Below are 57,671 nucleotides of genomic sequence, written 5' to 3'. Positions count from 1 at the left end.
AGTGGAATAGTTGGAAAAGCTTCACGAAGAGAACGAATTACTTCTACGTCATGGCCTGGTTTAATTTTTACTTTTATGCGCTTATATCCTTCTTCTATAAACCTTTGCACTACGTCGATCAATTGTTCTGTGCTTTTTTGAATGCCAATACTAATGCCTACTTCAATTTTTTCAGCTGTTCCACCTAATGCTTCCGCAAGCGTTAATTTATTGCGCTTGGCATATAAATCCCAAATAGCACCTTCTACAGCTGCTTTTGCCATATTATTTTTGCGAAGGGGAGCAAATAGGGTATTCACCTCATTCGGATGCGTGATCTCTTGATCTAATATAAGAGGTATTAGAAAGTCACGGATCATATGTAAATTTGTTTCGAATGTTTCTTCAGTATACCAAGGAGAGTGAAATGCTGTTGATTCTCCCCAACCTGTATTTCCGAGTTCATCTGTTACTTCTAATAGAAGGAAATCTTTATGTTGAAAAGTTCCAAAACTTGTTGAAAAAGGGGTTTTCATCATCATTTTCATTTTGCGAATATTTACTTCTGTGATTAGCATGTTCGTTCTCCTTTGTTTTTCATTTTTGGAAAGTGTTAATAATTGTACGGGCTAATATTTCAATACCAGTTAAAATGCTCTCATGATTAAACGTCATATTTGGATGATGTAATCCTGGTGCTAGATCGCAACCTAAACCAAGCATCGTCGCCTTGATAGAAGGTCTTTTTAACGTATAATAATGAAAATCCTCTCCGCCTGGTGTAACGATTGGTGGTACATAATAATTTTGGCCAATGGTATCGATAATTGCCGATTCCATCAATTTTACAGCTGAATCATCCACCTCCGCAGCCACAATTTCCGTCTCAATCTGAAAATCAATCGTTATATTATTTAGTGTTGCAACGGATTTAATCGCATGTTCCACTTTAGCGATTAAGTCATTCATCGCGCTATTGGATTGTGCACGAACATCGATACTAAACTCAGCGTTCCCCGGAATAATATTGGCAGATTCCCCACCAGCTTGGAACCTAGTCATTTTTGCAGAATAGGACATCATCGGATCTAGATGAATCGCTTGGATTGCTTCCACAATTTGCGCACCGACTTCAATTGCATTTATGCCAAGATGTGGTCTAGCACCGTGGGCTTCCACTCCATGGATCTTTCCGCTAACTAATTTTGCAGCACCGTGCAAAATGGCTGGAGCAGCAAAACCGTTTGAAATTTCTTGAATGGGTCGAAGATGCACACCAAATAAATAATCCAAATCATCGACCAACCCTTTTTCAATAAAAGATAGTGCACCAGTACCTTTTTCTTCCGCCGGTTGAAATAATACTTTTAATGTACCTTGTTTTGGAATACCTAATTTTTTCAATAAAAGAAGTGTACCTACTGCCATCGTCATATGTGCATCATGTCCACAAGAATGATTGGCTTTAAACTCTCCGTCCACTTCCTGCCAAAGAGCATCCATATCTGTCCGAAGTCCAACACAAGGTTTCCCGCTCCCGATTGTCACAACTAATCCAGTTGAATCATCGAAAGTAGTGACTTGGAATCCTTCTTGGTTAAGAAAGTCTTTCAAATACTCAGTCGTTAAAAACTCCTTCCAGCTAATTTCAGGATTGGTATGAAGATATTGAAATACTGCTTCCACAGTAGGTTTTATATCTAATAACGCTTGTTTCATATTGAATTCTTTCCTTCCTTATATAGAAAATGAATCGACATAATACATCACTATACACATAAATAGACGCGAGAGATTGAGTCACTTATTCCTATAATATATGATTTTTGTTTTCGTATAGCCCGGCTATTGGAAACGTTTCTTTCGAATAGCGAATAACTTGGAATCATTACCTCTAATTTTTGCATCATGTTCCACTAAATGCAATGTATTAGGTTGGAACATAAAAAAATCCCCACATAAAGTGGGGCAAGATATTAGTAATAATTATTCTGGACGATTGGTGTCTAAGGAATTTTGTGTATCTACTTTTTCTTCCTCTAAATTGTAGTCTGGACATCCTTCGCCAATCATATTTAGGGAAGCAATGACATCTAAATCTTTCCTCATAGCCATTTCTTCTGGATCAATTGGATTGGTATACATGACACTCTCCTCCTTAACAGCATTACTACTAGTATATTAATAGTAGGGGAATATGTATGATGGAATACTTCCTGTAATTTGAACAAATTTTAGCGTAGCAAAAATCAAGATGTTATCAGAGCAATCCATCGGCCCACTAAAATTTAATTTTCGACATCTAGAAGCGCTTTAAATGCAATTTTCAGCAGATATTTTTATCTAAAATGTTATTCTCTTAATTTATTATAAATTCTGTCAATTGAAATAATTTGGAAGTCAATTACAATAGAAATTAAGTGAAAGGAGATGAAAAAACTGACGACCGATCAATTTGTAAAAGTAATGAGTCACAGCATACAAAAAGTAGAGAAATCAGTCGAACAGATGGAGCGTCATACAACGATATCAAAAACAGAACAGGTGCAATTAATGCAAGCAGTATTGGAATTAGCAGACAGAATAAAATCAATCGAAGCGCATGTTAAAATGATCAATAAATAGAGATGGAAGGGAAGAGACCTTCTCTATAATAGCTTAGTGATGCATATGTATTTCTACTATGCTGAAAAACGATAAAAGGGGTCTATATAGATCTCTTTTTTATTTTTGCCATTAATCAATTGACATTTGCATAAAAATCCTGTAAATTACCAAATGTACGAACAATTTTTATTTATAGTAAAAAAATATTCGTGTTTTGGAGTGGATAACATGGAAAATGTATTTGATTATGAAGATATTCAATTAATTCCGGCAAAATGTATCGTAAATAGCCGTTCAGAATGTGATACAACTGTAACTTTAGGTGGGCATACGTTTAAGTTGCCTGTAGTACCTGCCAATATGCAAACTATTATAGACGAAAAAATCGCAAATTACTTAGCTGAAAATGGTTACTTCTATATTATGCATCGTTTTGAACCAGAAACGCGTTTAGCATTTACAAAAGATATGCAATCACGCGGATTTATCGCATCGATTAGTGTTGGTGTCAAAGAGGAAGAATATGCATTTATTGAACAATTAGCAGCGGAGCAACTTACACCAGAGTTCATAACCATAGATATTGCACATGGTCATTCTAATGCAGTAATCGAAATGGTTCAGCATATTAAAAAGCATTTGCCAAAAAGCTTTGTAATTGCAGGAAATGTAGGGACTCCTGAAGCGGTAAGAGAATTAGAAAATGCTGGAGCTGACGCTACAAAAGTAGGGATCGGACCAGGTAAAGTATGTATAACGAAGATTAAAACTGGATTTGGTACTGGTGGTTGGCAATTAGCAGCGTTACGTTGGTGTGCAAAGGCGGCAAGTAAGCCGATTATTGCGGACGGAGGAATTCGAACACATGGTGATATTGCCAAATCTGTACGTTTTGGCGCATCGATGGTCATGATCGGTTCTTTGTTTGCAGGCCATGAAGAATCTCCAGGAAACACAATTGAAAAAGAAGGAAAACGTTATAAAGAATACTTCGGTTCCGCTTCCGAATTTCAAAAAGGCGAAAAGAAAAACGTAGAAGGTAAGAAAATGTTCGTGGAACACAAAGGTGCTTTGCAAGACACTCTTACTGAAATGGAACAAGATCTTCAATCTTCTATTTCTTATGCAGGTGGCAATAAACTAGAGGCAATTCGAAATGTAGATTATGTTATCGTGAAAAATTCCATTTTCAACGGAGATAAAGTATTTTAAGAATAGGTATTAGATGGAGAGTGAGATCATTTTTCTCGCTCTTCATTTCATTTTAGGAGTTATAGATACTATTTTTTATAGGCGAATGATACAATAATACTGACATTCATATTTGAATGAATAATTTTTTTACAAAAGAGGAGTGTGTCAAATGGCTGTAGATGTATATCTTAATTTTAATGGAAATTGTCGCGAGGCTGCAGAGTTTTATGCAGAGGTTTTTAAAACGGAAAAACCACAAATTATGACTTTCGGTGAGGCACCTCAACATCCAGATTTCACTTTACCAGAGGAAGCAAAAGATTTAGTTATGCACACTCGATTAAACATTAATGGGAGTAATGTCATGTTTTCTGATACATTCCCTGGTTCTCCATTTACCGTAGGAAATAATATTAGTCTAGCGTTTGTTAGTAAAAATGAAGAGGAAATTAGTTCAGTATTTGATGCACTTAAAGAAGGCGGAAACGTAGCTATGGAGTTGCAAGAAACATTTTGGAGCAAATGCTACGGATCACTGAAGGACAAGTTTGGCATCGAGTGGCAATTTAGTCATGAAGGCGAAGAATTAAAACAATAGTGAAGTAATAAAAAGGCTGTTCAACAAAAAAATGTTGGACAGCCATTAGGTTGCTCGTACGAGTTATAATGTTGCGCAATGGCTCGATAATGTTGCGAGTAACTGGTTAAACGTTGCGAGAATGTCTCCAAACATTGCGAGTAGCAGAAAAGTTGCGAGAATAAATCATGACGTTGCGTAACCGCTCACTAATGTTGCGAGTAACTGGTTAAACGTTGCGAGAATGTCTCCAAACATTGCGAGTAGCAGAAAAGTTGCGAGAATAAATCATGACGTTGCGTAACCGCTCACTAATGTTGCGAGTAACCAGTCAAACGTTGCGGGAATGCCCTCAAACATTGCGAGCATGCCCTAAAAAGTATACTAAGATAGTTTCACCATGTTAATAAAACATTTTCCCAGGATTTAATATTCCCTTTGGATCCATTAATGCTTTCATGGATTTCATTAATTCAACCGCTTCTCCGTGCTCGGTAACTTGATATTTCATTTTTCCTAATCCAACTCCATGCTCACCTGTACAAGTGCCACCCAGTTTAATCGCTTTTAGCGCAATTTGTTCATTTGTATATTCTGCGTTTTCTACTTCCACTGGATCATTCGGATCATACATGACAAGTGTATGGAAATTACCATCACCTACGTGACCGAATACGCCACCTATAAGTCCACTTTCTTCTAATAATTTACGTCCGAAGACGACCATTTCCGCTAATTTCGAAATAGGGACACATGAATCCGAACCCGTCGATACTTTTCCTTTTATATGTTTAAATGCATAAGCCATTTCGTGTCGTGCTTTCCATAAATCTGCTCGTTCTTTCGATGAATTTGCGCGCTCCCAGTTATTGCAACCTAATTCTTTCATAAGTTCTTCTACTACGGTAGCTTCCTCTTCCACAATGTTCGGTGCACCGGCAAACTCAAAAAACAGAGAGTGTTCTTCTGGGAATGAATAATCTCCGTATTCATTTACTTGTTTAATACTTTCCGCATCCACGAGCTCCATGCGCATTACTTGAATACCGCTTGATAAAACAACTTGTGCAGCTTCTGCGCATTCTCCAGGAGTTTGAAACGTGCATCTGGCTGCTATTACTTTCTCAGGGATGCCATGTAATTTCACTGTAATTTTCGTAATGACGCCGAGCGTTCCTTCAGATCCTGTGAAAAGTCCGTTCAAATGGTAGCCAGAAGAAGACTTTTTCGCTTTAGAACCAGTATGTATAACATTTCCATTCGCAAGTACAACTTCCAAATCTAGTACTTGATCACGCATCGAACCATAGCGTGCTGCGGTTGTCCCACTTGCATTTGTTGCAACCATTCCACCAATAGATGCATCAGCACCTGGATCGATAGGGAAGTATAGCCCATGTCTATTTACATATTCATTTAATTGAAGGCGGGTTATTCCTGGTTCCACTGTTATCATTAAATCTTCTGGTGAAAATTCAATTACTTTATTCATACGGTCGAAGTTTAAAGAAATCCCTTTATTAACAGGGATGGATTGACCTTCTAAACCTGACCCTGCACCAAACGGAGTAACGGCGATATTATGTTCATTTGCAAGTTGAACCACTTCTACTACATCATCTACATTTTCAGGAAAAACTACGAAATCAGGTTCCACATAAGGATGCGATGATTCATCACGGCTATGACGGTATAGCTCCGATTCACTTCTGCTTATTTTGTTTTCTCCAAGTTGTTCTAAAAACGTTATCCATAGACTATTTTTCACTACTATTCTCCTAACTTATTTATTATTAAAAATATTACAATTATAAATGCTTTTACTATACAGTATACTAGGATAAAAGCAAAGTAATTATTAGGGGAAAGGAAGATAAACAATGAGTTTACGTTTAAATCCGAACGCAGAAAGCCTGAAAATAGCAGGAACTAGACAATTTTCCAATCAACTCGTCTATTATCCAAATGCGATCAATTTAACTATCGGTCAGCCAGACTTTCCTACTCCTAAATCAGTAAAGGAAGCCGGAATACTAGCGATCGAGCAGAACTTAACTGGCTATTCTCATAATGCAGGATTACTCGAACTCCGAGAAGTAGTCAATAGCTTCTTCTCAAATAAATATGGATTTTCTTATAATCCGCAAAGTGAAATCGTCATTACAAATGGTGCTAGTGAAGCAATAGATTCAGTATTTCGAACTATTTTAGAAGTAGGAGACGAAGTCATTTTGCCAGCACCCAATTATTCCGGTTATGTGCCCGTTATTGAATTATGTGGGGCAAAGGTTGTCTACTTAGATACGACAGAAACGAATTTTCAGCCTTCTGCGGAAAAACTAGCAGCGCTCATTACAGAAAAAACAAAAGCTGTATTTTTTAATAATCCTTCTAATCCAACAGGCATCGTTCTTAATAAAGAAACGATGGATGATTTAGTCAAAGTAATAGCGGGTCAAGATATTTATGTACTAACTGATGAAATCTATAGTGAGAATTCATTTTCTGGAAAACATTTATCATTTGCCTCTTATAAGGAAATAAGAGATAAATTGTTTTATATTCATGGTTTGTCTAAGTCCCATTCTATGACAGGATGGCGTATTGGATTTTTAATGGGGCCAGCTGAAGTGATACAACATGTCGTGAAGGTTCATGCGTTTAATACAATATGTGCTTCTCTCCCAGCGCAGTATGCTGCAATTGAAGCATTAACGAATGCCAAAGATACTCCGGAAGAAATGAATGTGGAATATATAAAGAGAAGAGATTTTGTATATGGTCGACTAATCGAAATAGGATTACCTGTCGAGAAACCTAATGGTGCTTTTTATATTTTCCCTTCTATAAAGGCGTATCGTATGAGCTCATTTGATTTTGCTACAAAACTATTACAAGAAGGTGGTCTGGCAGTCGTTCCAGGAAGCGCATTTACACCTTATGGAGAAGGATATATTCGAATTTCGTATGCCTATTCCATGGAGGTACTTGTAGAAGGATTGAATCGAATACAGAAATTTATACAGTCACTTTAAATGAAAACAGACATTAGACAATTTAGTTTAATGTCTGTTTTTGAGTTGGTTTAGTTTAGTAGCTTTAACCAGGTATTTAGTCGATTTCCAAATGCTCCTTCAATTGCAAAGATACTTGTTCAAGCTCCTCTTCATCCATCACATAATACCAAATACCATCTATCCGTTTTCCTTCCCCGTGTTCAAAAGAGATCGTATCTACTTGATTCAATGTATTTTTATATCCTTTTTGGATATTGAGTATTTGGTCAAAGGTCATATTTGTACGTATATTTTTTTCGAAAATACTTAGTAACTCTTTATAATTTAGTAAGCTATTAATGGAAGCTCCTTCTTTTAAAACGGCTTGGAGTACTTGCTTTTGTCTAGCCTGTCTACCGAAGTCACCTAGTGGATCGCTCATTCGCATTCGAACGTAACTAAGTGCTTGTTCTCCGTTTAAATTTATATTTCCTTCATTAAAAGTAAACCCGTTCTCTGTAAAATGATTTGCATTTTCAACTGTTACTCCTCCTACTACATCTACTATCTGAAGAAAACTTTCCATATTAACTTGAACGACGTAGTCGATAGGGATATTTAGTAGATTTTCAACGGAATGGAGGGACATTTCAATACCACCAAAGGCATATGCGTGATTTATTTTATCGACCTTATCTATCCCTATCAATTCGGTATATGTATCACGTGGAATACTCACCATTTTTATAGAGTTCGTCGTAGGATTGACAGTTAAAACTATAATTGTATCAGAACGACCTACATCTTCCTCTCGCTCATCCACACCTAGTAAAAGCAAGGAGAATGGTTCTTTTTTTATTAGCTCGACTTCCGTTTTTCTTAACTTGGAGATTTTACGTATGTCCGGCTCATGAATTGTGTCAATCGCAACAGAGACGTCGTTATACAAACTACTTGCATACATAACACCTCCGAGTAGGAAACAGGAAATGAGCGTAATCCAAATCATTCTCTTTGACATGCTAGCCCTCGATTCTGTTGTTACAATGTATGATTATAGTATGAGTAAAAATAAAGAAATAGTAATGCTAGTATGTATAAAAATTCGCTTGTTAAACCTCAAAAGTACCTTCCTACTTCTTTAAGAGGAAAAGACCGCTGAAATATGCTAATATAGAGGATAAATGAATACGAAGCTTGCAGGAGGAAATCCAATTGACTGTTACAAAACAAGCCTTCTCACTAAACTTTTCCTTACTATCAAAGTTTATTAATGAAGATGAAAAAAATAAATATACAAATATAATTAGTATGATACATGAAGAAATACACGCACCAACAAGTAAAGATCGTGATGCTTTAGGCTGGGTAGAACTAGCTATTAAACAAGATAAAAAAGAGATAGAGCAAATACTTGCGGTTGCCAATGAAATACGAACGAAATCTGCCGTTTTGATAGTTATAGGTATTGGTGGCTCTTATTTAGGTGCTAAAGCAGTTCAAGATGCCTTATCACCTTATTTCTCGAAAAAATCAGGTGAAACAGAAGTAATTTATGCAGGACAGAACATGAGTGGAGCTTATATCAATCAATTACTTCATTACGTAGAGGACCGTGAAGTATATATAAATGTCATTTCTAAATCGGGAACTACACTTGAACCTGCGATTTCATTCCGCGTTATTAAGTCTTATATGGAAAAACGCTATGGCGATGAAATGAAAAATAGAATTATTTTAACTACTGATCCTGAGAGTGGCTTGTTAAGAAAGCTGGCCCAGGAAGAGGGATACAGAAGCTTTGAAGTTCCAGCAGATGTAGGTGGACGCTTTTCAGTTTTAACTCCAGTTGGGCTATTTCCACTAGCAGTAGGTGGAATCGACATTCAAGCGTTACTAGATGGTGCCAAACGAGCAACAAATGATTTAATGTTTTCGAATTACAAAGAGAATGCGGCTTATGAATATGCGTTATCTAGATATTTACTTGAGAAAAAGGGATATATTATTGAAATAATGGCTTCATTTGAACCTTCTTTGCGAAATGTATTTGAATGGTGGAAGCAATTATTTGGAGAAAGTGAAGGGAAAGATGAAAAAGGGATCTTCCCTGTTTCTGTTACATATACAACGGATTTGCATTCTATTGGTCAATATATTCAAGCTGGAAAACGTCAAATCTTTGAAACGATTTTACATGTTCGTAATCAACAAGAGGATTGCACGATTCAGTTAGTAGACAATAATTTCGATCAGTTAAATTTCTTAGAAGATAAGACATTTCATGATATTAATACAATTGCGAAAAATAGTACGATCTTAGCTCATTATGATGGTGGAGTTCCTGTGATCCAAGTAGAGATTGATAAGCTAGATGAATATCACCTAGGTTATTTACTTTATTTCTTCGAAAAAGCATGTGCAATGAGTGCTTATCTATCGGGAGTGAATCCATTCGACCAACCAGGAGTGGAGTCTTATAAAAATAATATTTTTGCACTATTGAACAAGCCTGGGTATGAGGCATTAAAAGAAGAGTTAGAAGAAAGACTTACCGAGATTTTTGATTGATTGTGAAATTAACTAAAAAAGGTCAGTATAATGGAGATTCTCCTTTGTACTGGCCTTTTTTGTATGGTAAAAATTTAGATTTTGAAGAAAAGCAGCCGATTTTCTTGAAGTTCAGATTTAGTTGGAAAAATCAGAGTGTTAGTTGGAATTTTGGAATGTTTAGTTGTAATTTTTCATTGTTTAGTTGAAAATCCAATATTTGTAAAAAGAGTGTTGAAAGTGATCAATTCACTTCCAACACTCCAAAAATTTCCTCTATTAGCTTTCGATGAAAGGTGGCTAGAATTGCAGCCACTTTGCTTATCGCATCTATTCTTCTTCTTTAACCCCGTTCACTTGCAAATTATAGCGGATCACATCTCTAAAGAATGTGTGAAGCATTCCTTGGAATAAATGAAGCGCATCGAATGAGTATAAGCGATATGGATCTTCTTGACCATATCCACGAATGCTGATACCTTCTCTTAAATGATGCAGATTGTCTAAATGGCCAATCCACAATCGATCAAGCGTCTCCGTATAATACGATTGAATATTTCTCCAATCTTCGTTATCACTACTTGTCATATTGACAATCTCAAAAGCTTTCTCATAAACAGTCTCTAACGCTTCCTTCACTTGCCCTTTATTTTCCGGATCTAATGAAGTAAACGAATCATCTTCGTAAGATGTTAGCATGGAAATAATTTTAATCTCATCCATTATTTCATTCAAAATACTAGATTCATGCACATCATTTACATTTGAATCTGCAAGCTCATCGATTAAATTATTTAGACGTTCATGCATCGCATCAATGATAAGCATTTGCATATTTTCTACTTTTAACGCCTTTTCACGGTAATTATACATAACACGTTGTTGATCGTTATTAATATCATCTAATTTCAATAAATGAGAACGACTCGAGTAATGCATACCTTCAATTACATTTTGGACATTATATATAAACTTTGTTGGATTAGATGAAATAACTAAGCCTGTATCATCGGTTTTCACCTTATTTTTGTATTTAGCGAATTCCTCTTCATCGTAATAGTGGAATAGCTCGTCCTCCAATGAAATGATAAATTGCGAACTCCCTGGATCTCCTTGACGCCCCCCACGACCACGTAGCTGCATATCAATTCGAGCACTACTGTGCAGTTCCGTACCAATTATATGAAGACCGCCAAGTTCCGCAACGCCTTCTCCTAGATTAATATCTGTTCCTCGCCCAGCCATATTCGTTGCGAGCATGATTTTATTCATCTGTCCAGCTTGGGAGATTAGTTCTGCTTCATCTTCTACTGTTTTTGCATTAAGTACGGAATGTTCGATTGAAAGCTCATGTAAATAGGAAGAAAGTTTTTCGGATTGTTCGATAGAAGTTGTTCCGATTAAAACGGGACGGCCAATCTCATGGTACTTTTGCGTTTCTTCCACAATTTTTTTCATTTTGTCTTCATACGTTAAATAGACAAGCGTTTCCATGTCGATGCGTTTGTTTGGTTTGTTCGTTGGTATTTCCGTTACTCGTAAGTTGTATGTTTCCCAAAACTCATCGCGAGAAGGAACGGCACTACCAGTCATACCAGATACATGTTTGTACAGTCTGAAATAATGTTGAATCATAATGGAAGCTTGTGTATTGTTTTCTTCTTTAATAGAAACTTTTTCTTTCGCTTCGATTGCTTGATGAAGTCCATCGCTAAATGTACGGCCTTCCATAATTCTACCAGTATATGGATCCACAATCATAATTTTGTCGTCTTTAACAATATAGTCCACGTCTTTACGCATTACTACTTTTGCTCGAAGTGTTTGCATCGCAATGTGCATAAATTCACGATGTTCTCGGTCATATACATTGTCGATACCAAATGCCTCTTCTAGGCGGTCTGCACCATTATCTAATAAGACAATTTGTTTCGTCTCAGGGTAATAATTGTAATCTTCTTCGTTTTTGAACGAGCTAATAACGAGCTGCATAATTGGAAACAAATTCAAGCTTGCATTTGATTTTCCTGCAATGATTAAAGGAGTTCTCGCTTCGTCGATTAATATGCTATCCACTTCATCGATTAATGCGTAAAAAAGTGGTCTTTGCACAAGCTGTTCGTCACTTTGCACCATATGGTCTCTTAAATAATCAAACCCGAATTCTGTTCCAGTTCCATATGTAATGTCACAATTATAGGCAGCTTGTTTTTCGTCATTTTCTAAGCCAGAAATATTTAATCCGACTGTTAAGCCTAAAAACTCAAATAATGGCTTCATCTCTTCAAAATCTCGGCTTGCCAAATACTCATTGGCCGTAATAATATGCGTTCCTTTACCGTGTAGAGCCATTACGTAGGCAGGTAGCGTTGCAACTAATGTTTTACCTTCTCCAGTTTGCATTTGAGCAATTTGAGATTGAGTTAATACTGCACCACCCATTAACTGTGTATCATAGTGTCGCTTTCCTAATACACGTTTCGAAGCTTCGCGTACAACTGCAAATGCTTCCAACATGATTTCTTCAGGAGTTGCTCCATTATTTAGTTGTTCACGAAAATTATTTGTATATGCTTGAAGCTCTAAATCTGTTCTATTTGTAAATGAATCTTCCAAGGTATTAATTTTGGATACTATTTTATTGAGTTGCTTTAGTTCTATTACTTCACCAGAAATCATTTTCTTAATAGAATGTAACATGTTTATTCTCCCTACTTTTAAATTCCATTGCCTATTATATCATGAAACTATCTTGTGAGCATTTTCAAACATTTTTGCTAATGTTTCAATTATATTACAACTATGAGTTTTAAATGTTACCAAAAGATGTTAATGTTAAAATGTATTATGAAAGGGGTTTTAATGTTGAAGAAGATTTATATTCCAGTAATGGCTGTAATGTTAGCTACACCATTAAATAGTGTGGCAAATGCAGAAGAATTACCAAAAACAAACACAGCAGTAGAAGAGGTAGTTGTAGAACCAGTAGGAACCGGGGAAGAAGTAATTGAGGTTGAAGGTAGCGTAGAAGAATGGTTAGAAGATGCGATTGAGGAAAAACAAGAGGAAGAAGTTGTCTTGGAAGGATATGAAAACCTAGGACCAATGATCTTCAAGTCATCTGCTATTTCATCTAAAATTGCTGCAAATGACGAAGGAGAGTATTTCATTTATTACATCATGCATGGAGCTCCAGCGGCATTAGTGGTAGTAGATTATCAAACAAAGGAAATCTTACATACATTTACGTTAGAAGATTCTAAAAGTGCATGGGGTCTTGATGTAGATGAAAATGGAAAACTTTGGATTGGTGGATCTGTATCAAGTGTACTTTATAGCTATGATCCAAATACGGAAGTGTTTGAAAACCACGGACCAATTTTTTCTAATAAGAGCGATACTTCTATTCAAGATTTAATCGTCTCTGGACATAAAGTATATGCTGGATCAGCATACGGGGGCTCCCTTGTAGCTTATGATACAGAAACGAAAGAAATAGAAGAATTCGGACAGATCCGTAAAAGAAAAGAATTTGTCAAAGCAATCGTTGCAGATGAGGAACGAGATGAAATTTACGTATCGATTGGTTCCGCAATGGATTTATTAGTGAAAAAGCCTGGTACGAAAAATTTTACATCCTTTTTACCAGCAAAATATATGTCTGAAAAATATGCACAAGATTTAGTGCTAACAGATGACTATGTCATTGCTAGATTGTATCCATCTAATATGGCAGTAGTGTTCGATAGAAAAACGTTAAAGATTGTTGATGAGTTTGAGTTGAACTCCAAAACTGTCTCCGCGTTATCACCAGATGGACAATCATTATACTATACAAAAGCACAACAATTAATCCGATATGATTTCGAAACAAAAGCGCATACAGAGCTTGGACTTTATTTACCTATAGGGACAGAAGCGATTAATCTGGACTTTATCGTAAAAGGAATGAACAAAAAGGATAAAACAGAAGACGAGCAGACGGACCTTGAATCACTCTTTGAAAAAGCATTCCGTGAAAAGGCATTGAAAGAAAGTCAATCTCAAGAAGCTACAACAGTAGAAGCACCAATTATCGAAGAGCCTATCGTAGAAGAACCAAAAGAATGGCTGCTATCTGGAATGGTTGATAATCTAGGTCAATTATTCGAATACAATCCACAAACGGGCGAAATACAGTATCATCAATTTGAATTACCAGAACAACCGGTAGAACTGTATACACTAGCTTCGAGCGAAGATGGAAAGAAAATATTTGCTAATGGATATATGTCAGGTGGTCTTGGTGTGTATGACGTTGCAACAGGAAACAAAGAATTATACCGAAATATTAGTCAAATAGAGTCTATGTTTCATATAAACAATACACTGTATATAGGTGCGTATCCACTTGCTAGATTACTAGTTTATGATCGCTCCCTTCCATGGGATACTGGAAATCCAAAAGAAGTTATTCGTATGAGAGAATACGGGCAAGAAAGAACAACTGCAGTAACACCTTATAATAAAGGGAAAGAAATTGTATTTGGAACATTACCTGACGCGAGTGTTGGTGGTGGTGCACTTGCTTTTTATACACCAGAAAACGAAAAAATGGAAATATACGAAAACTATATTTACAACCAAAGCATCGTGTCATTAGTGAGTAGAGGGACGCAAATATTTGGTGGAACTTCGATTCATGCGAATCAGCAGGTGAACCCAAGAGGAGCACGATTGTTCTACTTTAATCGAAACAACCCAGAAGACAAAAAATATATTCATCTATCATTTGATTCAAGTATGATTACTAGTTTAATAGTAGATAAAGATAATAATGTTTGGGGAATGGCCGATGGAACGTTGTTTGTCTATAAAGATGAGTGGACAGAAGTTCGTTCAGTTGAATTATTGGAGTTAATCTCCGGAAGATTCCGTAATGCACAAATTGTAGAAGGTCCTGATGGCTATATTTACGGAAGTGTAGAAGGAAAACTATTTAGAGTAACAAAAGATACGCTAGAAGTAGAATGGTTGAAAGATAAAGGGGTTTATGGACTCGTAAAAGATGTCAATGGAAACCTTTATTATTACGATGGAAGCAATTTATGGAAATACACAATAGAACAAAATCGAGAGCAACAACAAAACGAGTAGAAGTAATTGCTCAAGGAAATGAAGGAGAATGTAACTAAATGAAACAAAAATTGCTATACCTTTTTATCGTTTTTGCAATTGTCACTGGCGCTCTAATTCAACCAAATCAGGCAGAAGCAGCTAGCACGAAAGTTTATTGGGATGGCATATTAATGGTTCCTGGTCAAGTTGGGAAAATTAAAGTAATCAAACCAATCAACTTATGGAAGCGTACGGATGCGGGATTAGTATATGAAAGAATATTAAAACCAGGTGAGCAATACCGTGTCTATCGATATGACGATTTATACGGAGGTCAATATGGTCTTGGTGGGGGCATGTACATTACAAAAATGGCAGGTTATGTCGAGTATAAGACACCCTCCAAAGCAAAACTAAAAGAATTAGCAAATGCAGAAGGAACGACTGTACCAAGTGGAAATAATTCTTCTCAGTTATTTCCAACTGAAGCTACACCTACTTTAACAGGTGGTAAAGTATTGAGTCAGGCGGTTACACAACTTGCTCCTGGTATTCGTAAAAAGTACTTCGATATAGACGGTGCAATTGGTGCTCAAAATCTATTTGTTATCGAATATGATGGCAAAACATCTAATATCGGACTAAAAACAGAGCTTGCAAAAGACCAATTAGTAGGACTAGAAACGACATCCTCTCAAGCAAATAGTGTGGCACAAAATGACTCATACCACGTAGTTGCTGGAGTGAACGCGGATTATTTCGATAAACAAGGACAGCCGATCGATTTAATGATGATGGACGGATTTATTGTTTCAACATCCCAAACACCACTTAGTGAGTTAGCGGTGTTAGGCGTAAAGGCAGACGGTAAAGCACTTATTGGTGCACCTCAAGTAGCGATGAACATATCAGTAAATGGGCAGCAATCATATGCGATTAATTCAGTCAATCGCAAACGATTAGCGAACCAACTAGTCATTTATACAAGAGATTTCAATGCAACAACAGGTACAAATGAACTCGGTACAGAAGTACGGGTGAAAATAGAGTCAGGAAAACTAAACGGTTCCGAAACACTAGTCGGTACAGTTTTAGAAAATGTTACAGGTGTTGGAAACGCTAAGTTAAATAAAGATGAAATTATTTTATCCGGACATAACTTTGCAAGCGAGTTTCTCCAAACAATTCAAGTAGGAGATCAAATAGCGATTAAAACGACATTCACTCCTGCCGAATGGAATGATGTAAGAGAATCTGTCAGCGGACGTTATCATTTAGTGAAAAATGGTACCGTACAAACGATAAATGTTGCTGGGGTTGCACCTCGAACAGCAGTAGGTATTAAAAAAGATGGAAGCATTTTTACAGCAGTTATCGACGGAAGATCAACTGAAAGTAAAGGGTTAACATTGCAAAATACTGCTAAACTAATGAAAGACTTAGGGGCACATTATGCGATGACATTCGATGGTGGCGGATCTTCCACAGTAGTTACTAGAGAACTAGGTGATAGTAAAGTAACTGTTCAAAACAAGCCTTCCGATGGGAATGAGCGTGCTGTATCGAATACTTTATTATTTATTAGTGAATATAAAACAGGTGCACTTGCAACGATAGCACCGACTTCAAACGTATTAGAAGTATTCCAAGGAGGAACCTACACGGATTTATCAGTACCGGTTAAAGGAATCGATCAATATATGAATCCAGTAGCTGTATCAGGAAATGGAAAAGTAACTTCTTCTATATTAACGAATACAAATGGCAAACAAGTGGTCAATGCGAAACCAGGTACGTATGCGGGTGTAGTAACTTACGATGGAAAAACAACGAATATCCAACTAAAAGTAACGAATACATTAGATAGTATTTCAACACCTGAAAGTTCTATCCAAGTTGCAAAAGGACAAACAGTTAACCTTTCAGCAAATGGATTGAAAAATGGACAAGCAGTTATTACTGATCCTAATAGTTTCAATTGGACGACATCCATTGGAACAATTCAAGCAAATGGGAAATTTACAGCTCCAAACAAAGATGGCATTGGATCGATTACGGTGAAATACGGTGCAAAATCATTAACTATTCCCGTTATTGTAGGTGAAGTAGCTCCCACTATATTAGAATCGTTTAATAAAGGTATCTTTAACTATGAAGCTACTAGTGATAGAGCGAAATCCGTTTCCGTTCAATCTGTTACAAATGATCGTGATGGTTCAAAAGCTATTAAACTAGTGTATGATTTCACGGGTACAACTGGCACTTCAGGTGCTTATGTAAATGCTAAAACGAAGTTAACAATTAGTACACCTGCGAAAAAGATAGGCATGTGGGTAAAAGGTGATGGCAAAGGAAACTGGCTAAGATCTCAAATGACGGATGCAACTGGTAAAACAGTTCAACTAGATTTTGATAAAAATGTGAACTGGACAGATTGGAGATTCGTTACTGCAGAAGTTCCGGCAGGTCTAGCTTATCCACTTAAAATGGATTTACCAGTACGCTATATGCAAACAGAAAATGCAAACAAATCCAATGGTGAAATAATTATTGATGACATCCAAGCAATTTATAAAGACTAATATCATTCACTAGTGCGTCAAAAAGCCTACTGGATAAGGTTAAAAAGTATTAGGAGTTGCGGACGTTTTTGATGTGTGATAACGTAATCAGTATGGATTTTTGCTAACTGTGGAGGGAAGTACATGTATTCGGAAGAAAAAAATAAAGAGAATGCTTCACCTAGTTCATTGGAAGAAAGTGCTCCAAAAGTAATAGGGTATTATAAGCGCCAAGCTTGGGCTGTAAAAGTATTCGACAAAATTGATCAAGATCATATCGTAGAAGATGGTAAACATGTAGTGCTAGCTTCTTCTGTTATCCAATCGAGTAATGATTTGTTTTTCCCAGCTTTCATTCGAATTAATACGAAAGAAAACGGAAAAGTTGCAGGTGCGTACTTGATTATAGAAGATGACGATAGTTTTCAGTTGTTACCATTAGAGAGAGCATTAGAAGAATTACAAATGAAAGAACTACTTCCTTTTAAATACCGTACTCTCGAAAAAATCGAGGGTGACGAGTATCAAACTAATTGGCCGGATTTCTCATAAGAAAAGCGGAAGCGCCTATGTAGAGTCATGCAGTCGTTGCGACATCGTGTCGCAACGACTGCATGACTCGCATCGTGCGGGTCTCCGACAGGCAAATGGGGAAAAGTGAGGGGCAGTTCCTCAGCCGCCACAAGCGATTTTGTTTGCGACGAGCTTTGCATAGGAGCAGCTTTTTCACATTTGACCCCGAGGGGCAACGTTCTTCTGCGACGAGCTGTGCGTAGGAGCAAGGCGCTTGAGCTAGACAATAGAAAAGCGGAAGCTATGTAGAAAACTAATACTCTATATCTTAAGAATCAAAAGACTGACTTTCGCCTATAATAAGGCGAAAAGTCAGTCTTTTTTTTCTTTATATTATACTTGGTTACAAATCTATTTTTATAGTATAATGAGTAATCGAAGAAACTTTCATGTTGCTAATTCGTCTACTGATAAGAGAGATTTAAGAGTCAATGAAAATATAAAAAACAAGGATGATATTTTTGGATATAAAATTACTTCTTGCTTTTATCATATCTATGGTAACGGCAATAGCTGTTACGCCACTTGTTATAAAACTTGCACATAAGATCGGAGCGGTAGATAAACCGAATAAGCGAAAGGTGCACCAGAATGTGATGCCTCGACTTGGTGGTCTTGCAATTTTTATTGCAGTAGCAGTTGGTTATTTTGTTGCAGGTCTTTATGAAGCAAAAATTACCGGAATAATGGTTGGTGCATTGATCATCATTGTTTTGGGAATCATAGATGATAAATATGAAATATCCGCAAAAATTAAGCTGTTAGGTCAAATATTAGCTGCATGTGCAGTAATGGGAAGCGGCTTAACGGTAGAAGTGTTAAATATTCCTTTCATTGGAGTATTTGACCTAGGGATATTCTCATACGTTGTAACGTTATTTTGGATTTTAGCCATTACAAATGCGATTAACTTAATCGATGGGCTAGACGGATTATCCGCTGGTATTTCATCTATCGTATTTGCAAGTATTGCATTTTTAGCTTTTTCCGCGGACAAAATGTTAATACTGACTCTGTCGCTAATATTACTCGGTAGTACGCTTGGATTTCTATTTCATAATTTTTACCCTGCGAAAATATTCATGGGGGACACAGGATCCATGTTTTTAGGTTATTCGATCGCCATCTTATCATTATTAGGTTTGTACAAAAGTGTTACGTTATTCAGCTTTGTCGTACCAGTTATGATATTAGGTGTTCCGATATTTGATACATCGTTTGCGATTATTCGTAGACTTGTAAATAGAAAACCAATATCTGTTGCCGATAAATCCCATTTGCATCATCGATTGTTAGCACTTGGATTATCGCACCGAGATACTGTGTTGGTAATATATGGTTTTGGCTTAATATTTAGTATTTCAGCAATCACATTTGAAACATTAACATTGAGATGGGCTATTTTAATTTTAGTCTTCATTTTGATCGCATTTGAAGTTGTTGCAGAAAAAATAGGTCTCGTAAATGACGAGTATCGGCCAATTTTATCCGTATTCCGTAAAGTAGTTGGGTATAAGCGCAATTAGCGCTTTACATATTAAAATTCATTGATAGGTTGGTGTAAACGAAATGAAAGTACCAATGTTAGATTTATCTGAGCAATACGCATCTTTAAAAAGCGAAGTATTAGAAGCCTTAGATGGCGTTATGAGTAGTTCACAATTTATCCTAGGTGATAACGTGAAAAAATTGGAAGCAGATCTTGCTAAGTATAGTCATGTTGCCCATGGTATTGGTTGTGGAAATGGAAGTGACGCAATTCATATAGCTCTACAAGCAGCAGGAATTGGTGCTGGAGACGAAGTAATTACGACACCATTTACGTTTTTTGCTACAGGTGGAGCAATTGTAAGAGCTGGAGCAAAACCTGTATATGCAGACATTGATCCGATTTCATTCAATTTAGATCCAGAAGAAATTGAAAAACATATAACGGAAAGAACAAAAGCAATTATTCCTGTACATCTTTATGGACAAATGGCAGATATGGTTCGCATTCGTGAAATAGCGGATAAACATAACTTAGTTGTCGTGGAAGATGCTGCTCAAGCAATTGGAGCCAAACAAGGAGAATATACAGTTGGGGAACTTGGAGATGCTGCAACGTATAGCTTCTTCCCTACAAAAAACCTTGGTGCTTACGGTGACGGTGGGATGGTCGTAACAAACAATGACGATCTTGCAGAAAAAAGCCGCGTTATCCGTGTGCATGGAAGTAAGCCAAAGTACTACCATAGCGTACTGGGATATAACAGTCGTTTAGACGAATTACAAGCTGCCGTATTAAATGTGAAATTCCCTCATTTAGATACTTGGAGTGGACAACGCAGAACACATGCAGATTACTATACTGCTTTATTAAATGAAAAAGTGGCGGACTATGTAAAAACACCTGTTATTGTAGAAGGTTTCCACCATGTGTTCCATCAATATACAATTTTGACAGAACGTCGTGATGAGTTACAAGCGTTCCTAAAAGAAAATGGTGTATCTACAATGATTTACTACCCACTACCATTGCATCTACAACCTGTTTTTGAAAGCTTAGGGTATAAAGAAGGCGATTTCCCTAAAGCGGAAAAAGCTGCAAAAGAAGCACTTTCTTTACCAATGTTCCCAGAGCTAAAAGAAGAACAACAACAATATGTTGTAGAGAAAATTGCTGAATTTTTTTCTGGAAAATAATGTGATGATCAACTAGTAGAGGGAGACGTATTTTTACGTTTCCCTCTTACTGCCTGTTTATAGTTATTTAACTTTATTCGGCACCTGTTTACTACGGAGCTGAACGAAGAAATGCGGACGCAAATACGCCAAGGTGAATTTGATAGGAGAAGTGTAATGACACAAAATAAGACATATCGTTTGTATGATTCATTAGAGTTTTTTTGGAAAAAGAAGGTTTGGTTTATTATTATCCCGGTAATTGTTGCTTTACTTGGATATGTAGGCTCTATGTTTATTCCGAAAGATGGGGAATACGTAGGGAAGAGCACGATATTCACTGGATCTGTAAAATTAGAAGCATTGACAAATCCTGAACATATTATGACGAAATATGGGAAACATTTTACGGGCAAGGCGGAAATATTTGTTCCAACAAGAAGTTATATTAAAGCAGAGGTTTATGGTGATAATGAAGAACAAGTAACAAAAGAATTAACATTATTCAATGATCAGTTATTGGCAGGTTTAATGGAGCAGCACGATAAAGTAATTGATGGTACGCAAACGTATGCATTAGCGCAATCAGCGAGAATCCAAACATTACAACAAGGTATCGAGTCGTATAAAAAAGCTTTAGCTAACACAGATAACTTAACAGAAATAAACAACTATACTTTGTTACTTAGCGATGCAGAGCTGAACCTAACTAATGCTATGGCAACGGAACAGCGTGTAAGAAATGACATTATCTCATACGAAAAACCCGGGCTTGCGAATACATATGTAGTGAAAACAAAATCATATGGACTAGAAGCAGCAGTTGCTGGATTAATTCTTGGAATTTTATTTGCGATTTTTATTTTATCTTTATGGAAATACATTTTAGAAGCAAGAGGGAGTAAACGAGCATGATTCAATTTGCAATTGTTGGTATGGGTTTCATCGCAGATAAGCATATAGCTGCCATTCGCAATACAGAAGGCGCCAATCTATTTGCCATTTGTGACACAAACCCAGAACGACTAGTAATAGATGATGAAAACGTATTAAAATACACAGATTTAGAAAAAATGCTAACAGAAAATCCACAAATTGATGTAGTAAATATTTGTGTTCCGTCTGGGCTGCATGCAAACTTAACGAAAATTGTAGCAACGTATAAAAAACATATTATTACAGAGAAACCGATGGCACTGAACTCTGCTGATGCGAAAGAAATGATGGAAGTAGCAGAAGAACAAGGGATTAAGCTTGCGATTGTTCATCCAAACCGATATCGTCCAGCCATTATGGAAGTGCGCGAATTGATGGATGCAGGGAAGTTCGGTAAGCTAAGCCATGCGAATGCAACTGTTCGTTGGAATAGAGGACAAGAATACTACGACCAAGCACCATGGAGAGGCACGAAAAAGTTTGATGGCGGCGTATTGATGAATCAAGCAATACATAATTTAGACTTGCTTCTTTGGTTTATGGGACCAGTGAAATCAGTACAAGGAATGGTAGCAACAAGATTCCGTAATATTGAAACGGAAGACGTGGCAACTGCATTAATCGAATTTGAAAGTGGTGCACTTGGAGTTGTAGAAGCTGCAACTACTGTTTATCCGCAAAATTTAGAAGAGTCCTTGTCTATTTTCGGAGAAACAGCTAGTGTGAAAGTTAGCGGAAAAAATGCATTATTCATCGAAACATGGGATGTAGAAGGCTATGCAGAAGATGAAGTAAAAGCATTAAAAGCAAAAATACAAAATGAGCCTTGGGGTAAAAAAGGACATGACTGTATTATTGAAGATATGGTTGCAGCGATTAACGAAGACCGCGAACCAGCTGTTAGCGGGCTTGACGGTTACAATCCTGTTCGACTGATCGAAGCAATAATCGAATCATCCGAAACAGGAAAACGTATTATATTTTCATAATTAAAGGCTTGAATAGATGTAATTGTTGATTTTTCGCATTTATTTGATTGTAGTGGAAGGCGTCCGCCTGTAACGGAAATCAACCATTAAAATTTTACAGTTCGTAATTAAAAAGGAGAGACTATGATGTCTACACACTATGAAGAATTATTAGCAAAAATTGAAAACCACACAGCCGTAATTGGCGTAGTTGGGTTAGGTTATGTAGGTTTACCACTAGCAGTTGAAAAAGCAAAAGCAGGATACACAGTAATCGGTTTTGACGTACAAGAATCGAAAGTGCAACAAGTAAACGAAGGGATTAACTATATCGGTGATGTAGTTGATCATGACTTAAAAGAGATGGTTGAATCTGGACACTTAAAAGCTTCTGCCGACTACGGTTCAATCAGTTCAGTGGATGCAGTAGCTATTTGTGTACCAACACCACTTGATATTTATCAACAACCGGACACTTCTTACGTTGAAAGTTCTGTCAATGAAATTGCAAAATACGCGAAACCAGGAACATTAGTCGTACTTGAATCGACAACTTACCCTGGTACAACAGAAGAAATTATTCGTAAAGCATTAGAAGATAAAGGATTTACAGTTGGAGAAGATATTTTCATCGCATATTCTCCAGAACGTATTGATCCAGGTAATAAAAGCTTTAATACAAAAAACACACCAAAAGTAGTTGGTGGTATTACAGAAAAATGTACAAACGTAGCAGCTGCACTTTATAGCAGTGTTCTAGATGGCGATGTGCATAAAGTTTCAAGTCCAGCAATTGCTGAAATGGAAAAAATCTTCGAAAACACATTCCGTCATATTAATATCGCACTTGCAAATGAAATGGCTGTTCTTTGTGAAAAAATGGGCATCGACGTATGGGAAGTAATTGATGCAGCGAAAACAAAACCATACGGCTTTATGGCGTTCTATCCAGGACCAGGTCTTGGCGGTCACTGTATTCCAATCGATCCATTCTACTTAACATGGAAAGCTAGAGAATATAACTACCATACGAAATTAATCGAACTTGCTGGAGAAATTAATAATGCTATGCCTGATTATGTTATTAACCGTGCAATGCAAATTTTAAATGATGACGGAAAAGCACTTCGTAACGCAAAAGTACTTTTACTAGGTGTAGCGTATAAAAAAGATATCGATGATATGCGTGAATCTCCATCATTAAAATTAATCGAACTTTTAATGCAACAAGGTGCAGATTTCAAATCAGTTGATCCACATGTAGAAAAATTCAGAGTGAATGGTGAAACATTAGAAACAACTGAATTAACGGATGAACTATTGGAAGAGGCAGATATCGTTATTTTAGCGACAGACCATACTGCATTTGACTATGCCAATATCGCGAAGCGTGCAAAAGTAATTTTTGATACGCGTAATGCATTCAAAGGCATTGAAACTCCAAATCGTTACATCAAACTGTAAGGAGACAATGAATATGAACTTTATACATGAAACTGCTGAACTAGGTGAAAATACAACAGTTGGTCATTTTTCTGTGATCGAACAAGGTGCGAAGATTGGAAGCAATGTTCGCATCGGTAATCAAGTAACAATCCATGCTGATTCTATTATTGGAGATGGCACGACAATTGATGATGGAGCGGTAGTTGGGAAACAACCGAAGCCTGCGAAAACAAGTACGATGCAAATTACGAAAGAAATTCCAGCGCTACAGCTTGGAAAAGAATGTACAATTGGAGCAAATACAATTGTCTACCGTGGAGCAGTTGTCGGGGAAAGTACGTTAATCGCCGACTTAGCAACTGTACGTGAAGATGTTGAAATTGGATCTTTCGTTATTATCGGACGCAATGTTACAGTAGAAAACTTTGTAACAATCGGTGACCGTACGAAAATTCAATCGAACTCTTATATTACAGCACACTCTACTTTAGAAGATCATGTATTCATCGCACCTTGTGTGACGACAACAAATGATAATTTCATGGGTAGAACAGAAGCTCGCTTCGATAAGATTAAAGGTGCAACCGTAAAACGCGGAGCTCGTGTTGGCGGAGCGTCAATTATCCTTCCAGGGATTACTGTGGCAGAAGAAACATTTGTAGCAGCTGGTGCATTAGTAACTAATGATACAGAAGAAAAAACATTGATTAAAGGCTTTCCAGCAAAATTTATGAAAAATGTACCTGAGGAGGAACTTCTCTAAGTGTTTTCTCAGCTAAAACGTTTAGGAGCGGATTCGCTCCTTTACGCATTTATGAATGTAGGGACAAAGCTGATTGCTTTCATCCTCTTTCCGTTGTACGCCCATTATTTAGTTGATACATCGCTAGTTGGTTTGCTTCAGCTTGTCGATACGAATATGTCCATGCTTACTTTTTTAGTGATTTTTGGAACGGATTCGGCTTTGGCCTATTACTACTTTGAGTATAAAGACAAAGAGACACGTGAAAAGTATGTTCGATCCGTTATGACATTTAGGATATCCATTGTTATCCTATTATTCGTTATATTTTTAATCGGTGGAGAGTGGCTCTCTGTATTACTATTAGATGTTCCTGGTCAATCTCAATTATTTTATATTGCACTTGGAACACTTTGTTTAGATACTATCATCACGCTCGTTTTAACTATATTGAGATATGAGTTTCATACGAAAAGAGTTGTAGCAACAACTGTAGCAAAGATGCTTTTAATAGCCATCGTATCACTACTTTTCCTCATGTTCGTTTGGACTTCACTTGAAGGAATACTTTTGGCTCGATTAATTAGTGTAGCAATTATTGTATTGGTATTAATAAATCCTGCAAGAATTTACTTAAAACCTTTGTTTGATTGGAGTATTTTAAAGAAAGTACTTATTTATGCAGCTCCTTTAGTACCTGCTTCTTTAGCTTTTTGGGTTATTGCAAATGCAAATAACTATTTTTTAAAGGCATTTGCTACCTTATCAGATATAGGGATTTATAGTACGGCCATTAAATTTGCCACATTCATCACTTTATTGACTAGTGGGATTCAACTTGCTTGGAGACCTTTTTCTATGTCATTAAAAGATAAAGAAAGTAGTCCAAAACTATTTTCTACTTTGTATGCAGCGTTATTATTGATAGGTAGTTTGGGAGTTTTAGCATTAGCTACTCTTATGCCGTGGATTATTTTGGTGATGCCGGAGCAATTTAGAATTGCATTTCAATACGTAGCACCAATTTCTATCGCAACATTTTTAAGTTTTTATTATATGATTGTTTCCACAGGGATATTTTACTCTAAACAGACGAAACATATTTCTATAGCATTTGGAATTGCCGCAGTTGTATCGATTATATTGAATTTTATATTCGTCCCAATGTTCTCCATTTGGGGAACTGTCATTTCATATGTTGCAGCATATTGTTTAGCTCTATTCATGGTATTCCGGAAAAGCCAGAAGCTGTACTATGTCCCTTTCTCTGGATTTGTGATGGGATGGACGATCTTTTGGTTAATTGCTGCAACAGCTAGTATCGTATATATTCAAGTAATGGATTTGAATAGTTGGCTAATAGCAGGAGTATGGGGTGTATTCATCATCCTAGTACTACTCGTTCGAATCGATAAATATTTTGTGAAAAGAAAGTAATGGGGGATAAGACATGGCGAACAAATGTATAACTAACCTTAGGCATAAAGATTTTTATCCTATAAATGGTGTGGGATATGAAGGTTTTTTTAGAGGTTATTTCTACTATGAAAATCAATATGTCACCCATGAAAATTTTGAGGATGTATTTAAAGGAATAACACCTACAGAAGTGGCTGCTTGGAATGGAGAATTTGCGTTAATCCTTCAAACGGAAGATGGAGTTACTTTGGTGACGGATAAAAAAAGAACGATTCCTTTATTTTATTCGAAAAGTGAAACAAACGATTGGATCGTGCAAGATTATATAGCGCCAAAAGCTTCTATGTCCATTCGCGAAGAAGCGGAAGAAGAACTTCTGCTAGCTGGTTTTGTTACTGGTGATAAAACTTTATTCAAAGACTGGTATCAACTTGAAGTTGCCACTATAGTACATTTAAAAGAAAATGCTTCTAAGCAAGCCTATTATTCATACGTTACAGAAAAGGATCAAGATTCTATTGATAATTTTGCCGAAGAGCTAGCTCATATTCTACATAATATATTCGACGATTTAGTAGCAAGACTAGCAGGGCGCAAAATTATCCTACCCTTAAGTGGAGGATATGATTCTCGGATAATGGCTTTACTATTAAAGGATAAAGGTGTTTCAGATTCTATTATTACTTTTACATATGGTAGACCTGGTAATGGAGAAGCAACCGTTAGTAAAGAAATTGCCGACCGTTTAGGTTTGAAGTGGAAGTATTTTGCTTACGATAAAGCAATGTGGAGAGATTTATATAAGTCGAAGCTTTGGAAAGACTATGTAATATATGCTTGTAATGGAACTTCTGTTGCACACTTACAAGACTTCCCAAGCACAAAGTTATTAGTAGAGGAAGAAGGATTGGAAAATGCTGTATTCCTACCAGGTCATTCTCTCGACTTTTTAGGGGGCAGTCATTTGCCTTATGAAGCAATTCTTGATAAAGAATTTACTTCAAGTGAAGTAGTGGACTTCATTATTCCAAAGCATTTTCGATTATGGCAACTAACAAATGGACTAAGCCATACAACTAGCGACATCGGTAAATCAGTAACAAAAGACGTTTCAGCATACACAACATTGACGAATGAACGAGTAACTTCCATTATTGACGAATGGAACTGGAAAGAGAGACAAGCTAAGTTCATTATTAATTCAGTTCGAGTGTATGAATATTTCGAGCAAGATTGGTCGATGCCTTTATGGGACGATCGGTTAATTTACTTCTTTAGTAAAATACCGGCTGATTTGAAATATAAAAAATATTTGTATGATTATACATTGCATAAAATGTATCCCGATTTTTATCCGTTACCACAAAAACCAGGTGCTGAAAATTCATTGAAAAATAAATATGGTGTACTATACCCTATTTTACGCAAAGTATATCGTAAGCGAAAATTGTATAGACAATATTTCGAAGAACCAATGGAATGGTATGGAATCTATCCAACCTATAAACAATATAAGCAAACCCTTTCTTTTAAAAGGAATGGTACCAAGTATAAACACCCATATAATATAAATGCATTTATAGCCAAAGATATGATTCAAATGATGAAGGAGCTGACGGAATGAAAGTCTTAACAATATTAGGAGCAAGACCTCAATTTATAAAAGCAGCAGCAGTTTCCCGTGTAATCCGAGAAGAAGTAACAGAGCTTATCGTACATACAGGGCAACACTATGATGCGAATATGTCGGATATCTTTTTCGAAGAGTTAAATATTCCAAAACCAGATTATCACTTAGGCATTGGTTCTGGAAATCACGGAAAACAAACCGGTGAAATGTTGGCTAAAATTGAAGACATTATTTTAACAGAACAACCGGATTTTGTACTTGTCTATGGTGATACTAACTCTACACTTGCTGGTGCACTAGCTGCAGCTAAATTACATGTTCCGATTGTTCATATCGAAGCAGGGCTTAGAAGCTTTAATAAAAAAATGCCAGAAGAAGTAAACCGTATTTTAACAGACCATGTGTCAACGCTACTTCTGTGCCCAACAGAAACAGCTATCCAAAACTTAACAAACGAGAATATCACTGATGGCGTTTATAATGTTGGAGACGTAATGTATGATGCTGTTTTATACAATAAAACATTAGCGGAATCCACTTCCACTATTTTAGAACGTGAAAATTTAAAAGCAAAAGACTATTTATTAATTACGATTCACCGCGCTGAAAACACAGATGACGTAGAACGTATGAAATCGATTTTAGATGCATTTAGTCAAATTCCAGAAACAAAAGTATGGCCAATTCATCCACGTACGAAGAAAAAATTAGAGGATTATGGCTTCAAACTAGATCAAATTCCTAATTTACAAGTAATCGAACCAGTCGGATATTTAGATATGTTATCGCTCGAAACGAGTGCAAAGAAAATCGTGACCGATTCTGGTGGCGTTCAAAAAGAAGCATATTTTGCAGTAGTTCCTTGTGTCACAGTTCGTGACCAAACGGAATGGGTGGAAACATTGATCGAAGATGCGAATATTTTAACAGGTACTGATACAGAAAAAATCGTAGAAGCTGTACAAAAACAAGTTTCTCCTTCTTATACACCTGTATTCGGTGATGGAAAAACAGCAGAGAAAGTATTAGCTTTATTAAAGCAGCATTCAAGTAAATAAAGTAGGTGTGAGCATTGTTAATTTTTAGCATATGGCTCTTTACTGTGGTGGCTTCCACATACCTTTTTGCAAAGGTCTCTGGAAGCCTTTCTCTTGTAAAGCCAAATATGATTTCCATTATATATTATTATTCTTTCCTTATCTCCAGTTATATTGGCGGATTATTAATAGCTTTAGGAATAGATGATTACTATATGATCAAAAGAATGGACCATGAGGAATATCGAATCATTGGATTTGTTTTATTGACGATATTGATGATTTTGTTCCCACTTACGCAATTAGTTGTAGGAAGAATTTTAGGTTTTAATGCACCATTAGAATTTGAGCGTTACCTACATGAACCCGTTCGTACAAGTGTAGATAAGAACAGACGTATATTCAGACTTGCATTTGGAGCACTTGCTGCCCTTTCTGTTTTAGCAGTTGCTTTTACGTTACTGAAAACGAATACGGTACCAATATTCGAGCTGTTAAAAGGAAATACAAAAGAGCTTGCGCAGATGAGAATTGATGCTGCCAGAGGATTTAGCGGAATTTCTGTCTATATTCGAAATATATTTGGAATTGCTCTAACTCCTGTACTATCCATTATTGCATTTGTATATGCTACGCAATCAAAAGCATTGTATTGGAAAGTAGTATTTTTCATGCTGTTTGTTTCTTCTGTGCTAATTTCCATTTACGATTTAGCTAAATCTCCTATTTTCTTTTATATCATCATGCTGTTATTAGCAGCTGTGTATACGGGACGTTTAAAGTTGAATTGGAGAAGAATAAGCGGGTATATAATAGCCGGTAGTGTGTTATTAGTAATAATGTATGTGTCCATTCAAGGTGTAACAGAAGTAAAAAGCTTCTTATCATATAATTCTGGACCAATCGGTCGAATTATTTTAGCACAAATTTCCCCATTCTTTTTGCATTTGGATACTTTTTCACATTCCATCGCTTTACTAGAAGTAAAAGGTTTGCCTTCTTTTATCGCTAAAATCTTTGATGTGGAACAAGTTCGTTCGGCACGAATGGTAATGGAAAATGTCTTCCCAGAAAATATAGACAAAGGAACTGGCGGAGTGCTAAATACCATTTTCTTAGGAGAAGCATTTGCTACTTTTGGCTATTTAGGTGTCATTGTTGCAATCATTTACATTGCCATTGTCATTCAAGTACTTTATATTGTATTTTTACGATTACCAAAAACACCAGTTGTCCTTGCATTATTCATTTATTTCACGATTAATATTCCAAGAACGCTTGTAGGAGGAGTTTCCGACTTCTTCTTTAATCCGATTTGGATTATGCTAACCGTTGTTTTAGGTGGATTGTTCGTATTAGAAGGATATTTTCACATCATTTGGCGCTTCGTCATGAATATAAGGAAGAAAAGAGTGAAGGCATGAAAAATATCATTATTTATTATCCTTTTACGGTTGCAACGAATCCGAAAAGCGGATCCGCGATTCGTCCAGTGGAGATGATCAAAGCATTTGAAGTATATGCGAAAAAAAATGACCTACAGCTCATCGTCATTTCTGGAACTAGTACGGAACGTCGGCAGCAGTGGAAGAAATTGGTGGAAGAGAAAAAATACGAGCAGACATTATTTTGTTACTCAGAGAACCAAACAATTCCATTATGGCTGACTGATCCTGGACATATACCGAAAGACTGGAGAATCGATAAAGACGTTTTTCAAACATTAAAGAAACATCATGTGCCGATTGGCGTCTTTTATCGTGACGTCTATTGGAAGTTTGATGAGTTGTATTCGTTAAAAGGATTTAAAAAATTCATCATGCAAACTATTTATAAAAAGGAAGAAAAATTTTACGGCAAATATATGCATACCGTCTTTTTACCGAGTGACGCAATGGGCAAGTACGTGAATATAAATACCGCGAAAATGGCGTTGCCTCCTGGCGGACGATTTACGGAAATAAAGACGAACAATAATGCAATCCAAAAGCCGTTTAAAGGAATATACGTTGGTGGTATTAATAACGATGATTACGGGCTACCTACTTTAGTAGAATCGTTTGCTTTGTTGAATAAAGAAAGCATAAAAGGTGAGCTAGTCATCGTCTGTCGAGAAGATGAATATACACAGCTTAGTGATTCGGATAAAGAAAAACTGACGAAACCGTATATCGGTTTGAAACATGTAAGTGGTGCAGAGCTTCAACAAGTATATACAGAAGTAGATTTTGCATTTATACCGCGAAAAAGATCGGTTTATAACGATTTTGCTGTTCCTATCAAATTAGTAGAATACTTAACCGCAGGGCTTCCAATTATCGCGACTAATTGTTCTGCACAAGAAGATTTTATCAAGTCAGGTCCTTACGGAGTCATCACAGAGGATGATGCAGAAAGCCTTGTCCAAGGAATGCAGGACATTCAACCCCAATTTGAAGTTTACAAAAGAAATATTCAACAATCTTTTTTACAGCAGCATGCATGGAACGAACGTGCCGAACAAGCTGCGCAAGCGCTCATAGGAGGTCAACAATGAAAATCGCATTATTAGCCCCAAGTAGATCCATCCATACGCAAAAATGGGCATTGTTTTATCAATCACAAGGCATTGAAGTGAAAGTGTATACATTCAAAGATCATTATTCGGAGGACAATGCAAAACTCGTACCGACTGAGATTTTACCTAAATTACTCCCGAGCAAAGCGTCTTATTTAGCAGCTGCACCTTCACTTAAAAAAATGCTGAAGGAATGGAATCCAGATATTTTACATGCCCATTATGTATCGAGCTACGGGTTACTAGGTGCTATGGTTAATTATAAAAAGTATTTCGTATCTGTATGGGGAAAAGACATTTTTGTTGTTCCTAAAAAGAGCAAGCTCAATCAAAAACTGATTGAATATACATTGGAAAAAGCAACGGCTATTTTTTCAACGAGTCATGTTATGGCAAAAGAAACGAATCTCTATACAAACAAGAAAGTAGAAGTAACGCCGTTTGGGGTAGATATCGAGCAATTTTATCCCGCACCAGAAGGGCAAGAAGCAGATGACAAAATTATTATTGGAACTGTAAAAGCACTAGAAGATAAATATGGAATTGCAGATTTAGTAAAAGGATTTGCGTTATTTCATAAAGAATTTCCAAACTCCGAACTCCTAATTACGGGTGATGGTCCTCAAAGAGCTGAGTATGAACAACTTGCAAAAGATTTAGGAGTAGCGGAAGTTACTACATTTACAGGAAAAGTTCCAAATACAGAAGTACCAGCTATTATTCGCAAAATGTCGATTTTTGCTGTACCATCTACAGAAGACAGTGAAAGCTTTGGTGTTGCTGCGGTGGAAGGAATGGCTTGTGGTGTACCAGTTGTCGTATCCAACGTCGGTGGCTTGCCAGAAGTAGTTGTACAAGATGTTACTGGCATCGTAGTCGATAAAAATAGTCCAGACCAGTTAGCAACTGCATTTAAAAAATTAGCGAGAAACAGTGATTTACGAGCTGTAATGGGAAATGCTGGAGTAGCTCATGTGAAAGAGCATTATAGCTGGGTGGATAATGCGCATTATATGCTTTCATTGTATGAAAAATACTAATCAGAAGGTGATGGAATATGATAAAAAAAGCGGTCATTCCTGCAGCAGGATTTGGAACCCGTTTCTTACCTGCAACGAAAGCTTTACCAAAAGAAATGCTACCAATCGTAGATAAACCAAACTTACAATACATTATCGAAGAAGCGATTGCTTCAGGCATAGAAGATATTATTATCGTAACAGGACGCAACAAAAAATCGATGGAAGACCACTTTGATAAATCAATCGAATTAGAGCTTCTATTGAAAAAAACAGGGAAACTAGAATTACTCGAAACAGTAGAAAATATTTCTAACTTAGTCGACATTCATTATATGCGTCAAAAAGAACCACTAGGACTTGGACATGCTATTTTATGCACGAAAAAATTCATTGGCAACGAACCATTTGCCGTGCTACTTCCAGATGATATTATCGATGCAGAAGTTCCTGCATTGAAACAAATGATCGAAAAGTATGAAGAAGTCGAAAGCAGTATTTTAGGTGTCAATGAAGTTCCTGACGAAGACGTTCATAAATACGGAATCGTCGAATATAGTGAAGCAGATAAAAATTTGTTTACAGTGAAGCGATTGGTTGAAAAACCTGCTATTGAAGATGCACCATCTAACCAAGCGATTGTTGGCCGTTACATTTTATCACCAGCTATTTTCGAGGAACTAGAAAAAGTACAACCAGATGCAAAAGGTGAAATACAATTAACGGATGCCATTGACTCATTATTAGCAAAAGAATCTATTTACTCATACATATTCGATGGAACACGATATGATGTTGGAGATAAATTCGGATTTTTACAAGCAACTTTTGACTTTGCACTAAAACGGGATGATTTAAGAGAACCGTTACTCGCTTACTTGAAGAATAAATGGAAAGATTAAATCGGTGAATGCTATGCGTATTGTATATTTATGTCAACATTTCCCACCTGAAACAGGTGCTCCACAAATCCGTGTATATGAGGTTAGTAAAGAATTACTTGCCCAAGGGCATGATATTCAAGTAGTTACTGCTTTTCCTCATCATCCGCATGGGATTATTCCGGATGAGTATAAAGGGAAAAAATATGAATTTGAAAAATGGGACGGGATTCCTGTCCATCGTACTTGGATTTACCCTTCGAAAAAGGGAACTTTTTATAAACGTTTAGTTTCTTATTTTTCCTTCACATTCAGTTCATTTTACGGGCTAATGAAAACAGGAAAAGTAGACGTCATCATTGTAAACTCGCCCCCGATCTTTTTAGGTCTAACTGGATTACTCAGTGCCAAACTAAAAGGAGCGAAGTTTGTTTTTAATGTAGCAGATGTTTGGCCAGAGTCTGCAGTGAAGCTAGGACTCGTAAAAAATAAGTTTTTTATTAAGCTAGCGGAAATGTTAGAATCTTTTTTATACAAACATTCTTGGAAAATTGCTACTGCTACAGACGGTATTAAATCCTATATTATAAATCACTCCCAGCCAGAGGAAAAAGTGTTTGTTTTACCAAATGGTGTAAACACAAAGTTTTTTCAGCCAACAGAAAAAAACACGGAATATGTAGAAAAGTTCGGATTACAGGACAAATTTGTCTTTGCATATGGCGGTAACCTTGGCTATGCACAAGGATTAGAGTTCATTTTGCATGCGGCAAAAAAAATGCAGGAAATGGTTCCGCATGCATACTTTTTAATAGCGGGAGCAGGCCCAGAAGAAGAAAAACTTCGTCAATTAGCGATAGAATTAGGACTGCAAAATATTTCTTTTTTAGGACATTTACCTTTAAAGGAAATGCCAAAGCTATTTTCAGTAACGGATGTAAGCATTGTGCCATTACGTGATATTGCTTTATTTGAAGGGGCACGTCCATCAAAAATTTTCCCAGCAGCATCTTCAGGTGTCCCTGTTCTTTACTGTGGAAAAGGAGAAAGTGCCGAAATCGTGACGAAGAACAATATTGGACTAGTAGCGAAGCCGGAAAATATCGATTCTATTGCAGAAACCATGTTCCAATTTGTCGAAATGGATGAAGAAAATAGAGAAAAAATGAAACAAAGCGGAAGACAACTTGCTTTAAATGAGTATAGCTGGACTTCAATCGTAAAAGATCTTTTGCAAAACCTTACGAAGAAGTAATGGTCTTTTCCATATACATAGAACAAAATTTTATGTATAATTGGTGAGATTACATTTTAACAGTAAAGTAGGGAAGTATTATGACTACTTCACGTCAAAAGAAACGTAAAACAAAGACGAGAAGAAAAATTTTATATACAATACTTATCATTTCGATGGTGCTTTTCTCTGGAGTTGTTGTGTTTGCTACAAATCTATCTCTTCAGACAAAAAATGCAATTAATAAGATTTATGAACCATTGGAAAAAGACAAAGAATCAAAAGATGATTCAATTAGTAAATTGGATAACGCGAAAGCAGAAGACTCCGCATTTACTATTTTAATAGCAGGGATTGATAATCAAGAGAAAGCCAAATATGGTCGATCAGATGTATTAATCTTAGCGACGGTAAATCCGAAATTAGAAAAAATCTCGATGGTAAGTATTCCACGAGATTCGAGAGTGTATATCCCCGATTTAGGATACCAAGATAAAATTAATCACTCGTACGCTTTCGGCGGGATAAACTATACGATCAATACATTGGAAAAAATATTAGATATTCCAATCGATTATTATGTTTCAACTGACTTCCAAGGGTTTGAAGACATCGTAAATACAGTAGGCGGAGTAGATGTAGAAGTTCCATTTACGTTCAGTGCCCAACTAACAGGTAGTTTAAAGTGGAAGAAGTATACAGAAGGACCGATGTTCTTGAACGGGAACGAAGCACTTGCATACGTTCGAATGCGTAAAAAAGATCCTCAAGGGGACGCTGGACGTAATATCAGACAAAAGCAAGTAATCCAAGAGATTATTAGTAAGGCCACAAGCATTAATAATATTGGCAACATCGACGATATGATTAAAGACGTTGGCAATAACGTCAAAACGAATATTCCTGCTTCGGAGTATTTTGGATTGATCAAAACGTATCAGAACTTAAAATCATCACCAATCGAGCAACTTAAACTAGAAGGTTATGATACTACGATAAGAGGAATATCCTATTTTATTATAGATGATGACTCTCTCGAGGATATAAAGAGACAACTAAAACTCAATTTAGATAGTTTCGGTCAAAATGCGCAAAGCGAAATGCATAAAACGACCACTGTCCATGATTTAACAATAGGAAAGTAAAACGAACAGCCTGAAACGGGCTGTTCGTTTTTTTTGTATTAACGTGGAAGAGTATCTTGCGATAAGTGGACTATATTTTGCGATTCTTGTAGAATACCTTGCGATTTGCAGACTCTATCTTGCGCAAAACTTGTAATTTAATAGAAGGTTGCTGCCGGGGTCTTCGATCAATGTAATTTCCGCAGTGAGCGGTAGGATCCGAAAATCACCTAAGCAGATAAAACGACACAATTCTATTTTCTTTATTACAATTCTATGACATTGGATTTAATTACATTAGTTGGATTGTTTTATGAGGAAATCTGCATTAAAATGGAGAAAACACGCGTTTCAAGGAGGAACAAATGAAAAAAGTAATCGCATCATCTGTCTTAGCAACTTCTGTTCTTTTGCCACAACATCTTCTTGTGAATGATTCACCAATTGCATATGCCGCTTCGAATTCATCTCTAATTTTAGACGAAATTCAACAAATAGCAGATACAACCCAAAAAATAGGGGAATATGCTGCAAATATGAGAAGTGGAGCAACAACTTCTTATAAAGTAGTCGCTACAATTCCAGCTGGCACTTCAGTGAAAGTCCTAAGTGCATTTACAAATGCAGAAAAAGAAGTATGGTTTAACGTGGAATATATCGGTAAAAAAGGTTGGGTTACATCGGAACTATTTGAATTAAACACTACAGCTGGCCAAAGTGGAGTAGTTATCAGTGACTCAAAACCAATCGCCAACACTGCTGTGAAAGCGGCTTCCACCTCTTCTGGTATTTCTTACGAAGGAACGACGCAAAGAATAGGGGAAAATGCTGCAAATATGAGAAGTGGTGCAACAACTTCTTATAAAGTAGTTGCCACAATTCCAGCAGGCACTTCTTTGAAAGTATTAAGTGCATTTACAAATGCAGAAAAAGAAGTATGGTTTAACGTGGAATATAACGGTAAAAAAGGTTGGGTCACATCGGAATTATTTGAATTAAACTCTACAGTTGGCCAAAGTGGAGTAGTTATCAGTGACTCAAAACCAATCGCCAACACTGCTGTGAAAGCGGCTTCCACCTCTTCTGGTATTTCTTACGAGGGAACGAAGCAAAGAATAGGCAAAAATGCGGCAAATATGAGAAGTGGTGCAACAACTTCTTATAAAGTAGTTGCCACAATTCCAGCGGGCACTTCATTGAAAGTTCTAAGTGCTTTTACAAATGCACAAAATGAAGTGTGGTTTAACGTGGAATATAACGGTAAAAAAGGCTGGGTCACTTCTGAATTATTTGTATTAAACGCGACAGTTGGCGAAACAGCCACTTCCATGAAAGTAGTCCAACAAACAACTGTTCATAAAGGAGCAACAAAAAGTTATGCAGTCGTTTCTACAGTGAAACCTGGGACAACTCTAGTAATCCATCAAGAGTTTACGAACGCATTCAAGGAAAAATGGGTGCAAGTGACTTATGCAACTGGTAAAAAAGGCTGGATGCTGGCTTCTGCATTCGAAGAGTCATCGATTGCTGACAAAGTAGTAAGTAAAACATCTACTGTTCACTCTGGTGCTACGAAAGATTATAAAACAGTAGCAACTATTCAAGTTGGAACGAAACTATCAATCCATCAAGAGTTTACAAACGCTTTTAAAGAAAAGTGGTACCAAGTGAGCTATGCAGTAGGGAAAAAAGGGTGGATTCCTGCAGATGCATTTGAAACTGTTTCTACTGTACCCGAAAATCCAACTCCTGAAACACCTGCTACAAATGCGGATGTAGTAGCAGAAAATAATAGCTTGAAAGTTTCTGTACCTGTTGCAAATATGCGTTCAGGCCCAGGAATTAGTTTCGATGTAGTTACACAAAGCAGACAAAATGACCTGTTCGAATCGACTCAATATGCAGCGGACGAAAAATCGGAAAAATGGTATAAAGTGAACACAACAAGTGGGGATGCTTGGTTGCATCAATCAGTTGTGTCCATCGTAGATTCTGTTGAAGAAACACCAATTGTTACACCTGGTGCAGGTGAAAAAGGAACGATTAAACGAGCTAATGCTTTACTGTACGCAAACAGCAATTATAATTCCGCAGTTCTACAAGGTCTTGCTAAAAACACAAGCTTTACCGTTATAAACAAATTAGTCGCTACAGATGGTACTACTTGGCTACAAATTAATGCGGGTGGAAAAGAAGGCTGGATTCCAGACTTTGAAGTAAATGAAGATATCCCAACTAAATACGGGACGAAAACAGCCACTGTATACAATGGAGCAAGTGCAACTGCGAAAAAAGTAGATACAATTTATTTAAGTACTCCGGTACGAGTACTTCGTTCATTGAATGGCTGGTTAAATATTGAAACACAAAGTGAAAAACGTGGTTGGATTCAAGCATCTATGCTTTCAGACATTTCACCGATCCAATTAACGAACGGTCGAACGGAAGTAAGAAATGGGCAAAACTATTTAGTATGGTCTAAACCTTCTAAATTCGATATTACTTATTCGACACCTTCTGCGAACGTTTTACGCATATTTGGTAATCTATCAGATATAAACGAGATTAAATCATCCGTTACTGGCGTGAAAAGTATGAAAGTGGAAAAAGTATCTGGTGGTACTTCTGTTTTATTGATCACGTTCGACCCTAACTACACATATACAATTCGAGATTACGATAAAGAATTAACGATTAAAGTCGTCCAAAAAGGATTAGCAGGTAAGAAAATTATCCTGGATGCTGGCCATGGTGCAAAAGATCCTGGAGCGGTTGGACCAAAAGGAACGAGAGAAAAAGACGTTGTACTTGCAACTGCAAAAGCTTTAAAAGCGGAACTAGAAGCAGCTGGCGCGGAAGTGGTCCTAACGAGAAGTACGGATGTCTTCTTAGAGCTAAAACAACGCACAGATATTGCAAATAAATCGGATTACGACGCATTTATTAGTATTCATGCTGATGCACTTAACGCCTCTTCAAAAGGTACGACAACATATTATAATGCGACGGTTAACTTTAATGGTCCAAGAAGCTTGACGCTAGCGAAAAGCATTCAATCGGATCTAGTAAAAGCAATTGGGACGTATAATCGTGGAGTAAAAGAACAAGTCTTTTACGTGAATCGTATGAATGAACTTCCTTCTGTTCTCGTAGAACTTGCATTTATATCGAACCCAACAGAAGAAGCACAACTTGCTTCAGCCGCTTTCCAGAAAAAAGCAGCAGAAGGAATTAGAAAAGGATTAGAAAACTATTTCCAACAATAAGAGGGAGAAATGAATACGATGAAAAAGAAATTATTAGGAACTATTGGTGCAGTACTAGGTTTAAGTTTACTATTTACAATCACAGTACCTAGCGCTACAAAAGCAAATTCTAACCTTTTGCTTGCATCAGTTGAATGGGTACAAGCCCAACTAAATCCAATAAACACAAAAGTAGTAGCGTTAGAAAAACAAGTGGCAGAACAAGATGCGATGATTAAGCAATTACAAAAAGCAGTTGCAGAAGGTGGAACGGTTGTAACGCCACCATCAACAACTACACCGACGCCTACACCTACACCAGATCCTTCTACTGGTTTACCGACTACAGTGTATACAACTAGTAGCAATGTAAAAGTGCATAGTGGCGCAACTCGTGACTACAAAGTAGTAGCAACTTACGGAGCAGATAAAGGACTAGCAGTGATCGACCAACATAAATCGACTATTGGTATCTGGTACCGCGTAGAAGTTTCGACTACGGTGAAAGGGTGGGTATTCTCTGGTGATGTGACAACAACAAAACCGAGCAATGTCGTGCCTTCTGAAGTCGTAACAAAACAAGCAGTTAACGTGAGAAAAGGTGCTACTACGAACTACCAATCGATTGAATTAGTCGCAAAAGGAACTTCTTTAAAATATTTGGATACATTCAAAAATGCAAATGGTGAAATATGGTACAATGTCCAAACCGCTAAAGGAAACAAAGGTTGGGTGCTAAGTACGCTTACTGAGGTGAAATAATTGTTTAAACAAATAGTAACTGGTCTATCAGTAGTGGCACTTAGTTTAGCAGTTTCAAATACAGCATTTGCATACAAGCAAGAAAGCTATTCAAAGCAAGTCCAAGTAGAAGTTCACAACGCTTCTACTACATCTCTTAACTTAACAGGTGTCTATAAATTAGAGAACTTAACGACAAAAGAGATGTTTTTTGCATTACCAAATACTCCCGTTACTTTTTCGCAAGTTAACGGGGAAGTATCGATTTATCAAACGGGCGCCTCTATGTTCTCTGCCAACGGTTTTGCGTTACATGCATTAACTGGAAATGATAAGTTGGTAGTTTTCACATCGGATGTCGATGGAAAAAAAGGAGCAACAGCTGACTATGAAACCGTAAAATCGTATAAAGCTTTCCAAGGTGCAAACTTGGTGAATGAATTTACGAATGCAAACGGCGAAATATGGTACTCCATTACAGACGAACAAGGCGTATCTTCATGGGTGCCAGCAACACATGCAAAAGTAGCGGAAGTTTCAACAGGGCCACTAGGAAAAACACCAACTGGCACACAGTTTCGAGGAAGCTTTAATGTTATAAAATCTGGTGCTAGCGTTCAAATTGTCAATCGACTAGACTTGGAAAACTATTTAAAAGGAGTTATTCCAAACGAATCGTATGCTTCCTGGCATCAAGAAGCGCTAAAAGCACAGGCCGTTGCTGCAAGAAGCTATACTTTAAGTAAAGCAGGTATTTTAAGTAGTACAACAAAAGATCAAATGTACAAAGGCTACACATCCGAACAAAAAAGCACCAATTCAGCCGTTGATGCTACAAAAGATTTAGTTATTAGATCAAACGGCAAACTCGTACAAGCATATTACTTTGCTGCAAGTGGCGGCAAAACGGCGAATATTGGAGAAGTTTGGGACACTGCCCAAGTACCACAGTTTGTATCTGTAGATGATTCCATTGAAAAATCACCTTACGATAACTGGTCCGTTACGATTCCTAAAGCAAATATTCTAAAGAAATTCGGATTCAGTGCAACAGATGCTTTATTAGATATAAAGCTAACAAAAGGTGGTTCTAACGGAGAGGTCACTGCAGTAACAGCTGTTACATCTTCCGGAGAAAAAACGATTACGGGCAATGAAACTGTGATGAGAAACGTATTTTTAGATGCGAATAATGCATCGTTAAAATCTAGCTGGTATGATGTTAGTTTCACGAAGCCATCTGGTGGCATAACAGAACTTTCCGTACAGCAAGCAAATGGCACAACGGATATCTCCTCCTTAGCAGGTGCATCGGTGCAAACTGCAACAGGTGTGGAAACTATTCCAAATGGAAATATCAACATTCAAACAAATGAAGGAATCGTATCTTCAACTGGAACAACTAGCGGAATCGAGTCTGTTACAGTAAAAGGTAAAGGATTCGGTCACCGCATTGGCATGAGTCAATGGGGTGCAAAAGCCCGCGCCGACGCAGGCTGGACATACGACCGCATTCTAAAACACTATTACCAGGGTACGACGATAGAGAAATACTAATAAATATATCGTCAACCATAAAAAAGTAGAGTAAGAATCTCCATGATTCTCACTCTACTTTTTTTATGATTAAGGGAATTATATAAACTAGACATGTGATTAGGGTTAATGTGTCGTAAGGAAGTTGAATAAAGCGTCCGCTATGATTTTCGCTATAGGGGGGACGCTTTCCGAGGGGGGAGCCATGAACCTTCACCGACGCTACGCGTGCGCTGTGAAGTTTCATCTGTCTCACTTGATCCCGCTGGAGTTGCCGCCCTTCCGCTTCAATCAACGAAAATTGCTAGCTAATCACTTTTAAATATTACAGAATATGGTTGAACGAGACAAAATCCACTGCAAGCGCAACAAACTAGATTTCGAACACGACAAAGACTACCACGAGCGCGACAAAAAGTCCGCTCAACACGACAAACCGAAGATCCTATTTTTACGACGCATTATCTCTATAAAGCACATCCTATTTTTTGCGGAAACAAATTGCTTCGGTTAAGGCTTTATAAAGTTCTCTGTATAATACGGTATCGAACCATACGTCCACTTAGCGAAGAAAACTCCAACACCTACTTGTGTATACGCAGTACTTACAATATTCTTCCGGTGACCAAGCGAATTCATCAAAGCCTCATGGGCAAAATAAGCATTCGTATAGCCCGTCGCTATATTTTCCCCAGCATTTCGAAACGTCACTCCATCAATCGCAAGTCGATCAAACGGCGATTGCCCCTTCAAATTATCATGACTGAAATACTCATTCGTTCCCATATCCACACTATGCTTTCTAGCAACTGTCGCCACTTTGGAAGCATTTTGCAACACAGGTACTCCTTGAATCTTACGTTCTGCATTAATTAATTCAAATAATAATGTTTCATAACTTGCTTCTAAAGAAGTAGATTTCTTCGGGTATAAATTCGGGTTTTTATTCATTAATTGATAATCTACTAATAGAATGGCAGAAATTTTGTTGTCATTATGTACATCGATAAAAAAGTTTGCTTCATATTTTGGTAATTGGTACGTGATGATTTCGACTGGATATGTGTTGCCGGTCGTTTGATAATTTGTGCCTAGTCTATCTTCTAGTTCACTAATCGTATTCGATATCGATACACCGTTCACTCGGTATTGCTTATCTTTCGTATAAAGAGACGCAATTTTATTGTTTAAAAAACTGATTGCATAAAAATTTTGATAGTTTTGGTGATAAATAGATGTGGAAGTTCCAAATTCATTGTTCACCTTATTTTGTGCTGTCCCAAGCTTCGTTGCAACAGATGTGGACGCATCCCCAATCGTAAACGATGTTTTTGCGCAATTCAATTTTTCTTTCGAAGGTGTCTGATATAAAATTGATGCATCGTCCTTAATTACTAAGCCGCCGCCAAGATGATAATAGGTCGACTTATTTGCATAAACGCGATAATTTTCACCTGGATGAACCGTACGCGAAAATTCGAAAGTTCCGTGTACATTTTTGTAAATAGTTGTTGGTTTTTGAATGAGCACTCGCCCTATTTGACCTGACTTGAGCTCCACTCCGTCCCAGTAAACGGGAGTTGGACAGGCTGCTGAAGAAATCATAGGAGCTACACTTAAACTAAAAAGCATTAGGATTAATATGGATAACTTTTTCATTTCATCACCTCTTATGTAAAAGTATAATTCAATTCACATCAAATTCCAAAAATTCTTTTTCGACAACTTCCATTTTTGCTTGCCCATTTGTCAGTTCAGTCATCCAATCTGTGAATACCATCTCTTCATTTGCTTTTGTGTAAACGAAAAATTCGACGGAATCTGCATAATTTATTTCTTTCAGCGGATAGGTAGAATTTCGTACTTCATTTTCCACTTTGCCAAGCCATGTGTAATCGATTTGAACTTTCATCAAATGATGTAACTTTCGCTCTACTACTTTCGCTGCGTCAATCCCTTCAGTTGTTGCTTTTCCGTATGCGCGAATAAGTCCACCACCGCCAAGTTTAATACCTCCAAAATAACGTGTGACTACCACCACTGTATCTTTTATCCCTTGTTTTTTTAGCACTTCTAGCATAGGTACTCCAGCAGTTCCGCTAGGTTCACCGTCATCATTTGCCTTTTGAATGTTATCATGCTCCCCAATTATGTATGCCGAACAGTTATGAGTAGCATCTCTATGTAGTTGTTTGATATTATTAATAAAATCCTGAGCTTCCTGCTCGGTTTCGGCACGGTCAACAAATGTCAGAAAGCGTGACTTTTGAATGGTAATCTCGCTTTCCCCGTAGCCTTTGACTGTCTGGTAATCATTTCTCATAAAAAATTGCCTCCTGTATCATTTGAAATATACTTGTAAAGTAATTTTAATTTATTTTTAGTTATTAAGTGCTATAATAGAGTTTGTCAGCATTTATGAATGGAGACTCATTTGCATGCTTAAAGGAGAAAAAAACAGATGACGAAAAAGAATTTGAATACTCAATCGTTAGATGTTATTTTCGATCGAATGGTCGAAGTAATGGATCATTCAAAAAGGGATATATTCATTATAAGCGAACAAAGTCGACAAAGCTTCGAAGAAATGAAAGTTGAGTTAGAAAAAATTCGAAGCAACATCGAAATAGTCATTTTAGAAGGCGATACGCTCGAAGCGAACTCGAGATTAGCGCGTAACCGATTAGCTGAAGTCTCGAAAAACTTTGATTCGTATGATGAACCGCAAGTCCGTAGTGCTTACGAAACTGCAAACGAAATTCAAATAAACCTTCTCATTAAACGAAACGAAGAAAAGCAGTTAAGACAACGAAGAGATGAGTTAGAACGCAGATTACAAGGGCTTTTAGAAATGATTGAGCGTGCCGATCAGCTAGTTAACCAAGTAAATATTGTGATGAATTATTTAACGTCTGACTTAAAAGATGTCGGAGAAGCATTAGAAAACGCAAAGATTAAACAAGATTTCACATTAAAAATTATCGAAGCTCAAGAGGAAGAACGTAAAAGACTTTCTCGCGAGATACATGATGGTCCTGCACAAATGCTTGCCAATGTATTACTTAGAACAGATTTGATCAATCTTACATATGAGCAGCGTGGTGGAGACGAAGCAATGAAAGAAATTATCGAACTAAAGACTATGGTTCGCAATGCCCTTTCAGAAGTTCGTCGAATCATTTACGATCTTCGCCCGATGGCCCTCGATGATTTAGGACTAATTCCAACACTTCGAAAATATATATCAACGATAGAGGAATACAATCCAACGAAAAAAATTAATTTCCAAGCATTCGGAGAAGAACAACGAATGCAAACCAATTTCGAAGTAGCCATTTTCCGGTTAGTGCAAGAATGCTTAACAAACAGTATTAAGCACGGGAAATTTACGGAAGCATGGGTAAAAGTAGAGTGGTTGCAACAAAAGATGAATATTATCGTCAAAGATAATGGAGTCGGCTTTGATCCAAAAGTTGCAAAAGAAAAATCATTTGGTTTAATCGGCATGCAAGAACGAGTGGACTTGCTCGAAGGAACGATGAAAATCATTTCTTCCCCAGGCAAAGGCACAACCATTTTGTTTAGCATTCCAATATAAGAGGAATAATAACTATTGCGGTTTTATTTAGGAGGAAATAAATATGACAAAAATTATCATTATAGATGATCACCAATTATTCCGTGAAGGAGTAAAACGCATACTAGATTTCGAAGACACATTCGAAGTAGTAGCAGAAGGCAGCGACGGCAATGACGTACTACGTTTGTTCGAACAATACATCCCAGATGTAGTACTTATGGATATTAATATGCCAACCAAAAATGGTGTAGAAGCAACAGCTGAACTATTAGAAAAATATCCAGAAGCAAAAGTAATCATCCTGTCTATTCACGATGACGAATCATACGTATCCCATGCCCTAAAAACAGGCGCACTCGGATACATGCTAAAAGAAATGGATGCAAACGCAATCGTCTCCGCTATCAAAGTAGTAGCAAAAGGCGGCTCCTACCTACATCCAAAAGTAACACGCAACCTAGTGGCAGAATTCCGTCGCCTAAGCGAACGTGAAAACAAAGGCAACTTCCATCAAACCGAAATTCGCCGCCCATTCCACTTACTAACAAAGCGTGAATGCGAAGTGCTCCAATTACTAACTGATGGCCAAAGCAACCGCACCATCGGAGAAACATTATTCATCTCCGAAAAAACAGTCAAAAACCACGTATCCAGTATCTTACAAAAAATGAACGTCAACGACCGCACCCAAGCTGTAGTAACCGGCATTAAAAATGGCTGGGTGGAAGTTAGATAATAAATGGTGAATCCTCTTGCTCTTGGGCAAGAGGATTTTTTATGGTGAATAAGAGAGAAAGTAGCGAGCGTGAGTGTAAACGTTGTGCGTCGAAAGTTGCGCAAACGAGTGCGAATGTTGCGAGAAAGCAAGCAAACGTTGTGCATCCACCCTCAAACATTGCGCGTAGCAGAAACGTTGCGAGAACGAGTGCGAAAGTTGCGCAACGAGCGAGAATGTTGCGAGAAAGTAAGTAAATGTTGCGCGTCCGCCCTCAAACATTGCGCGTAACAAAAAAATGGCCACCCAATAATATCACTTCAAATTATTATTTCTTCCTCTGAATAAAATATCTCGCTCTACCCGATCCATGTGCATCCAAATCCATACTATTAAGCATACGAGATGCAGAGTATTTGGATTCAACCTTACAAAATCTACGAAACTCCTTACTAGTAATTTTTTTATCTATCAGCAAAAAATAGTCATTAACAGCTGAGATATGAGCATAGCGTTCACTTTTATTACACACCATACATTTCCAAGTCGTCGATATACGTTTCATCCCCAAAACTCCACAATGTGGACATTCGACACCGGAAATGATAGCTGTAGGAGAGATTTGATAATGTTCACACAATGGGGGATAGGTAAACGGGGTTTGCTCCGTTTGAAGTCGATGCTCAATCGTTTGCAATTGCTTGGAAGATAGTTGATGAGATTGATAATGGTTGTACATTTGAATTACTTTTTCATTCATCCCCTCCAACTTATAAAAAGGATAATGCGTAGGCTTTTGCCTGACTCTACACGACTTAGCTGTCAGAATAACAGCCCCGGTGATTTTGATTTTCGAGAAATCTTTTCCAAAATAATCTCTTAAAAACCGGATATGATTCATCAATTGAAAATAAGGATTCGGAAGCGTAATCTCCTCTCCATTTCTATTAACTTTATAAAATTCCTCCGTTTCTAAATTGACATATAAATCATCACTATAATTCTTTGACTCTAGTACGATGCAACAACGATCTGTCACAACTAAACAATCAATTTGGACCTTCCAATCCCCTATAGATAGGCTCACATTAGGAAAAACCTTCATAGGAGAACCTAAACACAGCTCTCCAAGCTTCTGAATAAGTCGATGTTCCCCTCGACTTCCGGCCTCTTTTTTCCTCACTTCTTCCACAATAAACTCCATCAAATGCTCATCTGACAATCTTTTCAATAAAGCAACATGACCTGTCAAAAACTCACCTCCAATCCCCAAAATCATACAACAAAAACACAGAACATTCCACCTAATCTGACATGAAACCAAATAATTGAGTTTTCGTCATAAGTATGACAAAATAACCACTAGCAGGAGGGAAATACACACATGAAAATCATACAAACACTAGCTATTGCAACGCTCGGAATACTTCTTGCAGCATGTGGTAGCAATGAAGATACAAACGAAAACACTGGATCCGTTAACGATATCGCACCAACAAACACCCAAAAAACAACCGACCACGGAGCAACCGACAAATCCGAAGTCGGCTTTGAAATGGCTGGAGGCAACATTGAAGAAGCAACCAATGTACCAGCAAAAGAAAAAGAAGCAATTCTCGCAGCCTTCGACGAATACATGGAAGCGTTCAATGACGAAGACATCAATCGCTACATGAACACCATTTCCAAAAATCCAGAAGGCTTCAACCATGACGATGAAAAAGTAGTAGTTGAGCAAACATTCAACGACTACGACACAATCCGAACAGCCGACAACACAACGATCATCAAATACGACAAAACACATGCGCAAGTGTTTGCAAACATCCATATCGCACTAGAACAACCAGACTCCGGTGCCAAACTCGATCGTGACGGCCGACAAGTAACCGTATTCGTCAAAGAAGACGGCAACTGGCTAGTCACAAGTGTCTACTTTATCGGAGACTCAGCAGCTGAATAAACTACACCCCGTGCATATATGACAAATATCATGTTCGGGGTATTTTTGTGCTTCCATTTCCTACCCCAATTCAGTAAAATTAACAGTAGGAGTGTGATTTTAACATGAAGACAGCAATCGTAACAGACAGCACCGCCTATATCCCAAAAGAACTTCGCGAAAAACTCGACATTCGCATGGTGCCACTTAGCGTTGTTATCGGAAACGACACTTACAAAGAAGAAATCGACATCAGTACAACTGAATTTTACGACAAAGTTCGAAACGAGCGAACGCTACCGAAAACGTCGCAACCTGCACTCGGCGATTTTGTCAGTACTTTCGAAGAACTATCCAAAAACTACGACGCAATCATTTCCATCCACCTATCGAGTGGCATTAGTGGAACACTCACAGGTGCCCAACAAGCAGGCCGAATCGTGGACAACATAAACGTATATACATTTGACTCAGAACTTTCCTGCATGGCACAAGGCTTTTATGTCCTCCGAGCTGCAGAAATGGCAAAAGATGGTGCACACCCAGACGCAATACTAAAAGAGCTAAACACCATGAAACAAACAATGCATGCCTACTTCATGGTTGACAACCTCGACCATCTGCACCGCGGCGGACGTCTAAACGGCATCGAACGCGTCATCGGCACTATGCTTCAAGTGAAGCCAGTCCTTCACTTCGAAAACAAAATTATCGTACCATTCGAAAAAGTTCGCACACGTAAAAAAGCGATGAAACGCATTGCAGACCTTCTCCAAGAAGACGCAAACAAACACGCCAAACTACAAGCGACGATCATTCACGCCAACCAAGAACAAGAAGCAATCGCATGGAAAAACGAGTTAGAAGCAAATCTGCCAAACGTTAAATTCACAATCAGCTATTTCGGTCCCGTTATCGGCACACACCTCGGCGAAGGCTCGATGGGTCTAGCTTGGGTAAAAACCAACTAAGGAGAATACCAATGGACAACCAATTGCAACAATTTCTCACTGGCCGCATCTGGCTTCGCGAACACACCCCATTCCCGCGCGAAGCCATCGACGCCCACATCAAAAGCGGCCACATTCACCTCAAACCCGGCATCCAAATAGACGAAAACCAACCCTTTTTTGGTCAATTAAAGAAGTACGTCTGCAACCGATGCCACAACTCAACCCAGCACTTATTTCACACATTTCACTGTGCACGTTGTAACAAAGACTGCACCTATTGCCGCCACTGCATTCGGATGGGGCGGGTGAGTAGTTGTTCCGAGTTGCTCCTTTGGAACAAAGAACATGCTCGCGGCGCGAACGCTCATGTGTTCACATGGAGCGGCCAACTAACACCTCTCCAACAAAAAGCAAGTGAAGAACTACTCACAAGTGTCGAACAAAACAAATCACATCTCCTTCATGCGGTTTGTGGAGCAGGCAAAACAGAGCTACTCTTTCCATCCATCTTCCAATGCCTAAAGCAAGGAAAACGAGTATGCGTAGCAGCGCCAAGAACGGACGTCATCCTAGAACTATTCCCACGGTTCCAAAAAGTATTTCCCAAAACAACTATTCATGCACTGTACGGCGGAGCACCAGACCAAGAAGGATTCGCTGAACTCATACTCGCAACAACCCATCAGCTATACCGATTTGAAAATGCATTCGACGTCGTCTTTGTCGACGAAGCAGACGCTTTTCCATATTACGCAGACGAAACACTCCAACGAGCGGTAAAAAAAGCAGCAAAACAAGACGCCGCCATTCACTACGTAACCGCAACACCAACAAAATCACTCCAAACAACAAACCAGTCAGTACTTTCCCGAAGATATCATGGGCACGACCTACCCGTTCCTAGATTCGACAGTCTATGTGGCTACGCAAGACAACTAAGAAAAGAGAAATTCCCAAACAAACTAAAGCAATGGATCGAAGAAAAAACAAAAAACAACATCCCATTCCTCGTATTCCTACCGACAATCGAAATGCTCGAAAACTTCCCAGGTGACATACCAAGGGTACATGCAGAACATCCTGAACGAAAAGAACTCGTCATGAAGCTCCGAGAAAAGAAAATACCAGGACTACTCACGACAACCATCCTAGAACGTGGCATCACAATCGAAAACGTCCATGTAGCAGTCGTTGGAGCGGAGCAAAAAATTTTCACATCAAGCGCGCTCATCCAAATAAGCGGACGCGTCGGACGCTCCGCAAATTATCCAAACGGTGACATCGTCTTTTTTCATCACGGAATCTCCCGTGAAATGGACAAAGCACAAGCCGCAATCGAAGGGTGGAATCGCATATGAACTGCTTACTATGCGGTACTACTTTCCAACCAGCCCCGACGTGGAGAAAGCTATTTCTATATGAAAAAGAGTCATCCACATGCAGCAGATGCTTTAATAAATTTACGAAATCAGATACAACGATCCAGTACGATGACTTTAAAGGTACTCGCTACGAGGGAGCAGTCGATGCCGTTACAGCACTTTATTCGTACAACGAAGCGATGAAGAGCTATTTGCATCAATTCAAGTTTTTGCAAGACGTAGCACTAGCCCAAGTATTTTCAGAAACCTTGCACGAAGCATTCGAGGGAAAAGAAGGCATCATCGTACCAATTCCAATGCACCCAGAAAAGCTAGTCCAAAGAACGTTTGCACAAGTCGACGAGCTACTAATTAGTGCAGACATTCCTTTTCAACATCTACTCACTAAAACAGCAACGACCGAACAAGGAAAGAAGACGCGAAAGGAACGACTAGAAGCGAGTCCACTCTTTGAAGTTACGACTAGAATAGAAGCACGGGACTATATTTTATTCGATGATATATATACAACTGGCACAACTATTCACCACGCCGCAAAGGTCCTAAAAGACGCAGGAGCGAGAAGGGTAGAAGCGATTACTTTAATAAAAGGATAATCTGCCGATATAAAAGAGGAGATAACTTGATTTGGAGGGGTCCTCATGGGAGAACTGAAAAATTGCCCATCTTGCGGTGAATTTTTTAACTATACAGGCATAAGAGACGTGTGCAATAACTGCGCCATGAACGAAGAAAAACTATACGAAACGGTGTATCGCTTCCTGCGTAAACGGGAAAACCGTGCCGCAACCGTCGAACGAATCGTCGAAGCAACGGGTGTAGAAGAATCACTGCTACACAAGTGGGTACGAAAAGGACGACTGCAACCAGCCATGTTCCCAAACCTTGGCTATCCATGTGACAATTGTGGTAAACTAACAACACAAGGAAAACTATGCAAAAACTGTACTCAAGAACTAAAATCCGGACTTCGCCAATTCGAAGCAGCCCAAGAATTCCGCGAAAAAGTGAACAACCATGATGGGACGTATCATAAAGACATTAATAAATAACACGAAAACTCTCACCGAAAGTGAGAGTTTTTATATTAAATAGTTAATAAGCCTTAGCTAATCAACCTAAAAACATTTCGTACAAAAGACTCTAAACACTTGCCGATTAAAACCGAAATAACATATAGACACTTTTTCGAACAAAGGGGGATACATCACGATGAAAATTACAAATATCGGGGTAAACCAAGTAAATCCATATAAACGCAACCAACAGCAAACGGAAAAAGCACAACACATGGCAAGACCATCGACCGATCAACTAGAGATCTCATCCGCAGCGAAAAGCATGCAAACCAAATCTCCAGTTGAGGTAAATCAAGCAGAGCGAGTTGCTGCCATCAAAGCGGAAATCGATGCGGGCACATACAAAGTAGATGCCAAAAAACTAGCATCGAACATCCTCAATTATTACCGTCTATAAAAGGAGCTTAAAACATGTCCATCGAAAAGATTTTGCAATCTCTCACGAAACTCGACATGCTACACAAAAGTTTACTAGAAATTGCATACAAAAAAACAGAAGCGATTAAAATTGACGACATGGACAGTCTAAACCAACTCCTCAAGGATGAGCAGGCGCACGTAGCAGGCATTTCTCAGCTAGAACAACAGCGTCAAACAGAGGTAACGGATTACCTTCGAGCAAAAGGAATTGCTCCTACTGACAATCCAACTGTTGCACTAGTCTTAGAAAATACCAACACAAACGAAGAAAAAGAGCAACTAGGAGCAGCACGCAACAAATTACTCCTAACATTAGAAACGCTCAAACACCAAAACGACCTAAACCAAAAGCTGACACTCCAATCGCTACAATTCGTCAACTTAACATTAGATACATTACGACCAAAGCCAGACCAAATAAACTACTCAAAATCCGAAGTACAAGCACCTTCAACAAACAAAAACTACTTCGATTCACAAGCATAAGGAGGCGAACCCATGGGCTCCACATTTATGGGACTAGAAGCAAGTAAACGCGGACTTACCACTCAACAATCCGCACTATATACAACAGGACATAATATATCAAACGCCAATACACTTGGTTACTCACGTCAACGCGTGAATATGGAAGCGACTCTTGGTTATCCAGGAACTGGCTTAAATGCACCGAAAGTTCCTGGTCACTTAGGGACTGGAGTACAAGCACAATCTGTTCAACGGATTCGTGATCAGTTCATTGACCGACAATATCGTCAAGAATCTAACAAACTAGGCTATTGGGAATCAAGATCACAGGCTATTACCCAAATGGAAGATATTATGGCCGAGCCATCTGAATTTGGTTTGAATGAATCATTAAATCAATTTTGGAAATCCTTACAAGATTTAAGTACTAACCCTGAAAACGCGGGTGCTCGTAAAGTAGTAGCTCAGCGAGGAATTGCTGTTGCAGAATCGTTTAACTATATTCATAAGCAACTTTCTGATATTCAAGGGAATATAAAAAATGAAATCTTAACATCCACAGTTGATATCAATTCTATTTTAAAACAAATCGCTTCAATGAATGAGCAAATTCAAGCTATTGAACCAAATGGTTATATGCCAAATGATTTATACGATGCTCGCGATAATTTATTAGACGAATTATCTACCTATTTTCCAATCGAGGTGACATATACTAAATCTGGAGGGAATGCCCTACCAATAGCAGAAGGTGCAGTGAATGTATCTATTAAACTAAATGGTAGATTAGTAGATTTGGTTAACGGAAAAGATGCCGCAAGTTTATCTGCAAATGGCATGACAAATAGTGAGAATTATGAACCGTTCACTAGCTTTACTGTAACAGGCAATGGAAATTTACCGAATGATGCAATTAATTATATTGAGTTAGAATCAAATAAAGGGAAAATATTATCACTAATAAATTCATATGGTTATGGTGCAGTTACACCTGAAACAGGGTTCTATCCAGAAATGTTAGCGAATTTAAATGACATGGCAGATGCTTTTGTAAAAGAATTTAATAGAGTACATGCATTAGGAAGCCCTCTTCCTGGTAGTGCTGATATTGCGGACTTTTTTGATACTTCGGCAACAGGAGCAAAAGGAATAAAAGTAAATCAAGCGATAATCAATGATCCAGGAACTATTGCAGCATCTACTGCAGTAGATGAAGAAGGAAATGGAGCTAACGCTTTAGCATTAGGGGATGTGAAATTCGCATCATTAACCATTGGTACTAGTAATGCAACAGTTCAAACCTTCTACCAATCAATTATCGGTCAACTTGGCGTGGACGGAGAACAAGCAAATCGTCTAGCTTATAATTCAACTACAATCAAGTTAACTGTAGAAAATAACCGCGCTTCTGTTAGCTCCGTTTCTTTAGACGAAGAAATGACTAACATGATTACTTTCCAGCAAGCATACAACGCTAATGCACGTATGATTACCGTAATCGACGAAACTTTAGATAAAATAATCAACGGCATGGGCCGAGTTGGACTATAATAGGAGGACTTACACATGCGCGTAACACAATCAATGCTTTCCACTAATATGCTTCGTAACTTATCCAATAGTTATAATAAAATGGGAACATTACAAGAACAAATAACTTCAGGAAAGAAAATAACTCGTCCATCGCAGGACCCTGTAGTTGCGATTAAAGGAATTGGGTATCGAACAGATTTAGGAAAAGTAGAACAATATCAAAGGAATCTTGGAGAAGTTCATAACTGGTTAGATAGCTCGGATGATGCACTTGATAAAGTAGGTATTGCACTTATTCGTGTGCAGGAGCTAGTTACTGATGCCGCAAATGATACAAAAACTCCAGAAGACCGTGAAAAAATTAAAGCAGAGATAACCCAAATAAAAGAGCAAATCCGTGATATGGCAAACACAAAAGTTGGGGAAAAGTATATTTTCTCAGGTACTAAAACACTTTCTCCATTATTTAATGGAACAACATTTGAAACAGCTACCGGAGTTAATGGAGATGTTAATATTGAAGTTTATGACGGTGTAGAGATTAAAGTAAATACAAATGGAAAGAAAATGTTTGAAGATATCGACGCTATGATGAACAGCATTGAAACCGCATTGGGTTCAACTACAACAACTGGAGACATTATTGGAGGATTTTTAACTACTATTAGTGATAACCAAAACGTGGTTTTAGGATCTCGTGCCGACATAGGAGCTCGCCAAAATCGTGTTGAGATGATGGAAAATAGATTAGGGGCACAAGAAGTTATTGTAACAAAACAACTCTCTAACAATGAAGATATCGATTTTGAAAAAGCAATTACTGAATTAATAACACAAGAATCCATTCATAGTGCGGCTCTCTCTGTGGGAGCACGTATTATACAACCATCATTAGTAGACTTTTTAAGATAGTAAAATGAAGCGTTTGAACAATCCGTTCAAACGCTTTCTTTAAAGGAAGATGACGATGCAAATACCACAAATTCGAATACAAACAACTAAAGCACAACTTGGCCTAAACATTCAAAAACCAAAACAACATATTGAACAACCTCAAGCTGATTTACAAATAAGCCAACCGGCTGCTGAACTTTCTATCCATACTACAAGTGGGCAGCTCCATATTGATTCATCTCAAGCAAGGCGGGACCTCGGATTAATAGGACCTTTAGAAGCCACTCGAAATTATGCTCAAAAAGGAAAGCAAGCTGCACTTGCAGGTATTGCTCGCCGTGCTAGAGAAGGAGAGCAACTAGCTAGTATTGAAAATGGTGGGAATGCTCTTCAAGCAATTGCTACTTCAAAAGCAACACCACATAAAAAACCACTAGGTATTAAATTCGTGCCTTCTATAAACTCTGTAAAAACTAGCTATATTCCAGCAAGTGTTGATATAAACGTTCAAACATACAGAGCTCAAATAGATGCAACAATAAATAAACCGATTCACAACTACACACAAGGAAAAGTAACAGGCTACATGTTACAATATCCATCGATAGAAATAGACGTTACAATTTAAAAGGAGCAGATTATGAACATCGAAACAAAATTTTTAGGAAAAGTTACAATTGAGGAAAAGGAAATCATCCAATTTCCAAACGGACTCCCAGGATTCGAAGACATAAAAGAGTTTATCATTTTACCACTTGAACAAGAATCACCTTTAGTCATCTTGCAATCAATCAAACAACAAGAAATTGGCTTCGTAATAGCATTGCCGTTTCTATTCAAACAAGACTATGCATTTGATCTACCTGAAGAAGATAAAGAAGAACTAAAAATACAATCTCCCGAAGATTTAATAACGTATGCAATAGTTACATTAAAAGAACCTTTCAATAGTTCAACAATAAACCTACAAGCACCAATCCTAATCAATTATAAACAAAAAATTGCAAAACAATTTGTCTTACAAGATGCAAACACATACCCATTACGATTCCCTATTGAAGGGAGCAACAAATAATGCTCGTACTTTCAAGAAAAAAAGACGAATCCATCATGATTGGTGATCAAATTGAACTGAAAGTTTTAAGCGTGGACGGAGATCAAGTAAAACTAGGTATTGTTGCTCCGAAAAACATCAAAGTTTACCGATCTGAAGTATATGAGAGCATTCAACAGCAGAATAAGGAAGCATTAAACGTATCCAAATCACTATTACAACAAATTTCTAAAAAAAATCTTTAAAAAACTATTAAACATTTCCAATATAGTACGATACTATTGATGTAAGGCAAAAATGGGGCGGCCGACCTTATCCTGCCAAACAAATTCCACAAGGAAGTGGAACTAAATAAACCAAAATTCAAGGAGGAATCTCATAATGAGAATTCAACACAACATTTCTGCATTAAACACACACAGAAACTTAACAGCTAACCAAGGTTCATCTGCTAAAAACCTAGAAAAATTATCTTCAGGCTTCAAAATCAACCGCGCTGGAGACGACGCTGCTGGTCTTGCAATCTCTGAAAAAATGCGTGGACAAATACGCGGTTTAGATATGGCTTCTAAAAACGCTCAAGATTCAATTTCTTTAATCCAAACTGCAGAGGGTGCTCTTAACGAAACTCATGATATCCTACAACGTATGCGTGAATTATCAGTACAAGCAGCAAATGATACAAACGTAACAGCAGACCGTGATTCTATTCAAGCTGAAATTACAGCATTGACATCTGAAATTGACCGTATTGCTGGTAATACAGAATTCAATACACAAAAATTATTAGATGGAAAATTTTCAGCTAAAACTTTCCATATTGGAGCAAACTCAGGACAATCAATTAAGCTAAGTATAACTACTATGGATTCTAAAGCTTTAGGAGTTTCTGGTGGTGCAATTAAAGTAGATAAAGCTTCAACAGCTAGTAAATCAATTGATACTATTAATCTAGCAATTGAGAAAGTTTCAAAACAACGTTCTAACTTAGGTGCTGTTCAAAACCGTCTAGAACATACAATCAATAACCTAGGTGCAGCTTCTGAAAACTTAACCGCTGCTGAATCTCGTATTCGTGATGTAGATATGGCAAAAGAAATGATGAACTTCACTAAAAATAATATCTTGACTCAAGCTGCACAATCTATGCTTGCTCAAGCAAATCAACAACCACAAGGTGTTCTTCAACTATTACAATAATTTTATGGAAATTTTTCATCCCACTCTAATTTTAGAGTGGGATTTCTTTATATTCATAAAATCATGCCGATATATTAAAGGAGGTGAAGAAAGTGATACAAGATTTTTTTATAGAGCAAATGCAAACCAAAACACCCTTTCCGACTATAAAAGTAAATGACTATTTTTTACATAGTAAATATGACCCCCAAAAAGAAGCAGAGCAGTTTGCGAAAAGTCAGTATTCAGAAAATCATGTACATGTATTATTTGGTTTTGGACTTGGCTATTATGCGGAAGCCCTAGTACGAAATTTCAATGACAATGATAGACTTTTGATAGTCGATCCACTTATTACTAAAATTGATTCTTTTTTCGATAAAGAAAATTATGAAATTATTAGTGACGTAACTGAAAAAAATATTGAAATAGCATTAGATAAGTTGCTGAATAATTATAATGTCAATGTAAAGCTCATTTGTTCTCCTAATTATGACAAACTATTATCGGATCAGTATAAAACAGTATTGAAGATCGTGAAGGATACCTTGAGTGTGAATACAGTCTTTTTTAATACAGTGAATTATTTTGCTGAAACTTGGCAGGAAAACTATATTCGAAATCTCTTTCATGTAGTTGAAGATGAAAGTCTTGTAGCAATAGAAAAACGGTATAACCGACCAATTGTGATTGCATCTGGTGGACCCTCACTTACTAAGCAGATTCCATTGCTGAAAAACGTGAAAAATGACATTATCCTTATAGCTGCAGGTTCAACGGTTAATACTTTATTGCACTACGGAATTGAAGCAGATTACATAGTGTCAATTGACGGCTCTATTGCTAATTATAATCACTTTAAAGAAACTATATTTACAAATTCAAAATTGATTTATAGTATTAGAAATCATTATCAAATTCGTGAACAGTTCAAAACAAAAGCGTATGCTTTCATTCCATCTTTTGAACCTGGTGTATATGAACATATTGAAAAGTTGACTAATAAGCAATTACCAACCCTTCTTGGTGGTGCTTCAGTAGCAAACTTTGCACTTACAATTGCTCAATATATTTCTACGGGTCCAATTGCATTAATTGGGCAAGATTTAGCATACACAGATAACAAGACACATGCAGAACATAATAAGCAATTTACAGA

At 37.5% G+C, this 57,671-nt stretch carries 52 protein-coding genes (2 of these 52 running past the window's edge); 43 read left to right on the top strand and 9 right to left on the bottom strand.

Going from position 1 to position 57,671, the window contains the following annotated elements:
- From menC to ACIQYS_RS06370, 3 genes are all read right to left on the bottom strand, one after another.
- Positions 1-557: the 5' portion of an o-succinylbenzoate synthase gene (gene menC, locus ACIQYS_RS06380; RefSeq protein ID WP_402976321.1), read on the bottom strand. It extends 553 nt beyond the left edge of the window; 557 of the gene's 1,110 nt are visible here — the first part of the coding sequence; its start codon is at positions 555-557; its stop codon lies beyond the left edge, outside the window.
- Between the two features lie 19 nt (positions 558-576).
- Complete coding sequence (locus ACIQYS_RS06375) at positions 577-1,698, bottom strand: M20 peptidase aminoacylase family protein (protein WP_402976319.1); 1,122 nt, start codon at positions 1,696-1,698, stop codon at positions 577-579.
- 267 nt (positions 1,699-1,965) lie between these two features.
- Positions 1,966-2,124: a hypothetical protein gene (locus ACIQYS_RS06370; RefSeq protein WP_402976317.1), complete on the bottom strand. Its 159-nt coding sequence runs from the start codon at positions 2,122-2,124 to the stop codon at positions 1,966-1,968.
- Between the two features lie 285 nt (positions 2,125-2,409).
- Between ACIQYS_RS06370 and ACIQYS_RS06365 the strand changes: the two genes are divergently transcribed.
- The 3 genes from ACIQYS_RS06365 to ACIQYS_RS06355 all read left to right on the top strand — a co-directional run bounded on the left by ACIQYS_RS06365 (position 2,410) and on the right by ACIQYS_RS06355 (position 4,378).
- Complete coding sequence (locus ACIQYS_RS06365) at positions 2,410-2,604, top strand: hypothetical protein (RefSeq protein ID WP_402976315.1); 195 nt, start codon at positions 2,410-2,412, stop codon at positions 2,602-2,604.
- 210 nt (positions 2,605-2,814) lie between these two features.
- Complete coding sequence (guaC, locus tag ACIQYS_RS06360) at positions 2,815-3,798, top strand: GMP reductase (protein ID WP_402976313.1); 984 nt, start codon at positions 2,815-2,817, stop codon at positions 3,796-3,798.
- 151 nt (positions 3,799-3,949) lie between these two features.
- A complete protein-coding gene (locus ACIQYS_RS06355; RefSeq protein ID WP_402976311.1) occupies positions 3,950-4,378 on the top strand; it encodes a VOC family protein in 429 nt (142 codons plus the stop codon).
- Between the two features lie 382 nt (positions 4,379-4,760).
- Here the strand turns inward: ACIQYS_RS06355 and ACIQYS_RS06350 are convergent, their stop codons facing one another.
- On the bottom strand, positions 4,761-6,125 hold the full coding sequence (locus ACIQYS_RS06350) for an FAD-binding oxidoreductase (protein ID WP_402976309.1): 1,365 nt from the start codon (positions 6,123-6,125) through the stop codon (positions 4,761-4,763).
- A 112-nt stretch (positions 6,126-6,237) separates the two neighbouring features.
- On the opposite strand from ACIQYS_RS06350, the gene ACIQYS_RS06345 reads away from it, so the two are divergent.
- A complete protein-coding gene (locus ACIQYS_RS06345; RefSeq protein WP_402976305.1) occupies positions 6,238-7,392 on the top strand; it encodes an aminotransferase class I/II-fold pyridoxal phosphate-dependent enzyme in 1,155 nt (384 codons plus the stop codon).
- A 76-nt stretch (positions 7,393-7,468) separates the two neighbouring features.
- Here ACIQYS_RS06345 and ACIQYS_RS06340 read toward each other — a convergent pair whose 3' ends face one another.
- Entirely contained in the window at positions 7,469-8,374 is a 906-nt protein-coding gene (locus ACIQYS_RS06340; protein ID WP_402976301.1) for an LCP family glycopolymer transferase, read from the bottom strand.
- Between the two features lie 194 nt (positions 8,375-8,568).
- Here ACIQYS_RS06340 and ACIQYS_RS06335 point away from each other — a divergent pair, with 194 nt between their 5' ends.
- Positions 8,569-9,924, top strand: coding sequence for a glucose-6-phosphate isomerase (locus ACIQYS_RS06335; RefSeq protein ID WP_402976299.1), 1,356 nt, complete (start codon positions 8,569-8,571; stop codon positions 9,922-9,924).
- Between the two features lie 309 nt (positions 9,925-10,233).
- Here the strand turns inward: ACIQYS_RS06335 and secA are convergent, their stop codons facing one another.
- Entirely contained in the window at positions 10,234-12,603 is a 2,370-nt protein-coding gene (secA, locus tag ACIQYS_RS06330; RefSeq protein ID WP_402976297.1) for a preprotein translocase subunit SecA, read from the bottom strand.
- 165 nt (positions 12,604-12,768) lie between these two features.
- On the opposite strand from secA, the gene ACIQYS_RS06325 reads away from it, so the two are divergent.
- The 21 genes from ACIQYS_RS06325 (at position 12,769) to ACIQYS_RS06225 (ending at position 41,334) form a co-directional block, all read left to right on the top strand.
- Positions 12,769-15,039, top strand: a complete 2,271-nt coding sequence (locus ACIQYS_RS06325) for a hypothetical protein (RefSeq protein ID WP_402976295.1) — start codon at positions 12,769-12,771, stop codon at positions 15,037-15,039.
- Positions 15,040-15,077: 38 nt separating this feature from the next.
- The gene (locus ACIQYS_RS06320; protein ID WP_402976293.1) at positions 15,078-17,582 is read left to right on the top strand and encodes a phosphodiester glycosidase family protein; all 2,505 of its coding nucleotides are present in this window, start codon (positions 15,078-15,080) and stop codon (positions 17,580-17,582) included.
- A gap of 123 nt (positions 17,583-17,705) precedes the next feature.
- A complete protein-coding gene (locus tag ACIQYS_RS06315) occupies positions 17,706-18,113 on the top strand; it encodes a hypothetical protein (RefSeq protein WP_402976291.1) in 408 nt (135 codons plus the stop codon).
- A gap of 482 nt (positions 18,114-18,595) precedes the next feature.
- Positions 18,596-19,660, top strand: a complete 1,065-nt coding sequence (locus tag ACIQYS_RS06310; protein ID WP_402976289.1) for a glycosyltransferase family 4 protein — start codon at positions 18,596-18,598, stop codon at positions 19,658-19,660.
- A gap of 43 nt (positions 19,661-19,703) precedes the next feature.
- On the top strand, positions 19,704-20,819 hold the full coding sequence (locus ACIQYS_RS06305; protein ID WP_402976286.1) for a DegT/DnrJ/EryC1/StrS family aminotransferase: 1,116 nt from the start codon (positions 19,704-19,706) through the stop codon (positions 20,817-20,819).
- Between the two features lie 156 nt (positions 20,820-20,975).
- Positions 20,976-21,713, top strand: a complete 738-nt coding sequence (locus ACIQYS_RS06300) for a hypothetical protein (protein ID WP_402976284.1) — start codon at positions 20,976-20,978, stop codon at positions 21,711-21,713.
- Positions 21,710-22,723, top strand: a complete 1,014-nt coding sequence (locus ACIQYS_RS06295) for a Gfo/Idh/MocA family protein (protein ID WP_402976281.1) — start codon at positions 21,710-21,712, stop codon at positions 22,721-22,723. Before ACIQYS_RS06300 ends, ACIQYS_RS06295 begins: the two co-directional genes overlap by 4 nt.
- Positions 22,724-22,849: 126 nt before the next feature.
- The gene (locus ACIQYS_RS06290; protein WP_402976277.1) at positions 22,850-24,166 is read left to right on the top strand and encodes a nucleotide sugar dehydrogenase; all 1,317 of its coding nucleotides are present in this window, start codon (positions 22,850-22,852) and stop codon (positions 24,164-24,166) included.
- Positions 24,167-24,179: 13 nt separating this feature from the next.
- Positions 24,180-24,911, top strand: a complete 732-nt coding sequence (locus ACIQYS_RS06285) for an acyltransferase (protein ID WP_402976275.1) — start codon at positions 24,180-24,182, stop codon at positions 24,909-24,911.
- Positions 24,912-26,327, top strand: a complete 1,416-nt coding sequence (locus tag ACIQYS_RS06280) for a lipopolysaccharide biosynthesis protein (protein ID WP_402976273.1) — start codon at positions 24,912-24,914, stop codon at positions 26,325-26,327.
- Between the two features lie 13 nt (positions 26,328-26,340).
- Positions 26,341-27,933: a 7-cyano-7-deazaguanine synthase gene (locus ACIQYS_RS06275; protein WP_402976271.1), complete on the top strand. Its 1,593-nt coding sequence runs from the start codon at positions 26,341-26,343 to the stop codon at positions 27,931-27,933.
- On the top strand, positions 27,930-28,997 hold the full coding sequence (wecB, locus tag ACIQYS_RS06270) for a non-hydrolyzing UDP-N-acetylglucosamine 2-epimerase (protein WP_402976269.1): 1,068 nt from the start codon (positions 27,930-27,932) through the stop codon (positions 28,995-28,997). The genes ACIQYS_RS06275 and wecB overlap by 4 nt, the downstream gene beginning before the upstream one ends.
- Positions 28,998-29,011: 14 nt before the next feature.
- Positions 29,012-30,400, top strand: coding sequence for an oligosaccharide repeat unit polymerase (locus tag ACIQYS_RS06265; RefSeq protein WP_402976267.1), 1,389 nt, complete (start codon positions 29,012-29,014; stop codon positions 30,398-30,400).
- Positions 30,397-31,512 carry a glycosyltransferase gene (locus ACIQYS_RS06260; protein ID WP_402976265.1) on the top strand — a complete coding sequence of 372 codons (1,116 nt, stop codon included), beginning with the start codon at positions 30,397-30,399 and terminating at the stop codon, positions 31,510-31,512. Before ACIQYS_RS06265 ends, ACIQYS_RS06260 begins: the two co-directional genes overlap by 4 nt.
- Positions 31,509-32,573 (top strand): glycosyltransferase, encoded by a 1,065-nt coding sequence (locus tag ACIQYS_RS06255; RefSeq protein WP_402976263.1) that lies wholly within the window; start codon positions 31,509-31,511, stop codon positions 32,571-32,573. The genes ACIQYS_RS06260 and ACIQYS_RS06255 overlap by 4 nt, the downstream gene beginning before the upstream one ends.
- A 17-nt stretch (positions 32,574-32,590) precedes the next feature.
- On the top strand, positions 32,591-33,454 hold the full coding sequence (gene galU, locus ACIQYS_RS06250; protein ID WP_402976261.1) for a UTP--glucose-1-phosphate uridylyltransferase GalU: 864 nt from the start codon (positions 32,591-32,593) through the stop codon (positions 33,452-33,454).
- Between the two features lie 13 nt (positions 33,455-33,467).
- Positions 33,468-34,688, top strand: coding sequence for a glycosyltransferase family 4 protein (locus ACIQYS_RS06245; RefSeq protein ID WP_402976259.1), 1,221 nt, complete (start codon positions 33,468-33,470; stop codon positions 34,686-34,688).
- 80 nt (positions 34,689-34,768) lie between these two features.
- On the top strand, positions 34,769-35,812 hold the full coding sequence (locus ACIQYS_RS06240) for an LCP family glycopolymer transferase (protein WP_402976257.1): 1,044 nt from the start codon (positions 34,769-34,771) through the stop codon (positions 35,810-35,812).
- A 344-nt stretch (positions 35,813-36,156) separates the two neighbouring features.
- Positions 36,157-39,057, top strand: a complete 2,901-nt coding sequence (locus tag ACIQYS_RS06235; protein ID WP_402976255.1) for an N-acetylmuramoyl-L-alanine amidase — start codon at positions 36,157-36,159, stop codon at positions 39,055-39,057.
- Between the two features lie 18 nt (positions 39,058-39,075).
- On the top strand, positions 39,076-39,798 hold the full coding sequence (locus ACIQYS_RS06230; RefSeq protein WP_402976253.1) for an SH3 domain-containing protein: 723 nt from the start codon (positions 39,076-39,078) through the stop codon (positions 39,796-39,798).
- Entirely contained in the window at positions 39,799-41,334 is a 1,536-nt protein-coding gene (locus ACIQYS_RS06225; RefSeq protein ID WP_402976251.1) for a SpoIID/LytB domain-containing protein, read from the top strand.
- A gap of 489 nt (positions 41,335-41,823) precedes the next feature.
- Here the strand turns inward: ACIQYS_RS06225 and ACIQYS_RS06220 are convergent, their stop codons facing one another.
- The gene (locus tag ACIQYS_RS06220; RefSeq protein WP_402976249.1) at positions 41,824-42,972 is read right to left on the bottom strand and encodes a CAP domain-containing protein; all 1,149 of its coding nucleotides are present in this window, start codon (positions 42,970-42,972) and stop codon (positions 41,824-41,826) included.
- A 28-nt stretch (positions 42,973-43,000) separates the two neighbouring features.
- Positions 43,001-43,636 (bottom strand): YigZ family protein, encoded by a 636-nt coding sequence (locus ACIQYS_RS06215; protein ID WP_402976247.1) that lies wholly within the window; start codon positions 43,634-43,636, stop codon positions 43,001-43,003.
- A 138-nt stretch (positions 43,637-43,774) separates the two neighbouring features.
- Here ACIQYS_RS06215 and ACIQYS_RS06210 point away from each other — a divergent pair, with 138 nt between their 5' ends.
- From ACIQYS_RS06210 to ACIQYS_RS06200, 3 genes are read left to right on the top strand one after another with little or no spacing between them, the layout of a single operon-like run.
- Positions 43,775-44,911 carry a sensor histidine kinase gene (locus tag ACIQYS_RS06210; RefSeq protein ID WP_402976245.1) on the top strand — a complete coding sequence of 379 codons (1,137 nt, stop codon included), beginning with the start codon at positions 43,775-43,777 and terminating at the stop codon, positions 44,909-44,911.
- A 43-nt stretch (positions 44,912-44,954) separates the two neighbouring features.
- Positions 44,955-45,629, top strand: coding sequence for a response regulator (locus ACIQYS_RS06205; RefSeq protein WP_402976243.1), 675 nt, complete (start codon positions 44,955-44,957; stop codon positions 45,627-45,629).
- Positions 45,630-45,670: 41 nt separating this feature from the next.
- On the top strand, positions 45,671-45,865 hold the full coding sequence (locus ACIQYS_RS06200; protein ID WP_402976241.1) for a hypothetical protein: 195 nt from the start codon (positions 45,671-45,673) through the stop codon (positions 45,863-45,865).
- 71 nt (positions 45,866-45,936) lie between these two features.
- On the opposite strand, the gene ACIQYS_RS06195 is transcribed toward ACIQYS_RS06200, so the two are convergent.
- Entirely contained in the window at positions 45,937-46,860 is a 924-nt protein-coding gene (locus ACIQYS_RS06195; RefSeq protein WP_402976239.1) for a nuclease-related domain-containing protein, read from the bottom strand.
- 132 nt (positions 46,861-46,992) lie between these two features.
- Here ACIQYS_RS06195 and ACIQYS_RS06190 point away from each other — a divergent pair, with 132 nt between their 5' ends.
- The 14 genes from ACIQYS_RS06190 to ACIQYS_RS06125 all read left to right on the top strand — a co-directional run.
- Complete coding sequence (locus ACIQYS_RS06190; RefSeq protein WP_402976237.1) at positions 46,993-47,571, top strand: DUF4440 domain-containing protein; 579 nt, start codon at positions 46,993-46,995, stop codon at positions 47,569-47,571.
- A gap of 104 nt (positions 47,572-47,675) precedes the next feature.
- Positions 47,676-48,521, top strand: coding sequence for a DegV family protein (locus ACIQYS_RS06185; RefSeq protein ID WP_402976235.1), 846 nt, complete (start codon positions 47,676-47,678; stop codon positions 48,519-48,521).
- Between the two features lie 287 nt (positions 48,522-48,808).
- Positions 48,809-49,861 (top strand): ATP-dependent helicase ComFA, encoded by a 1,053-nt coding sequence (locus tag ACIQYS_RS06180; RefSeq protein ID WP_402976233.1) that lies wholly within the window; start codon positions 48,809-48,811, stop codon positions 49,859-49,861.
- Entirely contained in the window at positions 49,858-50,481 is a 624-nt protein-coding gene (locus tag ACIQYS_RS06175) for a ComF family protein (protein ID WP_402976231.1), read from the top strand. The genes ACIQYS_RS06180 and ACIQYS_RS06175 overlap by 4 nt, the downstream gene beginning before the upstream one ends.
- Positions 50,482-50,526: 45 nt before the next feature.
- A complete protein-coding gene (locus ACIQYS_RS06170) occupies positions 50,527-50,937 on the top strand; it encodes a TIGR03826 family flagellar region protein (RefSeq protein WP_402976229.1) in 411 nt (136 codons plus the stop codon).
- Between the two features lie 160 nt (positions 50,938-51,097).
- Positions 51,098-51,361, top strand: a complete 264-nt coding sequence (gene flgM, locus ACIQYS_RS06165; RefSeq protein WP_402976227.1) for a flagellar biosynthesis anti-sigma factor FlgM — start codon at positions 51,098-51,100, stop codon at positions 51,359-51,361.
- 14 nt (positions 51,362-51,375) lie between these two features.
- A complete protein-coding gene (locus ACIQYS_RS06160; protein ID WP_402976225.1) occupies positions 51,376-51,870 on the top strand; it encodes a flagellar protein FlgN in 495 nt (164 codons plus the stop codon).
- A 12-nt stretch (positions 51,871-51,882) separates the two neighbouring features.
- Positions 51,883-53,403: a flagellar hook-associated protein FlgK gene (gene flgK / locus ACIQYS_RS06155; RefSeq protein ID WP_402976223.1), complete on the top strand. Its 1,521-nt coding sequence runs from the start codon at positions 51,883-51,885 to the stop codon at positions 53,401-53,403.
- Positions 53,404-53,418: 15 nt separating this feature from the next.
- Positions 53,419-54,297, top strand: a complete 879-nt coding sequence (gene flgL / locus ACIQYS_RS06150; RefSeq protein ID WP_402976221.1) for a flagellar hook-associated protein FlgL — start codon at positions 53,419-53,421, stop codon at positions 54,295-54,297.
- Positions 54,298-54,352: 55 nt separating this feature from the next.
- On the top strand, positions 54,353-54,907 hold the full coding sequence (locus ACIQYS_RS06145; RefSeq protein WP_402976219.1) for a DUF6470 family protein: 555 nt from the start codon (positions 54,353-54,355) through the stop codon (positions 54,905-54,907).
- A gap of 12 nt (positions 54,908-54,919) precedes the next feature.
- A complete protein-coding gene (gene fliW / locus ACIQYS_RS06140) occupies positions 54,920-55,354 on the top strand; it encodes a flagellar assembly protein FliW (RefSeq protein ID WP_402976217.1) in 435 nt (144 codons plus the stop codon).
- Positions 55,354-55,578, top strand: a complete 225-nt coding sequence (gene csrA, locus ACIQYS_RS06135) for a carbon storage regulator CsrA (protein ID WP_402976215.1) — start codon at positions 55,354-55,356, stop codon at positions 55,576-55,578. Before fliW ends, csrA begins: the two co-directional genes overlap by 1 nt.
- Before the next feature lie 136 nt (positions 55,579-55,714).
- Positions 55,715-56,533 (top strand): flagellin Hag, encoded by an 819-nt coding sequence (hag, locus tag ACIQYS_RS06130; RefSeq protein WP_402976213.1) that lies wholly within the window; start codon positions 55,715-55,717, stop codon positions 56,531-56,533.
- A 92-nt stretch (positions 56,534-56,625) separates the two neighbouring features.
- Positions 56,626-57,671: the 5' portion of a motility associated factor glycosyltransferase family protein gene (locus ACIQYS_RS06125; protein WP_402976211.1), read on the top strand. It continues 673 nt past the right edge of the window; the window shows 1,046 of its 1,719 coding nt (coding positions 1-1,046); it begins with the start codon at positions 56,626-56,628; its stop codon lies off the right edge, out of view.

Origin of the sequence: Psychrobacillus sp. NPDC096426 (assembly GCF_044762745.1) — a bacterium.
Lineage (GTDB): Bacteria > Bacillota > Bacilli > Bacillales_A > Planococcaceae > Psychrobacillus.
Note: the sequence above shows the minus strand (reverse complement) of the source record. Positions and strands in the feature narration are given on the sequence as shown.

What these genes read in the sequence shown, in the direction of transcription:
- ACIQYS_RS06375 (WP_402976319.1), bottom strand. Translation starts at nt 1,698, where the DNA reads ATGAAACAAGCGTTATTAGATATAAAACCTACTGTGGAAGCAGTATTT.
- ACIQYS_RS06370 (WP_402976317.1), bottom strand. Translation starts at nt 2,124, where the DNA reads ATGTATACCAATCCAATTGATCCAGAAGAAATGGCTATGAGGAAAGAT.
- ACIQYS_RS06365 (WP_402976315.1), top strand. Translation starts at nt 2,410, where the DNA reads ATGAAAAAACTGACGACCGATCAATTTGTAAAAGTAATGAGTCACAGC.
- guaC (WP_402976313.1), top strand. Translation starts at nt 2,815, where the DNA reads ATGGAAAATGTATTTGATTATGAAGATATTCAATTAATTCCGGCAAAA.
- ACIQYS_RS06355 (WP_402976311.1), top strand. Translation starts at nt 3,950, where the DNA reads ATGGCTGTAGATGTATATCTTAATTTTAATGGAAATTGTCGCGAGGCT.
- ACIQYS_RS06345 (WP_402976305.1), top strand. Translation starts at nt 6,238, where the DNA reads ATGAGTTTACGTTTAAATCCGAACGCAGAAAGCCTGAAAATAGCAGGA.
- ACIQYS_RS06340 (WP_402976301.1), bottom strand. Translation starts at nt 8,374, where the DNA reads ATGTCAAAGAGAATGATTTGGATTACGCTCATTTCCTGTTTCCTACTC.
- secA (WP_402976297.1), bottom strand. Translation starts at nt 12,603, where the DNA reads ATGTTACATTCTATTAAGAAAATGATTTCTGGTGAAGTAATAGAACTA.
- ACIQYS_RS06320 (WP_402976293.1), top strand. Translation starts at nt 15,078, where the DNA reads ATGAAACAAAAATTGCTATACCTTTTTATCGTTTTTGCAATTGTCACT.
- ACIQYS_RS06315 (WP_402976291.1), top strand. Translation starts at nt 17,706, where the DNA reads ATGTATTCGGAAGAAAAAAATAAAGAGAATGCTTCACCTAGTTCATTG.
- ACIQYS_RS06305 (WP_402976286.1), top strand. Translation starts at nt 19,704, where the DNA reads ATGAAAGTACCAATGTTAGATTTATCTGAGCAATACGCATCTTTAAAA.
- ACIQYS_RS06300 (WP_402976284.1), top strand. Translation starts at nt 20,976, where the DNA reads ATGACACAAAATAAGACATATCGTTTGTATGATTCATTAGAGTTTTTT.
- ACIQYS_RS06295 (WP_402976281.1), top strand. Translation starts at nt 21,710, where the DNA reads ATGATTCAATTTGCAATTGTTGGTATGGGTTTCATCGCAGATAAGCAT.
- ACIQYS_RS06290 (WP_402976277.1), top strand. Translation starts at nt 22,850, where the DNA reads ATGTCTACACACTATGAAGAATTATTAGCAAAAATTGAAAACCACACA.
- ACIQYS_RS06285 (WP_402976275.1), top strand. Translation starts at nt 24,180, where the DNA reads ATGAACTTTATACATGAAACTGCTGAACTAGGTGAAAATACAACAGTT.
- ACIQYS_RS06275 (WP_402976271.1), top strand. Translation starts at nt 26,341, where the DNA reads ATGGCGAACAAATGTATAACTAACCTTAGGCATAAAGATTTTTATCCT.
- wecB (WP_402976269.1), top strand. Translation starts at nt 27,930, where the DNA reads ATGAAAGTCTTAACAATATTAGGAGCAAGACCTCAATTTATAAAAGCA.
- ACIQYS_RS06260 (WP_402976265.1), top strand. Translation starts at nt 30,397, where the DNA reads ATGAAAAATATCATTATTTATTATCCTTTTACGGTTGCAACGAATCCG.
- ACIQYS_RS06255 (WP_402976263.1), top strand. Translation starts at nt 31,509, where the DNA reads ATGAAAATCGCATTATTAGCCCCAAGTAGATCCATCCATACGCAAAAA.
- galU (WP_402976261.1), top strand. Translation starts at nt 32,591, where the DNA reads ATGATAAAAAAAGCGGTCATTCCTGCAGCAGGATTTGGAACCCGTTTC.
- ACIQYS_RS06245 (WP_402976259.1), top strand. Translation starts at nt 33,468, where the DNA reads ATGCGTATTGTATATTTATGTCAACATTTCCCACCTGAAACAGGTGCT.
- ACIQYS_RS06240 (WP_402976257.1), top strand. Translation starts at nt 34,769, where the DNA reads ATGACTACTTCACGTCAAAAGAAACGTAAAACAAAGACGAGAAGAAAA.
- ACIQYS_RS06235 (WP_402976255.1), top strand. Translation starts at nt 36,157, where the DNA reads ATGAAAAAAGTAATCGCATCATCTGTCTTAGCAACTTCTGTTCTTTTG.
- ACIQYS_RS06230 (WP_402976253.1), top strand. Translation starts at nt 39,076, where the DNA reads ATGAAAAAGAAATTATTAGGAACTATTGGTGCAGTACTAGGTTTAAGT.
- ACIQYS_RS06220 (WP_402976249.1), bottom strand. Translation starts at nt 42,972, where the DNA reads ATGAAAAAGTTATCCATATTAATCCTAATGCTTTTTAGTTTAAGTGTA.
- ACIQYS_RS06215 (WP_402976247.1), bottom strand. Translation starts at nt 43,636, where the DNA reads ATGAGAAATGATTACCAGACAGTCAAAGGCTACGGGGAAAGCGAGATT.
- ACIQYS_RS06210 (WP_402976245.1), top strand. Translation starts at nt 43,775, where the DNA reads ATGACGAAAAAGAATTTGAATACTCAATCGTTAGATGTTATTTTCGAT.
- ACIQYS_RS06205 (WP_402976243.1), top strand. Translation starts at nt 44,955, where the DNA reads ATGACAAAAATTATCATTATAGATGATCACCAATTATTCCGTGAAGGA.
- ACIQYS_RS06200 (WP_402976241.1), top strand. Translation starts at nt 45,671, where the DNA reads ATGGTGAATAAGAGAGAAAGTAGCGAGCGTGAGTGTAAACGTTGTGCG.
- ACIQYS_RS06190 (WP_402976237.1), top strand. Translation starts at nt 46,993, where the DNA reads ATGAAAATCATACAAACACTAGCTATTGCAACGCTCGGAATACTTCTT.
- ACIQYS_RS06185 (WP_402976235.1), top strand. Translation starts at nt 47,676, where the DNA reads ATGAAGACAGCAATCGTAACAGACAGCACCGCCTATATCCCAAAAGAA.
- ACIQYS_RS06175 (WP_402976231.1), top strand. Translation starts at nt 49,858, where the DNA reads ATGAACTGCTTACTATGCGGTACTACTTTCCAACCAGCCCCGACGTGG.
- ACIQYS_RS06170 (WP_402976229.1), top strand. Translation starts at nt 50,527, where the DNA reads ATGGGAGAACTGAAAAATTGCCCATCTTGCGGTGAATTTTTTAACTAT.
- flgM (WP_402976227.1), top strand. Translation starts at nt 51,098, where the DNA reads ATGAAAATTACAAATATCGGGGTAAACCAAGTAAATCCATATAAACGC.
- ACIQYS_RS06160 (WP_402976225.1), top strand. Translation starts at nt 51,376, where the DNA reads ATGTCCATCGAAAAGATTTTGCAATCTCTCACGAAACTCGACATGCTA.
- flgK (WP_402976223.1), top strand. Translation starts at nt 51,883, where the DNA reads ATGGGCTCCACATTTATGGGACTAGAAGCAAGTAAACGCGGACTTACC.
- flgL (WP_402976221.1), top strand. Translation starts at nt 53,419, where the DNA reads ATGCGCGTAACACAATCAATGCTTTCCACTAATATGCTTCGTAACTTA.
- ACIQYS_RS06145 (WP_402976219.1), top strand. Translation starts at nt 54,353, where the DNA reads ATGCAAATACCACAAATTCGAATACAAACAACTAAAGCACAACTTGGC.
- fliW (WP_402976217.1), top strand. Translation starts at nt 54,920, where the DNA reads ATGAACATCGAAACAAAATTTTTAGGAAAAGTTACAATTGAGGAAAAG.
- csrA (WP_402976215.1), top strand. Translation starts at nt 55,354, where the DNA reads ATGCTCGTACTTTCAAGAAAAAAAGACGAATCCATCATGATTGGTGAT.
- hag (WP_402976213.1), top strand. Translation starts at nt 55,715, where the DNA reads ATGAGAATTCAACACAACATTTCTGCATTAAACACACACAGAAACTTA.